General features: G+C 67.9%; 44 protein-coding genes. 24 read left to right on the plus strand and 20 right to left on the minus strand.

Annotated features, from left to right (window positions below; all coding sequences use genetic code 11):
- The first annotated feature begins 226 nt into the window (after positions 1 to 226).
- Complete coding sequence (locus tag TSH20_RS24530) at positions 227 to 778, plus strand: hypothetical protein (protein WP_247871590.1); 552 nt, start codon at positions 227 to 229, stop codon at positions 776 to 778.
- Positions 779 to 781: 3 nt separating this feature from the next.
- On the opposite strand, the gene TSH20_RS24535 is transcribed toward TSH20_RS24530, so the two are convergent.
- The 9 genes from TSH20_RS24535 to TSH20_RS24580 form a co-directional block, all read right to left on the minus strand.
- Positions 782 to 1,300, minus strand: coding sequence for a flagellar protein FlgN (locus tag TSH20_RS24535; protein ID WP_109157219.1), 519 nt, complete (start codon positions 1,298 to 1,300; stop codon positions 782 to 784).
- A complete protein-coding gene (locus tag TSH20_RS24540) occupies positions 1,297 to 1,614 on the minus strand; it encodes a rod-binding protein (protein WP_109157218.1) in 318 nt (105 codons plus the stop codon). Before TSH20_RS24540 ends, TSH20_RS24535 begins: the two co-directional genes overlap by 4 nt.
- Before the next feature lie 28 nt (positions 1,615 to 1,642).
- On the minus strand, positions 1,643 to 2,827 hold the full coding sequence (locus TSH20_RS24545; protein ID WP_109157217.1) for a flagellar basal body P-ring protein FlgI: 1,185 nt from the start codon (positions 2,825 to 2,827) through the stop codon (positions 1,643 to 1,645).
- Positions 2,828 to 2,838: 11 nt separating this feature from the next.
- Complete coding sequence (locus tag TSH20_RS24550) at positions 2,839 to 3,942, minus strand: flagellin (protein WP_109157216.1); 1,104 nt, start codon at positions 3,940 to 3,942, stop codon at positions 2,839 to 2,841.
- Between the two features lie 4 nt (positions 3,943 to 3,946).
- Complete coding sequence (gene flgK / locus TSH20_RS24555; RefSeq protein ID WP_109157215.1) at positions 3,947 to 5,344, minus strand: flagellar hook-associated protein FlgK; 1,398 nt, start codon at positions 5,342 to 5,344, stop codon at positions 3,947 to 3,949.
- A 25-nt stretch (positions 5,345 to 5,369) separates the two neighbouring features.
- A complete protein-coding gene (locus tag TSH20_RS24560) occupies positions 5,370 to 6,614 on the minus strand; it encodes a flagellar hook protein FlgE (RefSeq protein WP_109157214.1) in 1,245 nt (414 codons plus the stop codon).
- Between the two features lie 366 nt (positions 6,615 to 6,980).
- Positions 6,981 to 7,991, minus strand: coding sequence for a flagellar motor protein MotB (locus TSH20_RS24570; protein WP_109157212.1), 1,011 nt, complete (start codon positions 7,989 to 7,991; stop codon positions 6,981 to 6,983).
- 6 nt (positions 7,992 to 7,997) lie between these two features.
- Complete coding sequence (gene motA, locus TSH20_RS24575) at positions 7,998 to 8,885, minus strand: flagellar motor stator protein MotA (protein WP_109157211.1); 888 nt, start codon at positions 8,883 to 8,885, stop codon at positions 7,998 to 8,000.
- 103 nt (positions 8,886 to 8,988) lie between these two features.
- On the minus strand, positions 8,989 to 11,475 hold the full coding sequence (locus tag TSH20_RS24580; RefSeq protein WP_109157210.1) for a hypothetical protein: 2,487 nt from the start codon (positions 11,473 to 11,475) through the stop codon (positions 8,989 to 8,991).
- Between the two features lie 144 nt (positions 11,476 to 11,619).
- Here TSH20_RS24580 and flgF point away from each other — a divergent pair, with 144 nt between their 5' ends.
- From flgF to TSH20_RS24605, 5 genes are read left to right on the plus strand one after another with little or no spacing between them, the layout of a single operon-like run.
- The gene (gene flgF, locus TSH20_RS24585; RefSeq protein WP_109157209.1) at positions 11,620 to 12,351 is read left to right on the plus strand and encodes a flagellar basal-body rod protein FlgF; all 732 of its coding nucleotides are present in this window, start codon (positions 11,620 to 11,622) and stop codon (positions 12,349 to 12,351) included.
- A gap of 23 nt (positions 12,352 to 12,374) precedes the next feature.
- Positions 12,375 to 13,160: a flagellar basal-body rod protein FlgG gene (gene flgG / locus TSH20_RS24590; RefSeq protein WP_098735494.1), complete on the plus strand. Its 786-nt coding sequence runs from the start codon at positions 12,375 to 12,377 to the stop codon at positions 13,158 to 13,160.
- A 41-nt stretch (positions 13,161 to 13,201) separates the two neighbouring features.
- On the plus strand, positions 13,202 to 13,867 hold the full coding sequence (flgA, locus tag TSH20_RS24595) for a flagellar basal body P-ring formation chaperone FlgA (RefSeq protein WP_247871589.1): 666 nt from the start codon (positions 13,202 to 13,204) through the stop codon (positions 13,865 to 13,867).
- Positions 13,868 to 13,893: 26 nt separating this feature from the next.
- Positions 13,894 to 14,625: a flagellar basal body L-ring protein FlgH gene (gene flgH / locus TSH20_RS24600; RefSeq protein WP_109157207.1), complete on the plus strand. Its 732-nt coding sequence runs from the start codon at positions 13,894 to 13,896 to the stop codon at positions 14,623 to 14,625.
- 45 nt (positions 14,626 to 14,670) lie between these two features.
- The gene (locus TSH20_RS24605; RefSeq protein WP_109157206.1) at positions 14,671 to 15,129 is read left to right on the plus strand and encodes a hypothetical protein; all 459 of its coding nucleotides are present in this window, start codon (positions 14,671 to 14,673) and stop codon (positions 15,127 to 15,129) included.
- Positions 15,130 to 15,304: 175 nt separating this feature from the next.
- Here the strand turns inward: TSH20_RS24605 and TSH20_RS24620 are convergent, their stop codons facing one another.
- The 6 genes from TSH20_RS24620 to TSH20_RS24645 all read right to left on the minus strand — a co-directional run bounded on the left by TSH20_RS24620 (position 15,305) and on the right by TSH20_RS24645 (position 20,565).
- Positions 15,305 to 15,988 (minus strand): flagellar hook assembly protein FlgD, encoded by a 684-nt coding sequence (locus TSH20_RS24620; RefSeq protein WP_109157205.1) that lies wholly within the window; start codon positions 15,986 to 15,988, stop codon positions 15,305 to 15,307.
- Between the two features lie 20 nt (positions 15,989 to 16,008).
- Complete coding sequence (locus TSH20_RS24625) at positions 16,009 to 17,409, minus strand: flagellar hook-length control protein FliK (protein ID WP_109157204.1); 1,401 nt, start codon at positions 17,407 to 17,409, stop codon at positions 16,009 to 16,011.
- Between the two features lie 5 nt (positions 17,410 to 17,414).
- Entirely contained in the window at positions 17,415 to 18,167 is a 753-nt protein-coding gene (locus TSH20_RS24630) for a flagellar motor switch protein (RefSeq protein WP_109157203.1), read from the minus strand.
- Positions 18,164 to 18,802, minus strand: coding sequence for a DUF6468 domain-containing protein (locus tag TSH20_RS24635; RefSeq protein ID WP_109157202.1), 639 nt, complete (start codon positions 18,800 to 18,802; stop codon positions 18,164 to 18,166). The genes TSH20_RS24630 and TSH20_RS24635 overlap by 4 nt, the downstream gene beginning before the upstream one ends.
- Complete coding sequence (fliM, locus tag TSH20_RS24640) at positions 18,783 to 19,928, minus strand: flagellar motor switch protein FliM (protein WP_109157221.1); 1,146 nt, start codon at positions 19,926 to 19,928, stop codon at positions 18,783 to 18,785. The genes TSH20_RS24635 and fliM overlap by 20 nt, the downstream gene beginning before the upstream one ends.
- An 82-nt stretch (positions 19,929 to 20,010) precedes the next feature.
- Positions 20,011 to 20,565, minus strand: coding sequence for a flagellar basal body-associated FliL family protein (locus tag TSH20_RS24645; RefSeq protein WP_247871682.1), 555 nt, complete (start codon positions 20,563 to 20,565; stop codon positions 20,011 to 20,013).
- Positions 20,566 to 20,753: 188 nt separating this feature from the next.
- Between TSH20_RS24645 and fliF the strand changes: the two genes are divergently transcribed.
- The 7 genes from fliF to TSH20_RS24685 all read left to right on the plus strand — a co-directional run bounded on the left by fliF (position 20,754) and on the right by TSH20_RS24685 (position 26,489).
- A complete protein-coding gene (gene fliF / locus TSH20_RS24650) occupies positions 20,754 to 22,472 on the plus strand; it encodes a flagellar basal-body MS-ring/collar protein FliF (RefSeq protein WP_282183585.1) in 1,719 nt (572 codons plus the stop codon).
- Positions 22,472 to 23,146 carry a flagellar assembly protein FliH gene (locus TSH20_RS24655; protein ID WP_109157574.1) on the plus strand — a complete coding sequence of 225 codons (675 nt, stop codon included), beginning with the start codon at positions 22,472 to 22,474 and terminating at the stop codon, positions 23,144 to 23,146. The genes fliF and TSH20_RS24655 overlap by 1 nt, the downstream gene beginning before the upstream one ends.
- A 21-nt stretch (positions 23,147 to 23,167) precedes the next feature.
- Positions 23,168 to 23,506, plus strand: coding sequence for a flagellar motor switch protein FliN (gene fliN, locus TSH20_RS24660; RefSeq protein ID WP_109152922.1), 339 nt, complete (start codon positions 23,168 to 23,170; stop codon positions 23,504 to 23,506).
- A 143-nt stretch (positions 23,507 to 23,649) separates the two neighbouring features.
- Entirely contained in the window at positions 23,650 to 24,429 is a 780-nt protein-coding gene (fliP, locus tag TSH20_RS24670; protein ID WP_109157573.1) for a flagellar type III secretion system pore protein FliP, read from the plus strand.
- A gap of 2 nt (positions 24,430 to 24,431) precedes the next feature.
- Positions 24,432 to 24,710: a hypothetical protein gene (locus TSH20_RS24675; RefSeq protein WP_109157572.1), complete on the plus strand. Its 279-nt coding sequence runs from the start codon at positions 24,432 to 24,434 to the stop codon at positions 24,708 to 24,710.
- Between the two features lie 9 nt (positions 24,711 to 24,719).
- A complete protein-coding gene (locus TSH20_RS24680; RefSeq protein ID WP_109157571.1) occupies positions 24,720 to 25,748 on the plus strand; it encodes a flagellar motor switch protein FliG in 1,029 nt (342 codons plus the stop codon).
- A 30-nt stretch (positions 25,749 to 25,778) separates the two neighbouring features.
- The gene (locus tag TSH20_RS24685) at positions 25,779 to 26,489 is read left to right on the plus strand and encodes a hypothetical protein (protein ID WP_109157570.1); all 711 of its coding nucleotides are present in this window, start codon (positions 25,779 to 25,781) and stop codon (positions 26,487 to 26,489) included.
- Between the two features lie 41 nt (positions 26,490 to 26,530).
- On the opposite strand, the gene TSH20_RS24690 is transcribed toward TSH20_RS24685, so the two are convergent.
- Entirely contained in the window at positions 26,531 to 26,974 is a 444-nt protein-coding gene (locus tag TSH20_RS24690; RefSeq protein WP_109157569.1) for a hypothetical protein, read from the minus strand.
- A 388-nt stretch (positions 26,975 to 27,362) separates the two neighbouring features.
- On the opposite strand from TSH20_RS24690, the gene TSH20_RS24695 reads away from it, so the two are divergent.
- The 6 genes from TSH20_RS24695 (at position 27,363) to TSH20_RS24720 (ending at position 32,673) form a co-directional block, all read left to right on the plus strand.
- Positions 27,363 to 28,187: a response regulator transcription factor gene (locus TSH20_RS24695; protein WP_109154035.1), complete on the plus strand. Its 825-nt coding sequence runs from the start codon at positions 27,363 to 27,365 to the stop codon at positions 28,185 to 28,187.
- A 173-nt stretch (positions 28,188 to 28,360) separates the two neighbouring features.
- Positions 28,361 to 29,605, plus strand: coding sequence for a flagellin (locus TSH20_RS36195; protein ID WP_109157568.1), 1,245 nt, complete (start codon positions 28,361 to 28,363; stop codon positions 29,603 to 29,605).
- A gap of 193 nt (positions 29,606 to 29,798) precedes the next feature.
- Complete coding sequence (locus TSH20_RS24705) at positions 29,799 to 30,206, plus strand: flagellar biosynthesis regulator FlaF (RefSeq protein ID WP_109157567.1); 408 nt, start codon at positions 29,799 to 29,801, stop codon at positions 30,204 to 30,206.
- The gene (locus TSH20_RS24710) at positions 30,196 to 30,675 is read left to right on the plus strand and encodes a flagellar biosynthesis repressor FlbT (protein ID WP_109157566.1); all 480 of its coding nucleotides are present in this window, start codon (positions 30,196 to 30,198) and stop codon (positions 30,673 to 30,675) included. The genes TSH20_RS24705 and TSH20_RS24710 overlap by 11 nt, the downstream gene beginning before the upstream one ends.
- Positions 30,676 to 30,679: 4 nt before the next feature.
- The gene (locus tag TSH20_RS24715) at positions 30,680 to 31,471 is read left to right on the plus strand and encodes a DUF1217 domain-containing protein (RefSeq protein WP_109154031.1); all 792 of its coding nucleotides are present in this window, start codon (positions 30,680 to 30,682) and stop codon (positions 31,469 to 31,471) included.
- Between the two features lie 38 nt (positions 31,472 to 31,509).
- Positions 31,510 to 32,673, plus strand: a complete 1,164-nt coding sequence (locus TSH20_RS24720) for a hypothetical protein (RefSeq protein WP_348770453.1) — start codon at positions 31,510 to 31,512, stop codon at positions 32,671 to 32,673.
- A gap of 255 nt (positions 32,674 to 32,928) precedes the next feature.
- Here TSH20_RS24720 and TSH20_RS34730 read toward each other — a convergent pair whose 3' ends face one another.
- Entirely contained in the window at positions 32,929 to 33,294 is a 366-nt protein-coding gene (locus TSH20_RS34730; RefSeq protein ID WP_146205476.1) for a hypothetical protein, read from the minus strand.
- A gap of 845 nt (positions 33,295 to 34,139) precedes the next feature.
- Between TSH20_RS34730 and hflX the strand changes: the two genes are divergently transcribed.
- A complete protein-coding gene (hflX, locus tag TSH20_RS24725; protein WP_199232146.1) occupies positions 34,140 to 35,486 on the plus strand; it encodes a GTPase HflX in 1,347 nt (448 codons plus the stop codon).
- A 437-nt stretch (positions 35,487 to 35,923) separates the two neighbouring features.
- Positions 35,924 to 37,924, plus strand: coding sequence for a BCCT family transporter (locus TSH20_RS24730; RefSeq protein ID WP_109157565.1), 2,001 nt, complete (start codon positions 35,924 to 35,926; stop codon positions 37,922 to 37,924).
- Between the two features lie 7 nt (positions 37,925 to 37,931).
- Here the strand turns inward: TSH20_RS24730 and TSH20_RS24735 are convergent, their stop codons facing one another.
- The 3 genes from TSH20_RS24735 to fliI form a co-directional block, all read right to left on the minus strand.
- Entirely contained in the window at positions 37,932 to 38,330 is a 399-nt protein-coding gene (locus TSH20_RS24735) for a YbaN family protein (RefSeq protein ID WP_247871679.1), read from the minus strand.
- Between the two features lie 281 nt (positions 38,331 to 38,611).
- A complete protein-coding gene (locus TSH20_RS24740) occupies positions 38,612 to 39,187 on the minus strand; it encodes a hypothetical protein (RefSeq protein ID WP_109157563.1) in 576 nt (191 codons plus the stop codon).
- Complete coding sequence (fliI, locus tag TSH20_RS24745; protein WP_109157562.1) at positions 39,184 to 40,527, minus strand: flagellar protein export ATPase FliI; 1,344 nt, start codon at positions 40,525 to 40,527, stop codon at positions 39,184 to 39,186. The genes TSH20_RS24740 and fliI overlap by 4 nt, the downstream gene beginning before the upstream one ends.
- Positions 40,528 to 40,652: 125 nt before the next feature.
- Between fliI and TSH20_RS24750 the strand changes: the two genes are divergently transcribed.
- Genes TSH20_RS24750 through TSH20_RS24760 form a run of 3 tightly spaced genes read left to right on the plus strand, consistent with a single transcriptional unit; the run spans position 40,653 to position 41,861 of the window.
- Complete coding sequence (locus TSH20_RS24750) at positions 40,653 to 41,045, plus strand: flagellar biosynthesis protein FlgG (protein WP_109157561.1); 393 nt, start codon at positions 40,653 to 40,655, stop codon at positions 41,043 to 41,045.
- A gap of 25 nt (positions 41,046 to 41,070) precedes the next feature.
- Positions 41,071 to 41,490, plus strand: coding sequence for a flagellar basal body rod protein FlgC (gene flgC / locus TSH20_RS24755; protein WP_109157560.1), 420 nt, complete (start codon positions 41,071 to 41,073; stop codon positions 41,488 to 41,490).
- A gap of 11 nt (positions 41,491 to 41,501) precedes the next feature.
- Positions 41,502 to 41,861 (plus strand): flagellar hook-basal body complex protein FliE, encoded by a 360-nt coding sequence (locus TSH20_RS24760; RefSeq protein WP_109157559.1) that lies wholly within the window; start codon positions 41,502 to 41,504, stop codon positions 41,859 to 41,861.
- Positions 41,862 to 42,024 lie beyond the last annotated feature (163 nt).

Raw genomic sequence — 42,024 nt, forward strand, 5'->3', positions numbered from 1 at the left:
GTACTGCGTCTTAAGACGTGGGAGAGTAGGTCGCCGCCAGGTCACTCAGGCTCAAGAGACGCTCAATCACAAAGCATAAGCTTGCATCGTCACACCACATCGAAACGCCCCGGTTCATCAGAGCCGGGGCGTTTCGGCGTTTGGTGCGCGCAATTTTGCATCGCTTCACCGGCTATTAATTTGTTTTTGGTGAATTCGGTGGATTGGACCGCCGGACGGCGGTGGCGTGGGGACGGCAATGGGCGATCCGGACGATCTTTTCGACATCTACCGCAAGGACCACGCCGCGGCGGTTCTGTCCGGACCCGCGCTTGCGACCGCCCTGTCCGACACCGTGCGGCGCAGCCTTGGGCTGATCGAGGAGCTGTGCGCCGACGTGACGCGCGCCCTTGCCCAGGCCCGCTACACGACCCGGCTGGCGCAGCCGGTGACGGACCGCTCCAGCTATGTGCGGATGGACCGGCAGTCGGAGAGTTTCCGCGATTATCTGAGAAGCTGGAGCCAGCAGCGGGCCGAGAAGGGCAGCGGCGGCATGCATTGGGAAGCGCAGATCCTGGTCACCGATCACCGACGGACGACGAAGGAGATCGGCATCGGCATCGCCTTCGAATGGCCCGGCACGGAAGGGGAGGGGAACCTCGCCTTCGTCGAGTTCTGGCCGACCGGCGCCGGCGTATCCCTGCCGTCCGATGCCCGCGGATTCCAGCGGGCGCTCGTCGCTTGCATCATCAAGCTGGAGCAGGCCGGCGAATTGGCCAGCGTCAAGGACCGCGGCTGATCCCTACAGAGTCGCGTTCAGTCCGGAGGCCGAGAGTTCCACCGGCCGCCGCGCCTGTCCGTCGCGGGCATAGGTGCCGTCGCTCGATGCCTTTTCCAGCGCGGTCAGCAAATTGCGGTTGATGGTCAACACCGCCTTGCGCAGAGCGACGAGGCCGGAGGCGTTGACGGTCACCGCCCGCTCCAGCCGGTCGATCCGCTCCAAGGTCATCGTGCGCAGATCATCCGGCAGGCGGATGCCCTCATCCCGCGCCCGCAGCACCGCACCTTCCAGTTGCTCCGCCATCGCCGCCTTGCGGTGGGCGAAGGCTTCCAGCCGGTCGAGCATGCCGGCGGCGATGCAGGCGGACTCCTCCTCCAGCACGGACGAAAGCGCTTCCACGGCGTCGAGGAAGTCGCGCACCAGCAGGGCGGTGGCGCCGTCATAGCCGGGATCGGGCGCGGCCGGCCCCTCGGCCGGTGCCTGCTCGGGCCGGCGCTCAGGGGCGAATTCGTGGATCAGGTCCTTGAGGGTGACGCTCATGACCGCTGCTGCTCCGCTTGCGCCGCATAGAGGCGGGCGATTTCGTCATGCGTCATCTTGCCGATGCCCAACGTGCCCGACTCGGCGATGGCCTTGCCATATTCCTGCAGCATCATGCTGCGCCACGGCTTTTCCGCCGGACCGCCGCCGCCGAACAGCGGGCTTTCGCGCATGCCCGCGAACATACTTTCCATCAGTTGCCCGACCAGCATCGCCTCGAATTCCTTCGCCACCTTGTCGGCGGCTGCGGGGTTGGGGACGGCCGGCGTCGAGGGCGTGGCCGTGCTGCGGAGGGTCGTTGCGGCGATGTCCATCGTCGTCTCCCAATCTTGGTCTTCGGGGTCAGATGATTTCCAGATCGGCGTGCAGGGCGCCGGCGGCCTTGATGGCCTGGAGGATCGCCACCATGTCGCGCGGCCCCACCCCCAGCGCGTTCAGCCCGTTGACCAGCTGCTGCAGGCTGACATTGCCGCCGACGGTCACGAACTGGCGGCCGTTGCCTTCCTGAACCTGCACGTCGGTGCGCGGCACCACGACGGTGGAGCCGTTGCTGAAGGGCTGCGGCTGCGACACCTGCGGCGTCTCGACGACGCGGACGGTCAGGTTGCCCTGGGTGATGGCGACGCGGCTGACCCGCACATCGTCGCCGATGACGATGGTGCCGCTGCGCTCGTCCACCACCACGCGGGCGATGGCGTCGGGGCGGACCGGCAGCTGTTCGATCTCGCCGATCAGGCGGGAGACGTTGCCGACATAGGATCCGGTGATCCGCACATCCACCGTGGTCAGATCGACCACCCGCGCATTCCCGGCGCCGAGCCGGCCATTCACCGCGTCGGCGATGCGGATCGCCGTGGTGAAGTCCGGATTGCGCAGGGCCATCCGCACCTGTCCGACATCGTTCAGCGCGAATTTCAGCTCGCGCTCCACCGTGGCGCCGTTGGCGATGCGGGCGGTGGTCGGCACGCCTTTGGTCACCGTCGCCGCCGCGCCGCCGGCGGTGAAGCCGCTGACCGACAGCGGCCCCTGCGCCACCGCATAAGCCTCGCCATCCGCACCCAGCAGCGGCGTCACCACCAGCGTGCCGCCCAGCAGGCTGGTGGCGTCGCCCAGCGCCGACACCGTCACGTCGACCGTGGTGCCCTGGCGCGGGAAGGGCGGCAGGCTGGCGGTCACCATCACCGCCGCGGCGTTGCGTGTGCGCAGGGTCTCGCCGCGGGTGTTGATGCCCAGCCGCTCCATCATCCCCTTCAGGCTCTGTTCGGTGAAGGGTGTGTTGATGAGGCGGTCGCCGGTGCCGTTCAGCCCGACCACTAGGCCATAGCCGACCAGCTGGTTGCGGCGGACTCCGTCGAAGGTGACCAGATCCTTCACCCGCGTCTGCGCCGCCGCCGGGACGGGTGCCACCGACAGCATGCCGAGCACCAGCAGCAGCCCGCCGACCAGCGCCACGGCACGGCTGAAAACAGCACGGCGGAAAGCGGGCCGGAGCCGGCGCGGAACGGGGAGCTGGATGCCGGGGCTCATGGTGATGCGGCCTAGAGGTAGTTGGTCAGGTGCAGCTTGGCGATGCGCGCGGTGGCGCTGGAGGTGGCGTCGATCTGCGCCTCCAGCTGGGTGATCCGCGTGCTGGCCTCGTAGGGGTCGACGCCTTCCAGATTGTCGATCTGCAGGCTGAGGATCGCCTTCTGCGTCTTGTGCTGCTCGGCCAGCGTGGCGACCTGGGCGCGCTGGATGCCGAGCTGCGCCGTCGCCTCCCGCAGCTTGCCGAGGCCGCCGGACAGCTTGTCCACCGCCGTCTTGATGTAGTCGGGATAGGCGTCGACATCCATTCTGGAGGTGTCGACCGCCGCCAGCATGTAGATGCCTTCCAGCATCTCCCGCATCATCGGGTCGTTGGCCTGCACGCCATAGGGAATGCTGGTCGACTCCGCCGGCCGGCCGCTGACGCGCGGCGACGCCGCGCCGCCCGGCTGCTGCGCCGTGGTGCCGGTGTAGAGGCCGCCCTCGAAGGTGTCGGTCAGCGGGGCAGGGGCCGGCGTCGCCGGGTCGCGCACGGCGAACAGGTCGTCGAGCCGGGCGATGACCGCCGCGGTCTCCGCCGCCGTCTTCGGCATCTCGGTACCGCCGGTGGCGGACTGGATGGCATCCTGAATGATCTCCATCGGCGAGCGCAGGCCCGACTTGTCGCCGTCGACATTGCGCATCGGCGGCTGGTCCAGCGCCGTGCCGGCGAACAGATAGCTGTTGCCGGACGCGGCGTTCAGCAGCCCGACCACCTGATCCAGCACGCCGCGCGCGCGGATCTGCAACGACGTTCCGGTCGGCGACTGCTGCCCCAGCCCGGTGGAGGCGGCGGCCAGCAGGTCGGTGCCAGACGCGATGATGCTGGTCATCGCGCTGTCCATCGTCTTCATCCGGCCGTCGAGCAGGTCGGTGGTCTTCACATACTCGTCGGTGCGATCGAACAGATTGCGCAGCGCGATGTCGCGGCCGGTGCTGGCGCCGATGGTCGCCGCGACGTCGGCATGGAGGCCGGTCGACACCTCCTCGTTCGCGCGGGTCAGCTCCATCTGCTGCCGGGTCATGGTGCTTTGCAGCTTCCGGCTCATCCCCAGCGTGGACAGGGCGTTGTACAGCATCGGCTTACCCCTTGATCTGCAACAGGATGTCGATCATGCGGCCGGCGACCTGCACCACCTGGGCACTGGCGCCATAGCTCTGCTCGATCAGCAGCAGCTTCTGCATCTCATCGTCGATGTTGACGCCGTCGCGGTTGATGCGAGCGGTCTCCAGCGTGTCGGCGCTGATCTTGCGCGCGTTCATCTCCGACTCCGCGCCGGTGCGGTAGCCCTGCTGGGCCGACACCATCGCGGTGGCGTAGCTGCCGAGCGTCGCCGAGGCCGGCATGTCGGTGGCGGCGAAGCTGCGGGTATCGGTGAAAACCGTCAGGAACTTGTCGATCTGCGTCTGGTCGCCGGGCTGGAGCGGACCCGCCGCCTGCACGCCGCTCTGCATCCGCCAGCTTTCCGTCCGCACCACGTCGTTGACCGCGATACGCGAGGCCAGACCGGCGGTGGCGCCATAGGCCGCGCCGGCATCGGTGAACAGGCCGGGCTGGGTCGGGTCGGCCTCCGCCCCCTGGAAGGCCTGGACGATGCCGGCGGCCAGTTCGTCCAGCTGCGCCATCGCGCGCGGCATGTCCTGCTTGATGGTCTGGACATAGCCCATGATGCGGCCGCTCTGGATCTCGCTGTCCGGCTTGGCCGACAGGGCGACGCCGTTCGCCATCACCTCGTCCCCCAGCAGCGTCAGCGGCTGCTCGCCGGGCGCCAGCGGGTGGTCGAGCAGGGTCTGGCCGTTGCGGGTCATCACCACCGTCTGGCCGTCCTCGCGGCTATAGGTGCGGATGCCGATCTCCTGCGAGACCTGATCGAGCAGGCGGTCGCGCTCGTCGCGCAGGTCGCCGGCATCGCCGCCGCGCGTCTCCAGCGTCGCGATCCTGCCGTTCAGGTCGCTGATGCGTTGAAGCGAGGTGTTGACCGCATCGACGGAGGTCTGGAGGCGGTCGCGGGCATCGTCCTGCACGGTCTGCGCCGCCTCGGCGGCCCGGTTCAGCCCGCCGGCCAGCGCCGTCGCCTGCGACACCACGGCGTTGCGGGCCGCATCGTCGTTGGGCATGTCGTGCAGGCGGGAAAAGGCCTGCTGCAGCTTCGACAGCTGGGTCGAGACCGATTTCTCGTCCTGCGGCTGCCCCAGCACCAGCGCATAGTCGGCCAGCGCCGAGGCACGCGCCTCCTGCCCGCTGTAGCGGCTGGTCTCGAACCGCGCGTCGCGGATCAGCAGTTCGTCCACCTTGCGGGCGACGGCGTCCACCCGCACCCCGGCGCCGCGGCCGGCGGTGGTGACCGCCGACAGGTCGAGATCGCGGCGCACATAGCCGGCGGTGGTGGCGTTGGCGAGGTTGTGGGACACCATCGCCGCCTGCTGCTGCGTCGTGCGCAGGCCGGACAGGGCGGACGTGAGGGCGAGTTGGACGCTCATGGCCGGGGCTCCGTCTGTGCTGGGCTCAACGCTTCAGGCGGGTGGTCTCTTCGACCAGCTCGTCGGTGGTGCGCACCAGGGTGGCGTTCGACGAATAGGCGCGCTGCGTCTCGATCAGCGAGACCAGCTCGGTCGCGATGTCGACGTTCGACTGCTCCAGCGCGCTGCCGACGACGGTGCCGGCGCTGCCCTGCTTGCCGGCGCCCAGCGTGAGGGTCCCGGTCTCCGCGCCCAGCGTGTAGGTGTTGCCGTCCTGGGCGACCAGACCGTCGGGGTTGGTGACGGTGGCGATCGGGATCTGGTACAGCGCCTGCCGGGCGCCGTTGTCGTACATCACCCACAGCTTGCCGCCGTCGTCGATGTCGACCGAGGTGACCTGTCCGACCTTGGCGCCGTCGCCGGTGACGGTCGGCACGTAATCGCCGTTCAGCTGCGTGAGGTTGCCGAGCGACATGGTGAAGCTGTCGGCCGCCGGCGTGGCCGGCGAGGTGACGGTGATGCCCGGCATCGGGTCGAGCGGCAGGCCGGCGCCGTCCACCGGCTTCCCCGCATAGGGGCCGGTCGCGGCGAAGGTCAGCGTCACCGGCGCGCCGCCGACGGTGTAGCCGGCCGGGCCGGTGGCGGTCAGCGTCCACTGGTTGGGGGCGGCGGCCTTGGTCCAGGTCAGCGACAGGTCCAGCGGGTTGCCCAGCCCGTCATAGTAGGTCGGGCTGCTGGTGAAGCTGTCGCCGGCGGCGGCCTGGGCCGGCAGGTTGCCGGAGAAATCCATCGTCGTCGTTTTGCTGCCGCCATAGACGAGGTTGCCGATGTTGACCGACTGCAGATCGTCGAAGCGGGACTTGCTGACGTTCGGCATGGTGCCGTCGGGGTTCAGCTTCCAGGCTTCCAGATACTGGCCGGCGGTGTTGCGCAGGAAGCCCGCTTCGTCGGGCAGGAAGCTGCCGGCGCGGGTCAGCGAATATTCCGGCGTGCCCGATGCCTTGTTGCCGACGACGAAGAAGCCGTTGCCGCTGATCGCCATGTCGGTGGCGGAGCCGGTGCCCATGATCGTGCCGTCCTGCTGCACCTGATAATGGGTGGCGGACTGCACGCCGCTGGCGGTGTAGGTGCTGCGGCTGCCGGGCGCGGTGACCAGGGTCGAGAAATCCACGGTGGCCCGCTTGTAGCCGACCGTCTGGGAATTGCTGATGTTGTCCGAAATGGCGGCAAGGCGCGAGCTTTGCGCGGACATACCGCTGACACCGGACCGCATGGCGCTGTACAGGCTCATCCTTGGAATCCTCTGGTCAACCGTCGAACGGATGGGGGTTGTGCGTCCCGGGATTCTCCGCGGATGACTGGCGGAGTTAACGATAGCGAAGACGTTTTAAAGGGGCTTTAAAGGAAAAGGGGAGGGGTTTTGTTAAAATGTATATGGGTTTTATTTGGTTGGATATCGGCTTCGATTGCCCCCACCCCAACCCTCCCCCGCTCTCAGCGGACCTATGGTCCGCCTGCCGCGTCAGCACAAAGCGGAGCTTTGTGCGAGAGCTGGGCGGGGGAGGGGGCAAGTGCTTATGCGGGAGGGTGGCGGTAGTCCCTCCCCCGCCCAGCGGGGGAGGTTAGGTGGGGGTCTAACGTTGCCACCAGAGATTTCCTACCGCCGCAGCAACGTGATGCTGATCCGCCGGTTGCTGGGATCGAGCGGATCGCTCGCCCCGAAATGATCCAGGTCCGCGCGCCCCTCCACCCGGACGATGCGCCCGCCCGGAATCCCGCTGGCGATCAGCTCGCGCCGTGCCGCGTTGGCGCGGTCGCTCGACAGTTCCCAGTTGCCGTACTTGGCATCCGGCGCATAGCCCAGCGCATCGGTGTGCCCGGTGATGCCGATCGGGTTCGGCACCGATACCAGCGCCGACGCCACCATCCGCATCAGCCGCCGTCCCGGCTCGTTCATCTGCGCCGAACCGACCTTGAACATCGAGAAGCGGGCCTGATCGGTCAGCTGCACGCGCAAGCCCTCCGGCACCTGCTGGATCACCAGACTGCCCTGCAGGCCGTTCAGGTCCGGCGAGGCGGCGATGCGCTGGCGGAGATCCCGTTCCAGCGTCTCCAGCGCCACCCGCTCCGTCAGTTCGGAGGACTGGCGGTCGAGCAGCGCTTCCAGCTCCGCGCGGGTGGCGCTGACGCTGGGCGCCGGCTGTTGGGCGGCAGGCGTCGCGGGCGCGCTCTCCGTCGCATTGCGCAGCAGGTCCACCGGCGGAACAGTGCCGCCGGGCGGATGCGGCATCGGATCCTTGCGGCCGGCCGGCTGGCGGTCGCTGTCGCCGACCGAGGCCACGACGGGCGGGGAGGCTACCGGGCTCGCCTGATCGCCGGCGGCGTTCGGAGTGGTCAGCGATCCGCTCTTGTCGACCGAACGGCCGGCCAGCATGCCGTCGGTGCCGGAGTTGCTCTGCGACACCGCCACCGGGTTGAAGTAGTCGGCGATGCCCTTGCGCTGTTCGGTGGTGGTGATGTTCATCAGCCACATCACCAGGAAGAAGGTCATCATCGCCGTCACGAAGTCGGCATAGGCCAGCTTCCAGGTGCCGTTGTGCTCTTCCTCGTCATGGCTGCCGAGGTGGCGCTTGACGATGATCGGGGGAAGGGCGGTCTTGCGCGGCATGGCCGGTCACGCCGCCTGACGGCCGTCGCGGGCCTTGGCCTGCGACGACAGCGTGGTGGCGACCTCCACCTCCGCCAGACTGGGCTGGATGTCGGTGTACAGCACCTTGCGGGCATATTCGGCGCAGACCTGCGGCGGGCTGCCGCGCAGGTAGGCGCACAGCGCCGCCTTGATGCAGAAATACATGTTCAGCTCCGACTCGCGGCGCTGGCGGGCGGCGCTGGCGATCGGACCGACCATGCCGTAGGACAGCAGCACGCCGAGGAAGGTGCCGGTCAGCGCCCCGCCGATCATATGGCCCAGCACCTCCGGAGCCTCGCTGATGGCGCCCATGGCGTTGATGACGCCCAGCACCGCGGCGACGATGCCCAGCGCCGGCAGCGCGTCGGCCAGGTTCTGCAAGGCCTTCGGCACCTGGTTCAGCTCACGGCCCAGCGTGTCCAGCTCTTCCGCCATCAGCGATTCCAGGTCGTGCGGGTTGTCCTGCCCCAGCGCGATCAGGCGCAGGTAATCGCACAGGAAGGTGATGCAGCGGTCATAGCGCAGGACGTTGGGAAACTGGGTGAACAGCGGGCTTTCGGCCGGCTTGTCGATATCGGCCTCGATCTGCGACATGCCCTTGGACTTGGCGACGCGCAGCAGGCCATAAACGAGCGCGATCATGTCCAGATAGTCGTTCTTCGGGGTGGTCCGCCCACGGGCGATGGCGCCGACGGCGCGCAGCGTGTCGCGCAGGACCGACGGGCTGTTGGCGATGGCGAAGCCGCCGATGCCGGCGCCGATGATGATGACGATCTCCACCGGCTGCCACAGCACGGCCATCCGCCCGCCCATCGCATAGAACCCGCCGAGCACGCTGGCAAACACCGCGATCAACCCGAACATCAAGCGCATGTCTTCTTCTCCGGATGTGCAAAAGCCATCGCGATTGGGGGCAACAGTCCGCCGACGCTACAGCCCGCCGTTTAAAGCGGCTTTACGGATCGGTGCCCAAAGGTCAGTGGGGTCCCCGCCACCCCCGCGCCAGCCGGTCGAGCGCGCTGGCCGCGGCAAGATCGCGCTCCACCGACTCCGCGCGCAGCGGCCCGTCGGCCGGCGGCGGCGCGAACGCGTCCAGCAGCCCGGCCCAGCGGGTGCCGGCCAGCCGCGCGCGTTCCGCGTCACCGAAACCGCGCGTCGCGTCGGCGTCGCCGGCCAGATAGGCCGACAGCCCCTGCAGAGCCAGATCGTCCGCCGTCGGCTCCGCTCCCGTGGCCTTCAGTTCGGCGGTCAGTTCGGCGAAGGCGGTCCGCGCCGCCCGCCATTCCCCGGCGGCGAACAGCCCCTGCGCCCGCAGCCGCGCCGCCTCCGCCCCGCCCAACCCCCGCAGCGCGTCGAGCGCCCGCACCGTATCGCCGTCGCCGAGCAGCGCGTCGGCCCGCAGCAGCGCCCGGCGTTCGGCCAGTTCCGGCTCGAGTCCGGCACCGCCGGTGCGGGCCAGCACGTCCAGCGCCTCCCCCTCGCGCCCGCCGTCGATCAGGGCGCGGGCCAGCGTGGCGCCAAGCTCCGCCCGGCGCGGACCGGTCGCCCGTTCGGTCAACGCATGCAGGATGCGGGTCGCCTCCACCCCATAGCCGTCGCGCAGCAGCAGGCCGGCGAGGCGCCGCCGCAGCCCGCCGTCGGCAGTGTCGGCCAGCGTCACCAGCCGCCCGTGCCGCGCCTGGAGCGCCAGCGCATAGAGCCCGCCCGGCGGCGATTGCTCCAGCCGGTCGAGCACGGCAGCCAGCAGGCTGCGCCCGGCCGTCAGCGCGTCGCGCCCGCGCGCGGTGGCGCCGAAGCGCCGTCCCAGCAGGCCGAAGATGTCGAGCGCCGCGTCGGTCCGCCCGCTGCGCGCATAGGCGCCGCCGAGTGCCGCCAGCGCATCCGTCTCGACGTCGTCGCCGCGCCAGGCGAAGCGCAGGGCCTCCAGCGCCTTGATCGCGCCGTCCTCGTCCAGCCTGCCCAGGCCACGGCGCAGTTCGATGGCACGTATCTCCGCCCGGCGGGCGAAGGGGCCACGGCGCAAGGCCGCCGCGGCGTCATAGCGCTCCAGCGCCGCATCGGGCGTCGCCTTCAGCTCCGCCAGCCGGCCGCGGAAATAGTCGAGCCGGCCATCGGTCATGCCCGCGGAATCGACGGTGATCATCTCCAGCACGATCAGGTTCAGCGCCGCGCTGTCCCCTGCCTCGTCCGCCGCGGCGGCGAGCGTGGTCAGCAGCCGGCTGCGCAGGTCGGCCGGATAGTCCAGCAGCCGGCGCAGCGCGATCGGCAGCCCCTCCTTCGCCGCCGCCCAGCGGGTCGGCGCCAGAGCCGCGCTGCGCCAGACATTGTGGTCGGGCATGGCGCCGGCCGGCAGCTGGACGAACAGATTGTCGTCGGGCGCGTCCTCGCGGTCGAGCGCGCGGAAGGCGTCGCCCAGGATGCGCAGGGCATAGCGCTGGTCCGGCGCCGGCGACAGGCTGCCCGCCGTTTCCAGTGCCGCGCGCCCTTCCTCGTCCATGGCGCGGGCGAGCAGGAAGCGGACCAGCGCGATCTGCGCCTCGACCCGCGCACGGCCCCGCGCCGTTTCGATGGCGGCCTGCAGCACCTCGCGCTTGCGGTTGAAATCCTCCCCGGCCCAGCCGGCGAGATCCATCGCCCCGATCGGCGGCGGGGCGGGCGGCTTGGGCGGTTCGGCGGCCTGCGTCGCGGGTTTCGGCGTGCGGTCCGGCATGCGCTCAAGCTGCCGCAAGGTCTGCTGGATGCTGTCGCGCACCTCGCCTTCCAGGCTGGCCACGACGGGGAGGGGAGGAGATACGCCCTCTCCCGCCCCGGGAGAGGGAGGGGACCCACGCAGTGGGGAGGGTGAGGGGGCGGGCAAGAATCCGGAAGCACATGGTTCCTTGCACTCCCCCTCACCCTTCCCAAGCTGCGCTTGGGCCCCTTCCCTCTCCCGGGGCGGGAGAGGGAGAGTGACGGCCGCCGCGTTGGCCGTGCCGATGGGATTCAGCGCCTCTGCGACTTCGGCCAGGGTAACGGATTGAGTTGGGGGTGGACTTTGCGGTTCTGGATCGATGGCGATGACGGCATCCCCCACCCCCGGCTTCACACCCGGAACCGGCGGTCCGCCGACATCGACGATCAAATTCCGGCGCTCCATGACGCTCGCCACCCGCGCCCCGCAGGGCACCGTCGCGGTCAGGCTGCGCCCGCCGTCCGCCGTCACGAAGTCCGACAGCCGGCGCGAGAAGCTGTCGCGCAAACTCGCCAGCGGCCAGCGCAGCGGATCGGGCACGCTGATGCGCAACACGCAGCCATCGACCACCGCCACCGGCTCCATCCCCTTCGGCACCGACAGCACCAGCCGCGAATAGTCGCCATGGTCGCCCAGCTGCGCGCGGACGGTCGCGGCCTGCGCCGTCCCCGACAGCAGGGCGAGGACCAGCGTCGAACCAAGCGTCAGTGCGTTCTCCGGGCGCCGTTTCATCACAGTCGTCTCGCATTTTATCGAAATGATCGCCAAACCTGCTCCAAGTCCGGCAAGGCATCGGCCGGAACGGCTCAGGTTGAAACCCGGCTTTAAACTGCCTCGTCCAGATTAAGGCGGAGTTCAAAACCGGAGTGTTCGGCGATGGAGAACCAGCTTTACATCGGACTGTCGCGCCAGATGGCGCTGCGGCGGCAGCTGGACGTCGTGGCGAACAACGTCGCCAACATGAATACGGTCGGTTTCCGTGGCGAACGCACCCTGTTCGAAGCGGCGATGGAGGCCGGCGGGCGCAAGCCGACCGACCGCATCGCCTTCACCATCGACCGCTCCACCTACATCGACCTGCGCGCCGGCGCCTTCACCGAGACCGGCAACCCCTATGACGTGGCGCTGGACGGCGACGGCTTCCTGTCGGTGCAGACGCCGAACGGCGTCCGCTACAGCCGCGACGGCCGGCTGCGCCGCGACGCCGACGGCACGCTGGTCGGCCCCAACGGCTACCCGGTGCTGGACGACGGCCGCCGGCCCATCGCCATCCCGTCGGACAGCAGCACGATCACCATCGGCTCCGACGGGCTGCTGTCGGCCGACGGCAACGTGATCGCCCGCATCGCCGTCTCGCGCTTCGACAACCCGCAGGCGCTGAAGCAGACCGGCGACCTGCTGTTCGAACCGGCCGACGGCATGGAGGCGCGCCCCGCACCCGACACCCGTCTGGTGGAGGGCAAGGTCGAACGCTCCAACGTGCAGGGCATCGTCGAGATCGGCCGGATGATGGACCTGACCCGCGATTATCAGGCGGTGACCAAGATGGTGGACGACGGGCAGGACCTGCTGCGCTCCGCCATCAACCGCCTCGGCAAATCCTCTTAAAGTTCCAAAGGGAGAGTCAGTCCATGCGCGTGCTCAGCATCGCGTCCACCGGCATGATGGCCCAGCAGATGAACGTCGAGGTCATCTCCAACAACATCGCCAACATCAACACCACGGCCTTCAAGCGCTCGCGCGCCGAATTTCAGGACCTGATGTATCAGGCGGAGCGCCGGCAGGGCAGCCAGTCGACCGATTCGGGCACCATCGTGCCGACCGGCGTCGAGGTGGGGCTGGGCGTGCGGCCGACCTCGGTCAACCGCATCAACACCACCGGCAACCTGACCTCCACCGGCAACGAACTGGATCTGGCGATCGAGGGGCGCGGCTATTTCAACGTGACCCAGCCCGGCGGCGAGACCGTCTACACCCGCGCCGGCAGCTTCAAGCTGTCGCCGGAAGGCACCATCGTCACCGCCGACGGATTCACCGTCGCCCCCGGCATCACCGTGCCGCAGGGCACGCGCGAGGTGGTCATCAACCGCTCCGGCGAAGTGCTGGCCTATGTCGACGGCAAGGCCCAGCCGGTCAACCAGGGCCAGCTGGCGATGACGGTGTTCGTCAACGACAGCGGGCTGGAGGCGTTGGGCGACAATCTGTTCCGCGCCACCCCGGCGTCGGGCGAACCGCAGGAGGGGCTGGCAGGCCAGGCCGGTTTCGGCACCATCCGCCAAAAGTATCTGGAATCCTCCAACGTCAACGTCGTGCAGGAAATCACCGAGCTGATCTCCGCCCAGCGCGCCTACGAGATGAACGCCAAGGTGATCGAGGCCGGCGACCAGATGGCCTCCACCATGACCAACATGCGGTGACGATTGTGCCGCGAATCCTCCGCCAATCACTGACGGGCCTCTTGCTCGGGACCATGCTGGCGCTTCCCCTCCCGGCAGCCGCCGGACCGGTCGAGACGCGGCTGGCGGAGGAGCTGCTGGCCTCCCTCGGTCCCTCGGTTCCGCCGGACGCGCAGGTGGCGCTGACGCTGGGCCGCCCCTTCGACGGGCCGGTGGACGCCGTGCGCGACATCGGCCTCGACCCCCGCACCGGCATCTTCCAGGCCCGCATCCTCAGCGGCGGCCATGTCGTCGAGTTGAGCGGCCGGGCCGACGTCGAGGTGACGATGCCGGTGCCGGTCCGCCGCATCCGGCCGGGCGAGATCATCGAAGCGTCCGACCTGACCACCATCCGCCTGTCGCTCGACCGTGCCGGGGCCGGCTTCATCGCCTCGGCCGATTCGCTGATCGGCCAGTCGCCGCGCCGCCAGCTCTCCACCGGGCGGCTGGTCCAAGTGGGATCGGTCGGCGCCCCCATCGTTGTTCAGCGCAACCGGCCGGTGACGCTTGTTTACGAGGATGGCGCGCTGCTGCTGGCCGCCCGCGGGCGTGCGTTGCAGGAGGGCGGCGTCGGCGACACCGTCCGCGTCATGAACATCGCCAGCAGCACCGTCGTCACCGGCACCGTCACCGGGGCCGAGACCGTTTCGGTGAGCGGCCCGCGCGTCCCGCAAGCAGCAAAGCCCTGAGATATCCGATGAAGGGAGCTTCCCAGATGCGCACCGCGCTCGTCCCCATCCTGCTGCTTTCGCTTGCGACGGGCGGCTGCGCGCGGCTGGCCGACATCGGCAGCGCTCCCGCCCTGTCGGAGATCTCCAACCCGGCGCTGCAGCCGGAAGCCCGCGTGATCTCGCTGCCGATGCCGCGACCCTCGACGGCCGAGCAGATCCCGAGTTCGCTGTGGCGCACCGGATCACGCGACTTCTTCCGCGATCCCCGCGCCAAGGCGGTCGGCGACCTGCTGACCGTCGTCATCGACATCTCCGACCAGGCGCAGCTGCGCAACAGCACCCAGCGCGGGCGCACCAACAACGAGAAGGCCGGCATGCCCAACTTCTTCGGGCTGGAAAGCCGCCTTCCCGCCATCCTGCCCGATGCCGTCGATCCGTCCAGTCTGGTCGATCTCGACAGCTCCAGCACGTCGAGCGGCAACGGCACCATCCAGCGCAACGAACGCATCGCCATGCGCGTCGCCGCCGTGGTGACCCAGGTGCTGCCGAACGGCAACTTCGTCATCGCCGGCCGGCAGGAGGTGCGGGTGAACTACGAACTGCGCGAGATGCGCATCGCCGGCGTCATCCGTCCCGAGGACATCAGCAACGCCAACACCATCGAATACGACAAGATCGCCGAGGCGCGCATCACCTACGGCGGCCGCGGCCAGATCACCGATGTGCAGCAGCCGCGCTACGGCCAGCAGGTGCTGGACGTGATTCTTCCCTTCTGATGATCTGGCCCTTCTGATGATCCGGCCTGTTCGGGAACCCGCGCCATGAAAGCCGTCCTGCTGTTCGCCGTGGCTGCGATGCTCGCCTTCGCCGGCGGCTACGGCTTCGGCCGCATCAAGGCCCCTCAAGACTCCGCCCCCGCCGCTCCCGCCGAACCGGTCGCCGGCGGCCCCTATTACGTCGAGGCCGGCCAGCTGGTCGTGCCGATGCTGGAGCGCGGGCGGACCATCGCCTTCATCCTGACCCAGGTCACGCTGGAGGCGTCCAGCGCCGACGATGCGCTTCTGGTTCGCCGCCGCCTGCCGCATGCCCGCAGCGCCATGCTGGAATCCCTGTTCGACCTCGCCGGCCACGGCCGCTTCAACGGCCTGGCGGTCGACCCGCAAGGCGTCGCCACCGCGCTCCTGGCCGGCGCCAACGGCTCCTTCAGTCGCGAAAACGTCCAACCGATCCGCGCAGTCCTGATCGACCGCCTGCTGCGCCAGGACAACACGCGCTTGTGATCTTCCTGAACACCTCCCTCTCCCGCCCCGGGAGAGGGAAGGGGCCCATGCGGAGCATGGGAAGGGTGAGGGGTAAAGCAAGGATAAGGGGTTCATGTCTGGATCACCCCTCACCCTCCCCACGCCTTCGGCGCGGGTCCCCTCCCTCTCCCGGGGCGGGAGAGGGCGCTTCACCTCACGACGCCGACAGCACCGCGCTGGAATCCACCGTGGCGCCATTCTTCAGCACAAATTTGCTGGCGCCGTCGACGCTGCGCACCTCGGCCACCGTGTCGGTGACGACGGTGGCGGTGTTCAGCGCCTTGCCGTCCTTGTCCTTCGCCGTCACCCGCAGCGTATAGACGCCGTCCGGCGCGGTGCCGCCGCTCGCCGTTTTGCCGGTCCAGTCGAAGACCTGCCGGCCCGTCTTCAGCGAACCGGGGCTGCTGTAGACGACGCTGCCGGCGCTGGTCAGCACCTCCAGCTTCACGCTGGCCGGCGTGCCCTCGACCGTGTAGGCGGCCTGCGCCTTGCCGTCGGTCAGCGACAGCTGGTCCGACGCCACCTCCACCTTGCGGCCGAGCAGGGCCATGTCCATGCGCATGCCGCTGCTCTTCAGTGTGTCCAGCACCTTGCCCAACGTGTCGTTGGAGCGCATCGACTGCTCCACCGTCGACAGCTGTGCCAGCTGGGTCATGAACTGGGTGGCGTCCATCGGCGCCAGCGGGTCCTGGTTGCGCAGCTGGGCGGTCAGCAGCTTCAGGAAGGATTCGTAATCGACCGTGGGCTTCTTGGTCTCTTCGGTGGAGGCCGCCGCATTCGTCTTCGCGGCGGTCATCAGGCCGGTGCTGGGCGTGGTGGTACCGGACGTAGTTGTCATGGCGGAAAGGTCTTTCCTGTTCAGACGGTGACGTCGACCAGCCCGTCGATCGGGCGCAGCGACCGGTCGCTAACGAATTCGGTGGCGGGTTCGGGAACGGCCTCGGCCTGCATCCGCCAGCCGCCGGAGCTGTCGCCCCGGTCGGGAGCGGCGAAGCCGCGCGACTGCCCGTCGCCCTGAAGCGAGAACTGCAGGTTGGAACTGTCGAGCGACAGCCCGGCATCGCCGAGCGCGCGTTCCAGCTGCGTCAGATCGCGCCGCAGCAGGGCCAGCGTGTCGGCCTGTTCGGCCTGGACGGTCAGCGAGACCTTGCCGTCGCTGACGTCGGCGACGACGCGGATGCGGCCAAGCTCCGCCGGGGCGAGGTCGATGTGGAACTCGCCGCCGCCGCTCTCCGCCACACGGACCAGCGGAGCGGCCAGCTGCGCCATCGCCGGGCTGTGCGCGGTGGCGGCCCGGCCGGAGGCCGCGGCGGCGGCATAGTGGGTGGCCGCCTGGGCCGGCAGAGGCGGCACCGCCTCGAACCCGGTGGCCGCGGCATCGCCGCTGCCCGCGCTCGGCGGAGCGGAGAAGGGCGGGGCGGGATCCCGGCCGGCAAGGGCGGGAGCGGCATCGGGGGCCGGCTGTCCTGGCTGTGCGGATTGGGGGGCGGCGGGTGCGCTGGCGGCCTGTTCGGCCTTCCCGGCGGCGGCGCCCTGACGGCCGGCGCCATGCGCGCCGCGGATGGCGGTGCGGGGATCGCTGCTTTCATCGCGCCGGCTCTCGCGCCCGTCCGGGGAGGGGGGCGCTTCGGCAGACGTATTCGGCGCTGCAGCGGCCATGGCCGGCAAACCGGCCTGCACGGTCTGGAGCGGCGCCGGCGCCTCGGCGGTCCGATCGGCACCGCCCTGTGCCGCGGCATCGGCGGCTGCGGGTGCCGCCGTTTCGGCCTGTCCGGCCGACCCATCGGGTACGGACGGGGTGGGCACCGGCTGCGGCGCGGTTGCCGGTGCGGTCGCGGCGGTCTGCCCGGCAGGGTGCTTGGCCTCGCCGGTCGGCCCTGCCGCCTGCGGAGCGGCGGATCCCGGCGTCGTCGCCTTGCCGACCGTTGCCGTGGGCACAGTGGTTGCCGGGGCTGCCGGGGCTGCCGGAGCGGCGGCCATCATCCAGGGCATCAGCGGGGCGTCGGTGCCGCTCGCCTGCACCACCGCCTGGGTGATCGCACCCTGCGCGGCGACGGGGTCGTCCGCTCTCGGCTCCTTGCGTTTGCGCAGCCGGTCGGGGCGGGCCGCATCGTCGGGTTCCTCCTCCGCGGTCTCGTCCACCAGACTGGCGAAGTCCTCGTCGCGCGCGTCGTCGCCGGACGAGCCGCCACGCTGGGCCGAAGCGGAGGTTGCGGCCGGCCGGGGCGGAGCCGAGACGGCATCGGGCATGCTGGTCATGGCGCTCAATTCGTCAGGGTGGGGCGCGGAATGCCGGCGGTGACGGGAACCGCGGCCCCCACCACCGCCGGAGCGGCCTTGCGGTCGCCGGGCAGGGCGCGGCGCTGCAGGATCAGCCGCGTCACCTCGCGCGCCTTGGCGTCGGCCATCTCGGCCAGGATCGGGGCGGCGCGCCGCTCGGTGATGCGGTCCAGCACGTCCACCACGATGTCCGTTTCCATGTCGGTCAGGATGCGGGCGGCGTCGCGCGGCTTCATCGCCTCATAGATCGACACCATCCGCTTCAAATCCTCCTGCTGGAGGGTGGAGCGCTGGGTCATCAGCGCCTCGACCTCGCGCTTCACGCCGTTCAGCCGCTGGATCTGCGTGCCGACCCGCGCCTCCGTCGCGGCGAGCACCGCTTCGGCCTCGCGCAGGCGGTTCTGGCGGCCGGCGCTGTCGGCCTTCTGCTCGTCGATGGCGGCGCGCAGCAGCGGATCGGCGCAGTTCGGCGGCGCCAGCGCCACCGGCGGCGGCAGCTCGGCGACCGGCGTCGAAACCGGCAGCGGAGCGGGCGCCGGAGCAGCCTCCGCCGCCTTCGGATCCGTTGCCTTCAGGTCGGCCGCCTTCAGATCGGTTGCCCAGGGCCGTTCATGGGCGCCGAACTCACGGTCGAACTGCTGGGCGATCACCGGGAAACCGTCGACCAGCGCGCCGAGCTTCAGCGGCAGCACCATCAGCACGGCGACCAGGGTGATGGGCAGGATGCGCGGGATCATGCCGACACCTCGGACCCGACGGTGCGCAGCCGCGCGTAGAAGGCGCTGGCCGCCGCCTTCGCCGGACCGGCGGGAGCGGCGGAAGCGGCGGCTTCGGCAGGCTGGCCGGCGACGGCGCGCAGAGCGGTTTCGAGCGCCCGGAATTCGCCATGATCCACCTCGGCCGCTTTCAATGCGGACACCAGGGGGGAGCTTGCCGGCGCCTCTGCGGTCACCTCGGCCGGCTTCGCCACGCCCTCCACGGCCTCGACACCCTCCGCCCGCGCCCGGTTGCGGGTGGCGCGCATGGCGCCCTCGTCCAGGCGGCGCAGCAGGGCGCGGGCATGCTGGACCGACTCCTCCATGCGCGCGGTGGTGCGCTCGCAGGAGCCCAGGATCAGCGCCATGTCCTCCTTCATGCCCTTGGCGCGGTCGAGATCGTCGGACAGCCGGGCGGCGATCTCGGTCGCCGACGTCACCATGCGCTTCATCGAGGCGTCGGTGTCGTCGATCGACTTGGAGAAGGTCGACACCAGGGCGTTGATCTCGGACTGGCCGGTGCGCAGCAGCTTCAGCCGCTTGTTGACGATGACCAGATAGGCGGTCGCCGTGACCAGCATCACCGCCAGGGCCGCGTCAATGAGAAAGGAGACCATCGATCAGCTCCTGCTTGGTGTCGAGATCGGTGTCGATCTTCACCGCGATGTTGTCGTTGCGCTGTCCCATGTGTCCGGCGAACAGCGGGATGGTCTTGCTGAAGACCAGGACGGTGGAATCGGGATTGATGCGCAGCTTCAGCGATTGGCCCTTCTGCCAGGCCAGTACCTCGCCCAGCGGCACCTTGGTCTCCGCCAGCACGGCGACCAGCTCCAGCTTGGAGCGCATCAGTTCGTTCTTCAGGTGGCTTTCCCACACCGTGTCATGGCCGAACTTCTCGCCCATGAACATCTGCACCAGCTTGCCGCGGATCGGCTCCAGCGTGGCATAGGGGATGACGATGTCGATGTGGCCGGTGCGGCGCTCCACCTCCACGGCGATGCGCACGCGGATGATGGCGTTGGTGGCCCGTGTGATGGTGGCAAACTGCGGGTTCACCTCCAGCCGGTCGAAGACGAAATCCACCTGCGCCAGCGGATCGAAGGACTGCCCCAGATCCTGCAGCACCACCTTCATCATCCGCTCGGTCATCTTGCGTTCGATGGAGGTGTAGGCGCGCCCGTCGATCCGCCCCGGCCGCGACCGCCGCCCGCCCAGCAGCACATCCATCATGCAATAAATCAGCGCGCTGTCGATGGTCACCAGCATCTGGTTGTCCCACGGCTCGGCGCGGGCGACGCCGATCAGGGCCGGCAGTTCGATGGCGTCCTGGAAATCGGTGTAGCGCAGCCATTCGATCTTCGACAGCGACGCCTCGACGTTGGTAGAGGCGAACTGGCGCAGCGAGGTGTTCAGCATCCGCACCATGCGGTCGAACACCACGTCCAGCATCGGCAGCCGGTCCTTGTTGACCGTGGTCGAACTGACCAGCCGCTGGATGGCGCTCATCTCCGGTCCGCCGCCTTCCGGCGCGCCGAAATTCAGCAGCCGGTCGATCTCCTCCTGGCTCAGCGTCTTGGTCTCGCCGCTCAGCGCCTGCTGCATCGCCTCGGCCATCGCCTCGGCCTCTGCGGCCTCTGCTGCGGCGGGCGGAGCGGGCGCAGTGGTCTGCTGTGCCGCGGCCAGTTCCCACGCGGCGTCGGACCAGTCCGCATCCTCGTCGGCGACGAGTGTGGACGTGGGCATGGACGGGGCGGCCATGGACGGGGTGGCCATCAATGGGGCGGGCGGGGCGGGGGTGTCGGTCATCCGGTGCCTCTGGAGGTCGCTATTGCGTGAGCAGGCTGCGCAGCAGAACGTCGGTGACGACGTCGCGCCGGCCGGCGGGGTCGGACAGGATCAGGTTGAAGCGGCGCCTGATCTCGCTGCGCAGGCGGTGCAGCCCGGCCGACCCTTCCAGGTCGTCCTGGTCCAGATTGCGCAGGAATTCCTGCAGACTGTCGGTCAACTGCGGCATCGCCTGTTCCAGCGTCTGGCGGTCGTGGTGGGCGACGGTCAGCGACAGGCCGATCTTCAGGAAGCGGGACGGCGTGTCGCGGCGCAGGTTGACGACCAGTTCCGGCATGTCGACCACCACGTCGGCCGGCGCGGTCTCCGCCGACGGCACCCAAAGCCGCTCCACGGCTTCAGTGCCCGCCGCCAGCCAATAGCCGCCGATCCCGGCCGCCGCCACCGCGCCCAGCGCCACCAATCCTGCCAGCAGCCGGGCGACCGGCAGGGCGATCACCAGGATCCGCCCCGACCCGCGCAGCCTGTTCAGGACTTCGTCCCGCGCCGCTCCCGTCGCTGCCCCCGTTTTCGCCATGCCAAGTCGTGTAATCATCGCTCCATCCCGCCGGACATTGCCGAAAATTTTAGTAAATCAAGAAACGGGTAAAGTTTTAGAAGTTTTGTCTTCAGCACCGCTCCCGTTTTTTACTCCGCTTAAAAGTCGCGCCGTTAGCGTGACGGGGTGTGCAGGGCGAAGACTAGGCCCGCCGATTTTCAGAAACTTTAAAGGTGCGGGGAACCGTGGACAGTCTGATCGACACCTTGCGGTCGTTGGGGCGCGGTCGGCTGCTCGTCCTGGCGGGCACCGGTCTCGGCATCGTCCTGGCCGTCGCCGGCATGGCGCTGCTGCTGTCGCAGCCGCACATGACCGCGCTCTACAGCGGCCTGGAACCGGCGGAGGCCGGCCGCATCGCCAAGGCGGTGCAGGAGATGGGCGTGCCGGTGAATGCCGGCTTCGACGGCACGACGATCAGCGTTCCGCAGGCCGACGTCTCCCGCGTCCGCATGGCGCTGGCGGAAAAGGGCCTGCCGTCCCACGGCGGCGTCGGCTACGAGCTGTTCGACACCGACAAGCCGCTCGGCATCACCAGCTTCATGCAGCGCATCAACCGCCTGCGCGCCATGGAGGGCGAACTCGGCCGCACCATCGAAACGCTGTCCGGCGTCGAGGCCGCCCGCGTCCACATCGTCCTGCCGGAACGCGAGGAGTTCTCGCGCAACGCCCCCAAGCCGACCGCGTCGGTGGTGGTGCGCATGCGCGGCCGGGGATCGATGGACCGCAAGCAGGCCCTGTCGATCCGCCACCTCGTCTCCGCCGCCGTGCCCAACCTGAAGCCCAGCGCGGTGACGGTGATGGATTCCTCCGGCGAGCTTCTGCTGACCGAGGATGACGGGCCGGGGCTGGCCTCGGCCCGCACCGACGGGCTGCGCGTCGCGGCGGAAACCCGCGTCGCCCGCGCGGTGGAGCAGATGCTGACCGCCCGGCTCGGCGCCGGCAATGTCCGTGTCCAGGTCGCCGCCGAGGTGGAGACCAAGCGCGAGGTGGTGCGCAGCCAGACCTTCGACCCCAACAGCCAGGTCGTCCGCTCCACCCAGACCGTGCAGGAGCAGGACCGCAGCCAGGACACCAACGGCGAACCGCCGGTCACCGCCGAACAGAACCTGCCGCAGCGCGACGTCCGCGCCCAGGCGCAGGGGCCGCAATCCTCCAACGACAGCAAGCGGCAGGAGGAGACGGTCAACTACGAGATCTCCAACGTCAGCCGCGAAACGGTGATCGAGCCGGGCGACGTCCGCCGCCTCAGCGTCGCCGTGCTGGTCAACGGCACCTGGAAGACCGCCGCCGACGGCACCCGCCAGTACGAGCCGCGCTCGGCGGAGGAGCTTCAGCGCCTGACCGAGCTGGTCCGCTCCGCCATGGGCTTCAGCGAGGCGCGCGGCGACCGGGTGACGGTGGACAATCTGGAATTCGTCGACCTCGCCCCCGACCTCGCCCCCCGTCCGCTGGGCGACGAGATCGCCGAGACGCTGACCCGCAACGTCATGACGCTGATCCAGTGGGTGATCCTGCTGGTGCTCTCCGCCCTGGTGATCCTGGTCGGCCTGCGTCCGCTGATCCGCCGCGTCTTCCCGGCGCCGGAACCGGTGGTGGCGGAAGCCCCGGCGCTGTCCGCCCCGGCCGGCGGCGCCATGCCGCAATTGACCGGCCCGGCCATGGCGGGCGCCGCCGCCGCCGGTGCGGCGCTGCCCGACGGCGCGGAAGCCGACCCCGCCCTTGCCGCCGCCCCGATGGCGCCGCAACTGGGCATCGAAGAGACGATGGACCAGCTGATCGAGCTGCGCACCGTCGAGGGCCGCGTCCGCGCCTCCTCCATCCGCCGGCTGGGCGAGCTGGTCGACCAGTATCCGGACGAGGCCATCGATATCCTGCGGTCCTGGCTCTATGAGGAGGTGGCGTGATGGCCGCCTACCCGCGCTACCGCTTCGACCACAGCTTCGGCGTCCCCGTCGCGGTCGCGGAGCCGGAAGCGGTGGAGATCGCCGACCCGCTCGACCTGCCGACTTTGTCAGAACGCGAGCACCGGGCGGCGCTGGAGCAAACCCGCGAAGCCGCCTTGGCCGAGGGCCTGGCCCAGGGCCGCCGCGAGGGTGAACTCACCGCCGCCCGCCGCATCGAGGCGGAGCTGTCCGCCACCCTCGACCAACTGGCGCAGCGGATGGGGGCGCTCGACGCCGACCATGCCGCCCTGATGGAGCGGCTGGAGGCCCAGGGCGCCGTCGTGCTGCTGGCGCTGGTCCGCCGCATGGCGCCGCGCCTGCTCGATCAGGTCGCCCGTGCCGAGGTGGAGCGTCTCGCCGCCGACGCCCTGCGCGCCGCCGGACAAGCTCCCGTGCTGACCCTGCGCCTGCACCCCTCGCTCTGCCTCCCGCTGGAAGAGCGGCTGGCCGGGCAGGGCGTCTTCCATGGCCGTCTCGTCATCCAGGGCGACCCGGCGCTGGCGGTGGGCGCCGTGGAGGCGAACTGGGGCGCCGGCTCCCTCCGCCGCGATCCCGCCGCCATCGAGGCCGCCGTCGCCGACCTCACCGACCGCGCCGCCGCTGCCCTGACACCGGCGCTGTCCACCGACCTTTAACGATCCGAAGCGAGAACCCTCATGCCTCCCTTGAACCTCGACATGCTCGACGACGATCCCAAGCAGGCTGAGAAGGCCCCGGACAGGATTGGCGACAAGCCTTACGACGGCCCGATGAACGCGATCTACAACGTGCCGGTGGACGTTCAGGTCGTCCTTGGCCGCACCAGCATGCTGGTGGCGCAACTGCTGAAGCTCGGCCGCGGCGCCGTGCTGGAGCTGGAGCGCAAGGTGGACGAACCGGTCGAGGTCCTGGTCAACCACCGTCTGGTCGCGAGAGGCGAGGTGGTGATCGTCGAGGACCAGCGGCTGGGCGTGACCCTGACCGAGATCGTGCGCACGGAGCTGGAGATCGATTGAGCAGAATCCCCTCTCCCCCCCGGGGAGAGGGTTAGGGTGAGGGGGACGCGCGGCGGCCCTTTCCCGAGAATCCTACTTATGCATCCCCCTCACCCCGACCCTCTCCCCGGGGGGGAGAGGGGGAACCCCCCGAAAGCCCCCGCATGCGCCTCCGCACCCTTGCCCTTCTCCTCGCCGCGACTCTCGCCGCCGGCCCCGCCGCGGCGGCCCCGCTCGACCTCGGCGCCTTGGGATCGCTGACGGATGGCGCCAGCCTGTCGGGGCGGATCGTCCAGGGCATCGTGCTGCTGACGGTGCTCAGCGTCGCGCCCGGCCTGCTCATCATGGTCACCTGCTTCACCCGCATCATCGTCGTGCTGTCGCTGCTGCGCTCCGCGCTCGGCCTGCAGCAGTCGCCGCCGAACATGGTGCTGGTCAGCCTCGCCATGTTCCTGACCTTCCACATCATGGGGCCGGTGATCGACAGCGCCTGGCAGGACGGCCTGCGCCCGCTGCTGAACGAGCAGGTCACCCAGGAACAGGGCTTGGAGCGCATGATCGAGCCCTTCCGCGGCTTCATGGCCTCCCACGTCCGCGAACGCGACCTCGCCGCCTTCGCCGCCTTCACAGCAAAGCCGAAGCCTGCGACCGAAACCACCGCCCCGGAGAAGGACGAGCGCCCGGTGACGGCGGAAAGCGTCGACCTGCGGCTGCTGATGCCGGCCTTCCTGCTGTCGGAGCTGCGTCGTGCCTTCGAGATCGGCTTCCTGCTGTTCCTGCCCTTCCTGGTGATCGACATGGTGGTGGCGGCGATCCTGATGGCGATGGGCATGATGATGCTGCCGCCGGTGATGATCGCGCTGCCCTTCAAGATCATCTTCTTCGTGCTGACCGACGGCTGGTTCCTGATCGCCGGCAGCCTGATCCGCTCCTACGGAGTGTGAGGATGGACGACCCGCGCGTCACCCCAGAGCCTCCCGCCAGTCTCGCCGACAGCCTTCTCGCCCTGGCCCGCCGCCGCGGCGTCGCGGTGCCGGAGGACGGCTCGGTCGCCGGGCTGCTGTCCGCCCTCGACCCAAACCCGCTGATCCCGCACCCGCTGCTGCTGGTGGCCGGTGCGGTGATGGCGGTCGCCTTCCGCCACGACCGTGCTCTGGCCCTGCCGCCGGCCGACGCGTCCGGTACCGCCCCGCCCTCCGCCCCCTCCGCCGATTATTCCTTCTGAGGTGACGCCATGGGATCGCCGATCAAGATCCGTGAGAACTACAAGAGCCTGACCGGCATCGAGAAAAGCGCCGTCATCTTCCTGGCGCTGGGCGAGGAGCGCGGTTCGCGGCTGATGGAACGGCTGGACGAGGATGAAATCCGCCTCGTCAGCCGGGCGATGGCGACTCTCGGCAACGTCACCTCCAATCTGGTGGAGACGCTGATGCGCATCTTCACCGAACGCTTCGCCAATGCCGGGTCGGTCGTCGGTTCCTACGACAGCACGGAGCGGATGCTGAACCGCTTCCTGCCGGCCGACCGTGTGACGGAGATCATGGGCGAGATCCGCGGTCCCGCCGGCCGCACCATGTGGGAGAAGATGTCCAACGTGAACGAGGGAGTGCTCGCCAGCTATCTTGCCGGCGAATATCCCCAGACCGCGGCGGTCATCCTGTCCAAGATGCGCGCCGACCATGCCGCCAAGGTGCTGGTCCTGCTGCCCCCCGCCATCCGCACCGAGGTGATCGAGCGCATGATCCAGATCGAATCGGTGCAGCGCGAGGTGCTGCTGGACATCGAATCGATCCTGCACAACGAGTTCATGGCGAACTACGCCCGCACCCACGGCAACGATTCGCTGGAGCGGATGGCCGACATCTTCAACCGCATCGACCGCGAGACGCTGACCGAGATCTTCGACGATCTGGAAACGGTGATGCCGGAGCCGACCCAGCGCATCAAGCAGCTGATGTTCACCTTCGAGGATCTGATGCGGCTGGACCGCGTGTCGTTGCAGGCGGTGATCCGCCGCTGCGACACCGGCCAGCTCGCCATCGCGCTGAAGGGGGCGCCGGCACCCCAGCGCGACCATTTCCTGTCGGTGCTGTCGGAGCGCGCCCGCCTGATCCTGCTGGACGAGATCGAGAACATGGGCCCCTTGCGCATGCGCGACGTCAACGACGCCCAGGCGGAGATCGTCCGCGTCGCCAAGGCGATGGCCGACGACGGCACCATCATCATCCCGCAATCGGACGACGCCGACACCGTCGTCTATTGAGCGGAGCGGCAGGCAATGGGAATCAACTGAATGGCTGGGCGCGACCTCGTCCCCCGGCATGTGCCGCCGCCGGAGCTGCTGGCCGCGCAGTTCGCCGCGACGCCGCCACCCGCCCCGCGTGTCACGGATGACGGCGACGAGGCCGGACCGCTCGTGCGCCGCCTGCTCGACCTGCTCGATTCGCTGTCGCCGGCCGATGCGGCGCTGGCGCGGGGATGCCTGCCGCGCTGCGATTCGACCTTCGGTGCCGCGCTCGCCCTGTTCCTGGCGGCGACGGCGGACGGCTGCCGCGGCTGGCTGGGACCGGAGGCGGCGGCCCGGCTGGAGGATCTCGACGGCGGGCTGCTGCTCGACGACGGCGACCGGGCGCTGGCCTCGCGCTTCCAGCCGGTGGACGGACGGCTGTGGCGGCTGTCGCGCGTGCCGCTTCTGGACAGCGACGACAGCCTGCTGTGCGCCGTCGGCATCGAAGACGGCCTGTCCGACCGCATCACCCTGGTGCTGCAGGCCCGGCCGCAGCGGTTGGGTCCGGTGCAACTGATGGCGACGCTCGCCGGCCGCCGGCTGGACGTGACCCTGCGTCTGGCGGCGGGATTGCCGTCCTCCGCCCTGGCCGACCTTCACGAGACCTTCCGCGCCGCCCTGACCGACTGCCGGCTGGACGGCGCGCTGACCGTCGGCCCGCTGGCCGACGCCTGGCTGGGGCTGGACCGCCCTCTGTCGTCCGATCTGGCGCTGTGAAAAGGCTCCCTCTCCCGCCCCGGGAGAGGGCGATTTACCCCTCAAATCTCCCCGACCGGCCTGATCTGGGTCGGCCCGCCCGGAGCGGGTAGCGGCGGCGGCAGCGTCCGCAGCGAGTCACGCGCGGCCTCGCGCATCGCGGCATATCCGTCCTCGGGGAAGCGGTGGATCAGCGTCCGGTAGGACGCGCGCGCCACCTCCGTGCAGTTCAGGATCCGGAATTGGTCGCCCTGGCGCAGCAGGGCCACGGCCTCGTCGGTCTTCGGATGGCCGGCGATCGACGACGCCACCGCGTACCACCGTCCATAGGCCGACCACATGTCGCGCACCGCATCGCCGTCGCATTGACCGGCGGTGAGCGCTTTTTCAAGGGCTTGGCGGTAATCGCTGTCGGGCGCCTGCGACAATTGCGCACAGCCCGCCAGCACGGACAGGCAAGCAGCGGCGACCGCCGCCGGCAAGACGGGTGCCTTCGTTCCGGACATGGAACCTCCTCGAACGCGGATGCCCGGCGACGCTAGGGCATCAGGGTTAAACCAGCGTTCATATTCATGAGGAGTGGTTTTCCACCCGATTACTGTCGTTAACCATGGCTGGCGAGATGAGTGCTGGTTGCTTGTGATGATCATTATAAAGTCGTGCCAAATTCCAAAGTAAAACCCGTGTTACATAAAAATTTATCCAGTGTTTATCCAAACGAAAATATTAAAACGGGGTAAAACGCTCGAATGTCCTATATCAACTCGGCTACCCCAAAGTGTTGACACATAGCCTTTCGATGGGTTCTTTTGGGGCTGTGATAAGCATGTGACATCAACGCAATTGCGTAAAAATCAATGCTTTATCTGCGCTTGCTCGACAATGGAGAATCCAATGCAGGCTTTGCTGATTGAGCCAGCCGATCTGATCGCCGACGCCATCGGTAAGCAACTCGCCCTGTGCAAGGTTAACCATGACCGTTTAGACCTGAATGGCCTGCGCGATCTGGTGGGCGGGCATGGCTCCATCGACATCGGACATGACGCGATCATCATCGGCGACGTCGGCGATACCGAGGCCTGCGTTGCCATGCTCCGCGCCCGCAACGTGACCGCCGCGATCATCTGCCTGATCGAACGCCGCTGCGCCAACACCACCGCCGGCATCCTGCGGGCCGGGGCGGACGATGTGCTGGTGAAGCCGGTGGTCAGCACCGAGATCCGCGCCCGGCTGGAGGCGATCCGCCGCCGTTCCTACGGGCTGACCAGCAACGCGGTGACGGTCGGCCGCCTGACCGTCTTCCTCGACGGCCGCGACCCGGAGGTGGACGGCGAGCGCCTGCGCCTCAGCCAGCGGGAGCACGCGATCCTGTCGGTGCTGGCCCTCAACCACCGCCGCGTGGTGTCGAAGGAACACATCTACGAGGAGGTCTACGGCCTGTCCGGCTCCGACCCGCTCGACAAGGTGATCGACGTCTATATCTGCAAGCTGCGCAAGAAGATCGACACGGCGACCGGCGGCGGCCGGTACATCGAGACGGTCTATGGCCGCGGCTACAAGTTCGAGGCGCCGCCCGACCATGTCGCTCCCGACCGCGCCCAGCTGATGCTGGACCGCTGGTCGAGCGCCGGCGGGCTGGCCGGCCCCCGCGTGCCCTTCATTCCGCCGGTGGTGCCGCGCAGCGCCGCCCCCGCCGCCACCCGCGCCATCGGCCGTTGAGCGGCGCCGACCACCCCGTCCGTCCCGAACACGTGCGATTTTTTACTCCGGCTTAAACCGGCTCGGTCATCCTCGAATTTGCCGCTCGCGCCCCCGCACACTGGATCGGGAAGGCCGGCGCGAATGGCCCCGGCGTCAGAAAGGCGCCATGCATCTCGCGAATGGAGATACCCATGGCCTCGATTATGACGAACACCTCCGCCATGACCGCGCTGCAGACCCTGCGTCGCGTGACCGGGGATCTGGAGACCACGCAGGACCGCATCTCGACCGGCCTGAAGGTGAACAACGCCAAGGACAACGCCGCCTACTGGTCGATCGCCACCACCATGAAGGCCGACGTCGCCGGCTTCAAGGCGGTCAAGGAATCGCTGGAGCTGGGGTCCGGCACCACCAACACCGCGTCGGTGGCCTCCAAGAACATCGTCGAGAACCTGCAGACGCTGAAGGCCCGCGTCATCGCCGGCCAGACCAACGGCGTCGACAAGTCGCTGATCCAGAACGACGTCGACCAGCTGGTGAAGCTGATCAAGGGCGCCGCCGCCGACGCCTCCTTCAACGGCGACAACCTGCTGCGCGTCGCCTACTCCAACGACGGCACGGCCAAGGACAAGAACGTCGCCATCCTGGCGTCGCTGAGCCGCAGCGACGGCAGCGTCGATCCGAGCTACATCGAATTCCAGCGCCAGGACATGCGCGTGGAATCGATCGTCGGCAAGGCCACCATCGAGCAGCAGGTCGATTCGACCAACGCCACCAAGGCCAAGGTCGACATCAAGCTCGGCGCCCCCGGCGACACCTTCATCGACGGCCAGAATCTCGGCCTCGGCAGCCTGACGCTGACCGTGACCAAGGAGGACGGCACCAAGGCCGATGTGACGGTCGACCTGTCGGCCCAGACCTACGACACCGATCTGGCGACCACCCAGGGCAACATCGCCACGGCGGTGAACACGGCCCTGACCGCCGCCGGCGGTGACTTCCAGGTCGCCTTCACCGGCGACACGCTGACCTTCACCGACCAGGACAAGAACACCGACGGCAACTTCACCGCCCAGGTGTCCGGCCTGTGGGTCGGCTCGAAGGAGAGCGACGCCTTCGGCGGCCTGGCCGATCTGACCCAGATCGACGTGGTCAACAACTCCAAGAAGTCGCTGGAAGTCATCAACAAGCTGCTCGACAGCGCCATCGGCAAGGCGTCGGTCATCGGCTCGATCGAGAACCGCGTGTCGGTGCAGAACGACTTCGTGTCGAAGCTGACCGACTCGATGAACAAGGGCATCGGCGCCCTGGTCGACGCCGACATGAACGAGGAATCGAGCCGCCTGCAGGCCCTCCAGGTCCAGCAGCAGCTCGCCATCCAGGCTCTGTCGATCGCCAACCAGGGTCCGCAGAACATCCTGTCGCTGTTCCGCTAAATCCCTGATGGGCGGCGTCATTGTCCAATCCCCTGGACGATGGCGCCGCCCCGTCGGCCATGCCCGTTCACACTGCCCGCAGCAGGAGCGGAGCGGGCATCGCCGACGGCCGGCCATTCGCCTGTCCTCAAAAAGACCCACCGCAACCGGTCCGGCATCCCGCCGCCAAGGACCCCACCGCAGGGGTGCGCCCATGAGCATCGCCGCCTACCACCAGACCATCGCCGAGTGCGACGATCCGCGAAAGATCGAGTACCGGGTGTTCCTGCGGATCACCCTGGCGCTGGAGAACAACCGCGACGCCGACTGGCGCTCCGCCGCGCTGAAGGACGCGCTGTGGCGGAACCTGGAGCTGTGGAACGCGCTACGCGCCGACCTGCTGGAGGACGGCAACGCCCTGCCGGAGGCGTTGCGCGCCGGTCTGGTCTCGCTGTCCTTCGCGGTGAACCGCAACACCCAGCGGGTGCTGCGCGGCGAGGGCGGCATCGACCTGCTGCTCCACATCAACCGCTCGGTGATGCAGGGCCTGCAAGGGGCGGCACAGGCCACCGCGCAGCCCGCGCTGGAACTGGCGACGGAGGATCTGTCCTATGGCACTTAAGCTGCGCCTGAAGCCGTGCGAGCGGGTGGTCATCAACGGCTGCGTCGTGCAGAACGAGAACCGCCGCTACACCCTGACCATCTCCAATTTCGCCCAGATCATCCGCGGCAGCGACATCCTGCAGGAAGAGGATGCGGTGACCCCGGTGCGCCGCGCCTATTTCCTGATCCAGAGCATGCTGCTCGACCCCACCATCGCCGCCAGCGGCAGCGGTGCAGCGGCGGAGATGATGGCGCAGCTCTACACCACCTTCACCCGTCCGGACATCCAGGACCGCATCGCCCGCGCCATGGGCCATATCGGCGAGCGCGACTATTACAAGGCGCTGTCCGCCCTGCGTCCGGTGATGGAGTATGAAGGCACGCTGCTGTCGCCGACCCCCTCCGCTCCGGCGCCGTCCATCCAGACCCCTGCCATCCAGGCCCCTTCCATCCAGACGGACGGCATCGGCCACCACGCGGGGAGCTAAGGCCATGACGACGCTGGTCGATCTGCGCATGGTCAGCAAGAACCACGACCGCTACGAACAGGCGGTGCGCAGCCGCCCGGCGGTGCAGCGCGCCATCTCCTATTTCCAGGACAACATCGGCAAGATCACCAGCACCGAAGACTTCATGAAGGACGACAAGCTCTATCGCTTCGTCCTGGACGCCTTCGACCTGGGCAGTCAGGCAAAGTCGCGCGGCCTGATCCGCAAGGTTCTGGAAGAGGGGGTGAGCGACCAGTATTCCACCGCCAACCGGATGAGCGACACCAAGTTCCGCGAGATGGCGACCGTGCTGGGCTTCGCCGAAAACGGCGGCGACAACCTGAAGCAGCCGGCCGTCGTCCAGGCGATCATCGACCGCTACGTCAACGTGACGCTGGAGGTCGAGTCTGAGGACAGGAACCCGGCGGTGCGCCTCGGCCTCTATTTCCAGCGGCGGTCGTCGAACATCTCCAACTGGTACCAGGTGATGGCCGACAATGCCCTGCGCAAGGTGGTCTACACCACGCTGGGGCTGCCGGACCAGACGGCGCTGCTGGACGTCGACAAGCAGAAGGCGCTGCTGGAAAAGCGCATGGACATCGCCGACCTGAAGAGCCCGGAGAAGGTCGCCAAGTTCCTCGACCGCTTCGCCGCGATGTACGACATGCAGAATGGCGGCGCCACCGCGACCGCCGCCATGCCGTCGATCGGCCCGATCTCCCGCAATGGCCGGGCCTCGGTCATCTCCATCGATCCGTCCATCACCATGACGCTGATGAGGTTCCCGCGCTTCTGACAGGCCGCGGGGCTCGGCCAAGCGGGAGGAGTCCAGCCGTGCAGTCGCCAGCCGGCACCCCCCAGGACCGCAGGTCCGGCGACCTACAAGACCGCAGGTCCGGCGATTTACAAGACCGCAATCGCCGCGACCGCATCCGCCCGCCCGCCACCACCGGAGCCGCCGCCGTGCATTTGCGCGGGGCCTCGACGGCGGAGGAGGATGACGGGCGCGACGCCCTGCACATCCTGCCCCTGTCGATCCTGCCGCTGGAAACGCCGGGACTGCGCCGGGCGCGGCTGATCAAGAATGTCCGGCTGGAGACGGTGGCGGAGCTGTTCAACGACGCCCAGACCGGCAGCGGCCAGATCGGCCTCGACCAATTATCGAAATGCTTCGGCATCGACGGCCCGGAGCTTCGCCGCGACCTGCGCAAGATCGTCCGGATCGGCGAGGCCGCCAGCTTCGACGTCTACAGTCTGCGGCTTGAGCTTCGCCGCCTGAACATCGACGTGGAGGGGGCGGACGCGCTGCGCCTGTCGGCCGCCAAGCGGGCGGAGCTGACCAGCTACATGCGCGTCTTCACCCGGCCGCTGGTGGAGCATGTCTATGGCGTGCAGGGGGCGGACATCGCCAGCATGGACGAGCTGGTCCGCCTGTTCGCCCAACCCGACCTGGAGGAGGCGCGGCGCCGGCTGCAGATGACCGCCGACCGTCTCGACATCCCCTTGCAGGAGATCCCGGCCTTCCTGGAGGAATATGCCGACATCTTCCTGTCGCTGGCCTATTTCAAGCGCTGCCTGGACGACATCGTTCCCGACGTGCAGGGCTTCCTCGGCTGGATGGCCGAGCTGTTCCAGGTCAGCGAGGTGCGGCGCGATGTCCGCCAGCGCCGCATGCTGGACGAGATCGGCCACGACCTGACCGATATCGCCACCTCGATCACCGGGCGGTTCGAGAGCTTCGACAACCGCTCCCGCGATTTCTGGCGCGACATCAACCCGGAGAGCTTCCGCAGCATCCGCGACCTGATCGTCACCCACCACCTGACCATCGGCGGCGTGCTGTGCGGCTTGGCGGTGAAGATGAATCTGTGGAAGCACCGCTTCGCCCGCGGCGGCGGCCCGGTGCGCCGGCTGGAGTTCATCCGCTCGGAAATCCTCCCTGGGCTGGCCCACATCAAGACCATCGAACAGGCGTCGCGCAACAACATGGGCCGGTAAGGGGGCGCCCCTGCTTCTTGGGCGCGCCGCTGCCCGTTCTCTCGCTTGAGCCCCGGTGTATCGGCGATCGTTGGATGAAGCGCCCAATTGTCTCGCTACGAGCGTCTATCAATACCCTGAGCGGAAGCGCTGATATAGTTGATTTCTCCCAATTTCAGTCCAGCTTCTATTCGCGCTAAAAGTTGTGCAGAACGAGCTCAGTGTACAAAAACTCCGGATAGAACCTTAATGTACCTGTTTCGGCTCCGAGCTTTTCTAAAGTATTACATGACGAATTTTATATATCAAATCACCCATCCACCACCTCCAATACATAGCCGCAAAAAATCCGTCGGCAAAAATCGCGAACAAAATCAGATAAAATGCCGATTGTAGTGTCGCAAACGTCACCTTTTTTTCTGAACTAATTGGCTTTTGCAAGGTGAAAGATATTCTGTAATACGCAACAAGTATTACAGAAATGCAGGACACCATCATTATGGCGGCGAAAATTACTCGCCATAATTTCATTTGCACATCATTTTCTGGGGTACCTAGTTGTAGTAATACGATGAATAGGCCGATTACACTAGCCCAGCTGCCTGCATTTGCTAACACTGCCTGGAACTTCTGATTGTTCATTTTGCAAATATGCTCCTATAAGCTTATACCACCAAAGGCGGCTCTCTGATTAGCTTGTAAAGAACATTGCGCGCAAGTCTAAAAATCATCTTTGATGATATCGTCACACCTTTGATGGCGGAGTCGAAATCCGCGAGAATAAAATATTTTGGCGTGGTAGTAACACTGTTTTGGAAAACCGCCGGCCTCAATCTGCTGTATAATACGTTATAGCAGTAGACTGTAGAGAAGGTTTCTTGTTTAAAAAATGAGAAGCGATTTCGTGTATTCTTGAGATATAGTGTTATTTATTTTCAGAATTTATTTAAATACTCTTGAGCAACTTTATGCAAACACGCGATTTGCGTAATATGAACATTATACGTCCGATTGCCGATCTGCGGCAATTCCTGTCGGGAGCTGGCCCAAATCATGACCATCAAACAGGTGTTGCGCAACAGCGCAGGTCCGTGAGAGAGAATGCCAGATATTCCCTCTACCGGGGCGGGAGAGGGCGCATACCGCCAAACTTCCCCAAAAAATCCTTCGCACGCCCTTGTTCCAAGCGCCCAAGTCCACATCTATCCCCGTACGACCCCCGCGTCACGAGGCCGCCTTCCCGGCCGGCGCGGCAACTTCGGTGACTTCCCTTGATCTAAGTTCCCCGGTTCGGCCTCCCGCCTCGGGTGTGCCGACGCTCTCCTCTCCGACCCCGTGACGCGCAGGCCGCCGCGACCCTCCCCCGTGCCGTGGCGCCGCCGGTGGGGTCGGAGAGGACCCTTTCTTCCCAAATTTCGAGCTTCGCATCCGCGAGGGATGCGCGCATGCCCCCACGCATCCGGCGTCGGGGCGGACAAAGGAGCCTCATGGGCACGCATCAGACCACCGATTTGAAAACCACCGACACTCCGCGGTCCGCTTTGGGCCGCGCCCTTGTTCTCCACCCGGTCCTGCGCGGGGCCGAAACCGACCGCAGCCCCGACGCCTCGCTGGAGGAAGCGGTCGGCCTTGCCGCGGCCATCGACCTCGACGTGGCGCAGGCCGCTGTCGTCAAGGTCAACCAGCCGCGCCCGGCCACCCTGCTGGGCGGCGGCGCCATCGAGCAGTATGCCAAGCTGATCGAAGACGCGCGCGAGGCGGACGAGGCCATCGACCTCGTCATCGTCGACCATGCCCTGACCCCGGTGCAGCAGCGCAACCTGGAGAGGGCGTTCGGCGCCAAGGTCATCGACCGCACCGGCCTGATCCTCGAGATCTTCGGCGCCCGCGCCCGCACCCATGAAGGCCAGCTTCAGGTCGAACTGGCGTCGCTGAGCTACCAAAAGTCGCGGCTGGTGCGGTCCTGGACCCACTTGGAACGCCAGCGCGGCGGCTTCGGCTTCCTCGGCGGCCCCGGTGAATCGCAGCTGGAGCTTGACCGCCGCCTGATCGGCAACCGCATCGTCAAGATCAAGCGGGAACTGGACGACGTCCGCCGCACCCGCGGCCTGCACCGCAAGGCGCGCGCCAAGGTGCCGTATCCGGTGGTGGCGCTGGTCGGCTACACCAACGCCGGCAAGTCCACCCTGTTCAACCGGATGGCCGGCGCCGAGGTGTTCGCGAAGGACTTGCTGTTCGCCACGCTCGACCCGACCATGCGTCAGGTGGTGCTGCCGTCCGGGCGCAAGGTGATCCTGTCCGACACGGTCGGTTTCATCTCCGACCTGCCGACCCATCTGGTCGCTGCCTTCCGCGCCACGTTGGAGGAGGTGCAGTCGGCCGACATCATCCTGCATGTCCGCGACATCGCCCACCCCGACACCGAGGCCCAGAAGGCCGACGTGGAGGCGATCCTGACCGATCTCGGCATCGATCCGGAGCGTGACCCGCGCGTGGTCGAGGTCGCCAACAAGATCGACCTGCTGGACGGGGCGGAGCTTGACGCCGTGCTCGCCCGCGCCGGGCGGACCGGCAACGCCTGCGCGGTGTCCGCCGCGACCGGCGGGAGGCTGGACGCGCTGTTCCGCATTCTCGACGACCGGATGACTGCCGGCCGCGAGCTGGTGGAACTGGATGTCGCGCATGGCGACGGCGCGACTCTCGCCTGGCTCTATGCCCATGGCGAAGTGGTCGGCCGCCGCGACGACGACAGCCACGCCCATCTGCGGGTGGCCATCGAGCCGGCGGCGCTGGCCCGCATGGCTCATCCGGGGCAGGACCGCGTCGCCGCCTGACCGGCGGATTGAGGACGGAAGGGAAAGGGCTGCCGGAAACGGCGGCCCTTTTTCTTTGTCCGCACCCTGGATTACGGAGTGAAAATCTCTGTATTGATCAGCAGGACTTTGCGAATAGAGAGAAGGTTCTGCACAAACGACCGTTTATTTCTTCATATTGAGGCGCCTATAATAAGAAAGAGGGCAGTTACTGAGAGATTGTCGGCGCAAAATGATCTCATGGCTCAGGTCAAGATGTTTGACGGCGCCCGGAAAATATGTATGATCCCGCGCTTCGATTTGTGCGAATACGATATTCGCGCGATGCGAGCAGTTTGCGTACGGATGCCGATCACTGGCTTTTCCTGGTAAGCTCGCAACATTCACTCACCCGCGTCGTTGTGCTGTCAGCGTCTCGACACGCTTACGCTTGGGCGGGTTTGTTTCGGAGTGCCAATATGCATGGGATCAACAAAACCGTTTCTTTTACAGCCGGAGGGATAATTCTTCTTTTCGTCGCGGTGGCGGCATTGTTCACCGAACCGTTCGGCGCCCAAGTTTCGGCGGTGCAGGCCGCCATCGTCGGGAATTTCGGCTGGTTCTATGTCCTGACCGTCGCCGGATTCCTGCTGTTCGCCCTGTGGCTCTTCATCAGCCCCTACAGCGCGATCAAGCTCGGCAAGGACGATGACGAGCCGGAATTCAGCTATCCCACATGGTTCGCCATGCTGTTCAGCGCCGGTATGGGCATCGGCCTGCTGTTCTACGGCGTCGCCGAGCCGATGCTGCATTTCTCCAACCCGCGCGTCGGCGAAGGCGGAACGCCGGACGCCGCGCGCGAGGCGATGAATCTGGCCTTCCTGCATTGGGGCCTGCATGCCTGGGGCATCTACATCGTCGTCGGGCTGGCTTTGGGTTATTTCGCCTATCGCCACGATCTGCCGCTGACGATCCGCTCGGCGCTCTACCCCCTGCTCGGCGACCGCATCCGCGGCTGGCCCGGCCATATCGTCGACATCGTCGCCATCTTCGGCACGCTGTTCGGCATCGCCACCTCGCTTGGCCTCGGCGTCATGCAGATCAACGCGGGGCTTGAGTATCTGGGATTGCTCAGCGTCGGCACGGTGCAGCAGATGGTGCTGATCGCCGTCATCACCGCGATCGCAACCGCATCCGCCGTCAGCGGCGTCGGCAAGGGCATCCGCCGCCTGAGCGAACTGAACATGCTGGCCGGGCTTCTGCTGCTGGCCTTCGTCTTCCTGCTCGGCCCGACGGTCTTCCTGTTGTCCACTTTGGTCGAGAATATCGGCCGCTATCTGTGGACGCTTCCCTTCACCAGCTTCCGCACGCTGCCCTATTCCGGCGCCGAATGGCAGGCGAGCTGGACCATGTTCTACTGGGGGTGGTGGATTTCCTGGGCGCCCTTCGTCGGCATGTTCATCGCGCGGGTGTCGCGCGGCCGCACCATCCGCGAATTCATCGGCGGCGTGCTGTTCGCGCCGGTCGCCCTGACCTTCGTCTGGTTCACCGTGTTCGGCGAAACCGCCATCCACATCGAGATGTTCGAAGGCGGCGGCATGGCCAAGGCGGTGGCCGACAGCGTGCCCACCGCACTGTTCGTCATGCTGGACCGCCTGCCCCTGAGCACGATCACCTCCGCCATCGGCACGCTGATGGTCATCACCTTCTTCGTCACCTCGGCCGATTCCGGCGCGCTGGTCATCGACATCATCGGCTCCGGCGGCAACCAGGATCCGCCCATCGCCACCCGCATCTTCTGGGCGGTGCTGTCCGGCGTCGTCGCCGCCATCCTGCTGCTGGTCGGCGGATTGCAGGCGTTGCAGACGGCGGCGGTCACCACCGCGCTGCCCTTCGTGGTGGTCATGGTGCTGATGTGCGTCAGTCTGGTGGTCAGCCTGCGCGAGGAGCGCAGCGTGGCGCAGGACCGGCGCACGATCCGCGAATCCATCGGCCCCGGCGCTCCCGCCGAAGGGGCCTTCCCGCAGCAGCCGGCGATCAACGGCGACTGGCGGCAGCGGCTGGCCGCGATGGTCGGCCGCCGGACCGCGGCGCAGGCCTCCCTTCCCCCCGGCGGCACGGCGGCGCGGCAGGAGGTTGCCCGCTTCATCGCCGAGACGGTGCAGCCGGCGTTGCGCGACGTGGCGCTGGAGCTGGAACGGCACGGCCGGCGCGTCGAGATCGAGACGGGCGCCTTCAGCGCCGGCATCGCCGTGCTGCGCAACGGGGAGGAGGAGTTCTCCTACTCCGTCCGCGCCCGCGCCTACCATCCGATGACCTTCGCCTTCCCGGAGATGCAGGACAATCGCGCGGCATGGCAACGGCGCGTGGAGGTCATCCTGCGCGGCGGCCTTCACAAGTACCTGCCGCCGGATCGCACCTCCCGCGAGGCGATCACCCAGGACGTCGTCCACGAATACGGCAAGTGGCTGGGCTGGTGAGGGGAGCCTATCTGTCCGAAGGCGGCGGACGCGACACCACATACACAGCGGCCGCCGCCATCACCGCGCCGGTGCCGGCGAGCACCGGGTATCCGGGCGACGACAGGGCAAGCACGGCGAAGCTGGACGACATCCCGCCGACCGCCATGACCTTCGCCTTCACCGGAATGGCGCCGCGGTCCTGCCACTCGCGCACGGCAGGGCCGAACCGCGGGTCGTTGCGCATCCGCTCCCGCAATTCGGGATTGCTGCGGGCGTAGGCCCAGCCGGCGACCAGCAGGAAGGGGACGGTGGGCAGGATGGGCAGGAACGCCCCGGCGGTGGCCAGACCGACCGCTCCATGGCCGACCAGAAGCCACAGACGCCGCCGTCCCTTACCCATGCCGTCATCGTTGTCTTCGTCCACCGCCAGCCCGCTCATCATGGAAAGCCGTGCGGATCATTGAACTGCGCCCGGCGGTGGTGCGCAAGGGCGGGTTGGTCATGTTTTAAAGGTGATCACATCCGGCGATAAATGCCCTCTCCCGCCCCGGGAGAGGGAGGGGACCCGCGCCGCAGGCGTGGGGAGGGTGAGGGGCAGGGCAAGGCTCCCGAACCGCATGGTTTCTTGGATCACCCCTCACCCTTCCCATGGCGATGCCATGGGCCCCTTCCCTCTCCCGGGGCGGGAGAGGGAGCCGGATGAGGTCACCCCTCCTTGCGCGTCGCGCCGGCCTTCGCCGTCGCCTCCAGGCTGTAGAGCTTCGCCAGCAGTTGCGGCGCCGGCTGTTCGCCCGCCGGCGCCACTATGTCTGTTTCCGTCGCCGCACCGGACTTGCGCCGCAGCGCTTCCGCCAGCGATTGGGGGGAGGGCAGGGCGGGATCGCCGCCATTCCCGCCGCCGGCCATCCAGGGCAGCGTCCCGGCCGGCGCACCCTCCGCCGCCGTCTCTGTCCCATCCTCCAGCAAACTGCCGATATGGCCCAACACGCTGTCGCCGGTGATCTCCTCGAACGCCACCATCGCGGCGCTGCCGATCAGGCCGGGCAGGCCGCCGAACAGGAATCCGCCGGCCAGCCGTGCCGGGATCGAGATGCTTTCCCCCGTCGCCTCGCGGTAGACCGACGACACCACCGGCAATTGCTGGAGCGGGTTGACCACGTCGAGCAGGTCGTCGAACCCGACGCTCATCCTGTCGGCCAGCGTTTCCTCCGGCTCATTGGATTTGCGTTGGGCGGTCGGCGGGGTGACGGCTTGGGCGGCCAGTCTCGTATTCACGCTCATGCATGGTCTCCGATGGCGGCGAGCAGAGCCTCCAGCCGCGCGAAACTCTCGGCGGAAGGGGAGGGGTCGTCCTTGCCCTGGCGCAGGAAGTCTTCCAGCTGCGGGTGCAGGTCGATGGCGGCGTCGGTTTCCGGATCGGTGCCGCGCTTGTAGGCGCCGAGCCGGATCATCTCCTTCATGCCGTCATAGGTGGCGGCCAGCGCGCGGGCGCGGCCGACGATGCGGTTCTCCCGCCCGTCATGGCAGCCGGGCAGGGTGCGCGACACGCTGCGCAGCAGGTTGACGGCGGGATAGCGCCCCTGCTCGGCGATTTTGCGGTCCAGCACCAGATGCCCGTCGAGGATGCCGCGCACCGCGTCGGCGATGGGCTCGTCATGGTCGTCGCCATCGACCAGCACGGTGAAGATGGCGGTGATGTCGCCCTCACCATTCCCTTCCGGCCCGGGCCCGGCCCGTTCCAGCAGGCGGGGCAGCTCGGCGAAGACGCTGGGCGGATAGCTCTTGGCGGTCGGCGGTTCCCCGGCGGCCAGTCCGATCTCGCGCTGGGCCATGGCGAAGCGGGTGACGCTGTCCATCAGGCACAGCACATGCTTGCCCTGATCCCGCAACTCCTCCGCCACCGTCATGGTCAGCAGCGCGGCCTGACGGCGCATCAGCGGCGGCTCGTCCGACGTGGCGACGATGACGACGGAGCGCGCCAGCCCCTCCGGCCCCAGATCGTCCTGGATGAATTCGCGCACCTCGCGCCCGCGCTCGCCGATCAGGCCGATGACGATGGCGTCGGCCTCGGCATGGCGGGCGGCCATCGCCAGCAGGGTCGATTTGCCGACGCCCGACCCGGCGAAGACGCCCAGCCGCTGCCCACGGCACAGCGGGACGAAGCTGTCGATCACCCGGATGCCGCTGTCCAGCCGCGCCCCCACCCGCCGCCGGGCACAGGCGGCCGGCGGCGGCTGGCGCAAGGATCGCGGATGCTCGCCATTCACCAACGGACCCTTGCCGTCGATGGGCTCGCCCAGCGCGTTCACCACCCGGCCGAGCCATCCCGGACCGGGGCGCAGCATGAAGGCGGTGTCGTCGGTGACGGCGGCGCAGCCCTCCGCCACCCCATCCAGATTGTCGAAAGCCATCAGCAGAGAGCGGCCGTTGCGGAAGCCGATGGTCTCGCACAGCACGCGCCCGTCGCGCAGGGTTTCCGCATGGCATTTGTCGCCGACCGACAGCACGCGCTGCAGCCCGTCGACCTCCAGCGTCATGCCGGCGGCGGAGCGGATTTCCCCGCGCCACTGGCGCGTCGGCAGCCGGTCGAGTTCCGCCGCCAGGGTGGCGAGTGCCGGCATCGGCGCTGTCTCCATCATGCCTGTCGATGGGCACAGCCTAGAGCAGCGAATTTAAATCCGGTTTTAAACGGGCGGCCTCATCGTCCGCCTCGTGTTCCGGTGAGATGTGGTGGAACGAGGTCGCAATGGATTTGAGTAAAATCGGTTTATTCCAGCTTGCCGGTACGCGCCTCGACTATCTGGCGCAGCGGCAGAAGCTGATCGCCGAGAATGTCGTGAACGCCAACACGCCCGACTACCAGGCGCGCGACCTGAAATCCTTCGACAGCGTCATGGAGGGCATCCGCCCGGTGGAGACCGCCCGTACCTCCGGCCTGCATCTGGTCGGCAGCCGCGCCGCCACGCCCTACCGCGAGGAAGGCAAGGCGGGTTTGTGGGAATCGACCCCCAGCGGCAACGCGGTGTCGCTGGACCAGGAGATGATCAAGGGCAGCGAGACCCGCGACGCCTTCGCGCTGACCACCAGCCTGTTCCAGCGCAATGTGCAGATGCTGCGCATGGCCTGGAGAAATAGCTGACGGCCTTTTAGGACGGAGACGAGCGATGATGAACGATGTTCTCGGCGCCACGCTGAAGATCGCCGGTGCCGGGCTTCAGGCGCAATCGACCCGCCTGCGCGTGGTGGCGGAAAACCTTGCCAACGCCGATTCCACCGCCACGACCAAGGGCGGCGACCCCTATCGCCGCAAGACGGTGTCCTTCGACAGCGTGATGGATCGCGGCGTCGGCGCGGAACTGGTGCAGGTCAAGCAGATCGGCCGCGACCGCAGCGACTTCCAGCTCGCCTACGACCCCTCGCACCCGGCGGCCGACGACAAGGGCTATGTCAAGAAGCCCAACGTCCAGCCGCTGATCGAGATGATGGACATGCGCGAAGCCGGCCGCGCCTTCGAGGCCAGCATGAACGTCATCGAACAGTCGCGCGCGATGATGAACCGCGTCGTCGACCTGCTGCGCAGCTGAGGAGCCGTCCCATGATCGAGATGTCCGTCGGCCGCGTCGCCGCCGCCTACGCCGCCAACCGCAGCGCCAACGTCGGTGGCCTTGCCGAAACCCAGGCCGCGACATCGCCGCTGTCCGCCGCCGGCCAGACCGACGCGGTGGCGGCGAGCGCCGAAAGCGACTTCGGCGGTTTCCTCGACAAGTCGATCTCGCAGGCGGTCGACACGCTGAAGGAGAGCGAGCGGGTGTCGCTCGCCGCCGTGTCGGGCAAGGCCAGCGCGCAGGACGTCGTGCGCTCGGTCCTGGCGGCGGAGATGACGGTGCAGAGCGTCGTCGCCATCCGCGACAAGATGGTCCAGGCGTACCAGGAGATCATGCGGATTGCGGTTTGAGCGGGCCGCACTTGCCCCCACCCCGACCCTCCCGCGCTGGGCGGGGGAGGGGGACAGGAGCTTTGCCGGCGTTCAGCGGCAGTCCCTCCCCCGCCCAGCTCTCGCACAAAGCTATGCTTTGTGCTGACGCGGCAGGCGGACCGTAGGTCCGCTGAGAGCGGGG

The organism is Azospirillum sp. TSH20 (assembly GCF_003115935.1).
GTDB lineage: Bacteria > Pseudomonadota > Alphaproteobacteria > Azospirillales > Azospirillaceae > Azospirillum.

Excerpts from the sequence above, each read along its gene's own strand:
- TSH20_RS24535 (WP_109157219.1), bottom strand. The coding sequence starts at position 1,300 with ATGAGCGTCACCCTCAAGGACCTGATCCACGAATTCGCCCCTGAGCGC.
- TSH20_RS24540 (WP_109157218.1), bottom strand. The coding sequence starts at position 1,614 with ATGGACATCGCCGCAACGACCCTCCGCAGCACGGCCACGCCCTCGACG.
- TSH20_RS24545 (WP_109157217.1), bottom strand. The coding sequence starts at position 2,827 with ATGAGCCCCGGCATCCAGCTCCCCGTTCCGCGCCGGCTCCGGCCCGCT.
- TSH20_RS24550 (WP_109157216.1), bottom strand. The coding sequence starts at position 3,942 with ATGCTGTACAACGCCCTGTCCACGCTGGGGATGAGCCGGAAGCTGCAA.
- flgK (WP_109157215.1), bottom strand. The coding sequence starts at position 5,344 with ATGAGCGTCCAACTCGCCCTCACGTCCGCCCTGTCCGGCCTGCGCACG.
- TSH20_RS24560 (WP_109157214.1), bottom strand. The coding sequence starts at position 6,614 with ATGAGCCTGTACAGCGCCATGCGGTCCGGTGTCAGCGGTATGTCCGCG.
- TSH20_RS24570 (WP_109157212.1), bottom strand. The coding sequence starts at position 7,991 with ATGCCGCGCAAGACCGCCCTTCCCCCGATCATCGTCAAGCGCCACCTC.
- motA (WP_109157211.1), bottom strand. The coding sequence starts at position 8,885 with ATGCGCTTGATGTTCGGGTTGATCGCGGTGTTTGCCAGCGTGCTCGGC.
- TSH20_RS24580 (WP_109157210.1), bottom strand. The coding sequence starts at position 11,475 with ATGAAACGGCGCCCGGAGAACGCACTGACGCTTGGTTCGACGCTGGTC.
- flgF (WP_109157209.1), top strand. The coding sequence starts at position 11,620 with ATGGAGAACCAGCTTTACATCGGACTGTCGCGCCAGATGGCGCTGCGG.
- flgG (WP_098735494.1), top strand. The coding sequence starts at position 12,375 with ATGCGCGTGCTCAGCATCGCGTCCACCGGCATGATGGCCCAGCAGATG.
- flgH (WP_109157207.1), top strand. The coding sequence starts at position 13,894 with ATGCGCACCGCGCTCGTCCCCATCCTGCTGCTTTCGCTTGCGACGGGC.
- TSH20_RS24605 (WP_109157206.1), top strand. The coding sequence starts at position 14,671 with ATGAAAGCCGTCCTGCTGTTCGCCGTGGCTGCGATGCTCGCCTTCGCC.
- TSH20_RS24620 (WP_109157205.1), bottom strand. The coding sequence starts at position 15,988 with ATGACAACTACGTCCGGTACCACCACGCCCAGCACCGGCCTGATGACC.
- TSH20_RS24625 (WP_109157204.1), bottom strand. The coding sequence starts at position 17,409 with ATGACCAGCATGCCCGATGCCGTCTCGGCTCCGCCCCGGCCGGCCGCA.
- TSH20_RS24630 (WP_109157203.1), bottom strand. The coding sequence starts at position 18,167 with ATGATCCCGCGCATCCTGCCCATCACCCTGGTCGCCGTGCTGATGGTG.
- TSH20_RS24635 (WP_109157202.1), bottom strand. The coding sequence starts at position 18,802 with ATGGTCTCCTTTCTCATTGACGCGGCCCTGGCGGTGATGCTGGTCACG.
- fliM (WP_109157221.1), bottom strand. The coding sequence starts at position 19,928 with ATGCCCACGTCCACACTCGTCGCCGACGAGGATGCGGACTGGTCCGAC.
- TSH20_RS24645 (WP_247871682.1), bottom strand. The coding sequence starts at position 20,565 with ATGATTACACGACTTGGCATGGCGAAAACGGGGGCAGCGACGGGAGCG.
- TSH20_RS24655 (WP_109157574.1), top strand. The coding sequence starts at position 22,472 with ATGGCCGCCTACCCGCGCTACCGCTTCGACCACAGCTTCGGCGTCCCC.
- fliN (WP_109152922.1), top strand. The coding sequence starts at position 23,168 with ATGCCTCCCTTGAACCTCGACATGCTCGACGACGATCCCAAGCAGGCT.
- fliP (WP_109157573.1), top strand. The coding sequence starts at position 23,650 with ATGCGCCTCCGCACCCTTGCCCTTCTCCTCGCCGCGACTCTCGCCGCC.
- TSH20_RS24675 (WP_109157572.1), top strand. The coding sequence starts at position 24,432 with ATGGACGACCCGCGCGTCACCCCAGAGCCTCCCGCCAGTCTCGCCGAC.
- TSH20_RS24680 (WP_109157571.1), top strand. The coding sequence starts at position 24,720 with ATGGGATCGCCGATCAAGATCCGTGAGAACTACAAGAGCCTGACCGGC.
- TSH20_RS24685 (WP_109157570.1), top strand. The coding sequence starts at position 25,779 with ATGGCTGGGCGCGACCTCGTCCCCCGGCATGTGCCGCCGCCGGAGCTG.
- TSH20_RS24690 (WP_109157569.1), bottom strand. The coding sequence starts at position 26,974 with ATGTCCGGAACGAAGGCACCCGTCTTGCCGGCGGCGGTCGCCGCTGCT.
- TSH20_RS24695 (WP_109154035.1), top strand. The coding sequence starts at position 27,363 with ATGCAGGCTTTGCTGATTGAGCCAGCCGATCTGATCGCCGACGCCATC.
- TSH20_RS36195 (WP_109157568.1), top strand. The coding sequence starts at position 28,361 with ATGGCCTCGATTATGACGAACACCTCCGCCATGACCGCGCTGCAGACC.
- TSH20_RS24705 (WP_109157567.1), top strand. The coding sequence starts at position 29,799 with ATGAGCATCGCCGCCTACCACCAGACCATCGCCGAGTGCGACGATCCG.
- TSH20_RS24710 (WP_109157566.1), top strand. The coding sequence starts at position 30,196 with ATGGCACTTAAGCTGCGCCTGAAGCCGTGCGAGCGGGTGGTCATCAAC.
- TSH20_RS24715 (WP_109154031.1), top strand. The coding sequence starts at position 30,680 with ATGACGACGCTGGTCGATCTGCGCATGGTCAGCAAGAACCACGACCGC.
- TSH20_RS34730 (WP_146205476.1), bottom strand. The coding sequence starts at position 33,294 with ATGAACAATCAGAAGTTCCAGGCAGTGTTAGCAAATGCAGGCAGCTGG.
- hflX (WP_199232146.1), top strand. The coding sequence starts at position 34,140 with ATGGGCACGCATCAGACCACCGATTTGAAAACCACCGACACTCCGCGG.
- TSH20_RS24730 (WP_109157565.1), top strand. The coding sequence starts at position 35,924 with ATGCATGGGATCAACAAAACCGTTTCTTTTACAGCCGGAGGGATAATT.
- TSH20_RS24740 (WP_109157563.1), bottom strand. The coding sequence starts at position 39,187 with ATGAGCGTGAATACGAGACTGGCCGCCCAAGCCGTCACCCCGCCGACC.
- fliI (WP_109157562.1), bottom strand. The coding sequence starts at position 40,527 with ATGCCGGCACTCGCCACCCTGGCGGCGGAACTCGACCGGCTGCCGACG.
- TSH20_RS24750 (WP_109157561.1), top strand. The coding sequence starts at position 40,653 with ATGGATTTGAGTAAAATCGGTTTATTCCAGCTTGCCGGTACGCGCCTC.
- flgC (WP_109157560.1), top strand. The coding sequence starts at position 41,071 with ATGATGAACGATGTTCTCGGCGCCACGCTGAAGATCGCCGGTGCCGGG.
- TSH20_RS24760 (WP_109157559.1), top strand. The coding sequence starts at position 41,502 with ATGATCGAGATGTCCGTCGGCCGCGTCGCCGCCGCCTACGCCGCCAAC.